At 73.1% G+C, this 55,787-nt stretch carries 51 protein-coding genes and 1 pseudogene (1 of these 52 running past the window's edge); 30 read left to right on the top strand and 22 right to left on the bottom strand.

Annotation, left to right across the window (positions count from 1 at the left end):
• Positions 1-448 (bottom strand): acyl-CoA dehydrogenase family protein (locus ACIQVZ_RS15285; protein ID WP_402450303.1); only part of this gene is annotated, 448 nt, incomplete at its 3' end.
• Between the two features lie 181 nt (positions 449-629).
• On the opposite strand from ACIQVZ_RS15285, the gene ACIQVZ_RS15290 reads away from it, so the two are divergent.
• Positions 630-1,967, top strand: a complete 1,338-nt coding sequence (locus ACIQVZ_RS15290; protein WP_402450305.1) for a UDP-glucose dehydrogenase family protein — start codon at positions 630-632, stop codon at positions 1,965-1,967.
• A gap of 43 nt (positions 1,968-2,010) precedes the next feature.
• Positions 2,011-2,424: a CoA-binding protein gene (locus tag ACIQVZ_RS15295; RefSeq protein ID WP_350877418.1), complete on the top strand. Its 414-nt coding sequence runs from the start codon at positions 2,011-2,013 to the stop codon at positions 2,422-2,424.
• Between the two features lie 2 nt (positions 2,425-2,426).
• Here ACIQVZ_RS15295 and ACIQVZ_RS15300 read toward each other — a convergent pair whose 3' ends face one another.
• Genes ACIQVZ_RS15300 through ACIQVZ_RS15310 form a run of 3 tightly spaced genes read right to left on the bottom strand, consistent with a single transcriptional unit; the run spans position 2,427 to position 5,345 of the window.
• Entirely contained in the window at positions 2,427-3,641 is a 1,215-nt protein-coding gene (locus ACIQVZ_RS15300) for a dipeptidase (protein WP_402450307.1), read from the bottom strand.
• A 31-nt stretch (positions 3,642-3,672) separates the two neighbouring features.
• Positions 3,673-4,209: a 5-(carboxyamino)imidazole ribonucleotide mutase gene (purE, locus tag ACIQVZ_RS15305; protein WP_402450309.1), complete on the bottom strand. Its 537-nt coding sequence runs from the start codon at positions 4,207-4,209 to the stop codon at positions 3,673-3,675.
• On the bottom strand, positions 4,206-5,345 hold the full coding sequence (locus ACIQVZ_RS15310) for a 5-(carboxyamino)imidazole ribonucleotide synthase (protein WP_402450498.1): 1,140 nt from the start codon (positions 5,343-5,345) through the stop codon (positions 4,206-4,208). The genes purE and ACIQVZ_RS15310 overlap by 4 nt, the downstream gene beginning before the upstream one ends.
• A 246-nt stretch (positions 5,346-5,591) precedes the next feature.
• On the opposite strand from ACIQVZ_RS15310, the gene ACIQVZ_RS15315 reads away from it, so the two are divergent.
• Entirely contained in the window at positions 5,592-6,158 is a 567-nt protein-coding gene (locus ACIQVZ_RS15315) for a GtrA family protein (protein ID WP_402450311.1), read from the top strand.
• 61 nt (positions 6,159-6,219) lie between these two features.
• On the opposite strand, the gene ACIQVZ_RS15320 is transcribed toward ACIQVZ_RS15315, so the two are convergent.
• A complete protein-coding gene (locus tag ACIQVZ_RS15320) occupies positions 6,220-7,464 on the bottom strand; it encodes an ATP-binding protein (RefSeq protein WP_350877372.1) in 1,245 nt (414 codons plus the stop codon).
• 63 nt (positions 7,465-7,527) lie between these two features.
• Positions 7,528-8,202 carry a response regulator transcription factor gene (locus ACIQVZ_RS15325; RefSeq protein ID WP_030290974.1) on the bottom strand — a complete coding sequence of 225 codons (675 nt, stop codon included), beginning with the start codon at positions 8,200-8,202 and terminating at the stop codon, positions 7,528-7,530.
• Between the two features lie 329 nt (positions 8,203-8,531).
• On the opposite strand from ACIQVZ_RS15325, the gene ACIQVZ_RS15330 reads away from it, so the two are divergent.
• Together ACIQVZ_RS15330 and ACIQVZ_RS15335 are read left to right on the top strand one after the other, a co-directional pair.
• Entirely contained in the window at positions 8,532-10,040 is a 1,509-nt protein-coding gene (locus ACIQVZ_RS15330; protein ID WP_402450313.1) for a peptide MFS transporter, read from the top strand.
• A 108-nt stretch (positions 10,041-10,148) separates the two neighbouring features.
• A complete protein-coding gene (locus ACIQVZ_RS15335) occupies positions 10,149-12,155 on the top strand; it encodes a prolyl oligopeptidase family serine peptidase (RefSeq protein ID WP_402450314.1) in 2,007 nt (668 codons plus the stop codon).
• A gap of 48 nt (positions 12,156-12,203) precedes the next feature.
• Here the strand turns inward: ACIQVZ_RS15335 and ACIQVZ_RS15340 are convergent, their stop codons facing one another.
• Positions 12,204-12,689: a hypothetical protein gene (locus ACIQVZ_RS15340; protein WP_402450316.1), complete on the bottom strand. Its 486-nt coding sequence runs from the start codon at positions 12,687-12,689 to the stop codon at positions 12,204-12,206.
• 144 nt (positions 12,690-12,833) lie between these two features.
• Here ACIQVZ_RS15340 and ACIQVZ_RS15345 point away from each other — a divergent pair, with 144 nt between their 5' ends.
• The 5 genes from ACIQVZ_RS15345 (at position 12,834) to ACIQVZ_RS15365 (ending at position 16,050) form a co-directional block, all read left to right on the top strand.
• Positions 12,834-13,661 carry a hypothetical protein gene (locus ACIQVZ_RS15345; protein ID WP_402450318.1) on the top strand — a complete coding sequence of 276 codons (828 nt, stop codon included), beginning with the start codon at positions 12,834-12,836 and terminating at the stop codon, positions 13,659-13,661.
• A gap of 58 nt (positions 13,662-13,719) precedes the next feature.
• Positions 13,720-14,580 carry a helix-turn-helix domain-containing protein gene (locus ACIQVZ_RS15350; protein WP_402450320.1) on the top strand — a complete coding sequence of 287 codons (861 nt, stop codon included), beginning with the start codon at positions 13,720-13,722 and terminating at the stop codon, positions 14,578-14,580.
• Complete coding sequence (locus tag ACIQVZ_RS15355; RefSeq protein WP_402450323.1) at positions 14,573-14,773, top strand: DUF397 domain-containing protein; 201 nt, start codon at positions 14,573-14,575, stop codon at positions 14,771-14,773. The genes ACIQVZ_RS15350 and ACIQVZ_RS15355 overlap by 8 nt, the downstream gene beginning before the upstream one ends.
• 62 nt (positions 14,774-14,835) lie before the next feature.
• Entirely contained in the window at positions 14,836-15,036 is a 201-nt protein-coding gene (locus tag ACIQVZ_RS15360; RefSeq protein ID WP_402450324.1) for a DUF397 domain-containing protein, read from the top strand.
• Positions 15,037-15,210: 174 nt separating this feature from the next.
• Complete coding sequence (locus tag ACIQVZ_RS15365; protein ID WP_402450327.1) at positions 15,211-16,050, top strand: class I SAM-dependent methyltransferase; 840 nt, start codon at positions 15,211-15,213, stop codon at positions 16,048-16,050.
• A 72-nt stretch (positions 16,051-16,122) separates the two neighbouring features.
• On the opposite strand, the gene hutI is transcribed toward ACIQVZ_RS15365, so the two are convergent.
• From hutI to hutU, 4 genes are all read right to left on the bottom strand, one after another.
• The gene (hutI, locus tag ACIQVZ_RS15370) at positions 16,123-17,298 is read right to left on the bottom strand and encodes an imidazolonepropionase (RefSeq protein ID WP_402450330.1); all 1,176 of its coding nucleotides are present in this window, start codon (positions 17,296-17,298) and stop codon (positions 16,123-16,125) included.
• A gap of 79 nt (positions 17,299-17,377) precedes the next feature.
• Positions 17,378-18,757 carry a formimidoylglutamate deiminase gene (locus ACIQVZ_RS15375; protein WP_402450332.1) on the bottom strand — a complete coding sequence of 460 codons (1,380 nt, stop codon included), beginning with the start codon at positions 18,755-18,757 and terminating at the stop codon, positions 17,378-17,380.
• The gene (locus ACIQVZ_RS15380; RefSeq protein WP_402450501.1) at positions 18,748-19,929 is read right to left on the bottom strand and encodes an allantoate amidohydrolase; all 1,182 of its coding nucleotides are present in this window, start codon (positions 19,927-19,929) and stop codon (positions 18,748-18,750) included. Before ACIQVZ_RS15380 ends, ACIQVZ_RS15375 begins: the two co-directional genes overlap by 10 nt.
• Positions 19,930-19,946: 17 nt before the next feature.
• Positions 19,947-21,614: a urocanate hydratase gene (hutU, locus tag ACIQVZ_RS15385; protein ID WP_402450335.1), complete on the bottom strand. Its 1,668-nt coding sequence runs from the start codon at positions 21,612-21,614 to the stop codon at positions 19,947-19,949.
• A 180-nt stretch (positions 21,615-21,794) separates the two neighbouring features.
• Here hutU and ACIQVZ_RS15390 point away from each other — a divergent pair, with 180 nt between their 5' ends.
• Positions 21,795-22,367: a Uma2 family endonuclease gene (locus ACIQVZ_RS15390; RefSeq protein ID WP_402450338.1), complete on the top strand. Its 573-nt coding sequence runs from the start codon at positions 21,795-21,797 to the stop codon at positions 22,365-22,367.
• Between the two features lies 1 nt (position 22,368).
• Here the strand turns inward: ACIQVZ_RS15390 and ACIQVZ_RS15395 are convergent, their stop codons facing one another.
• Together ACIQVZ_RS15395 and ACIQVZ_RS15400 are read right to left on the bottom strand one after the other, a co-directional pair.
• Positions 22,369-22,692 carry a hypothetical protein gene (locus ACIQVZ_RS15395; protein WP_063349091.1) on the bottom strand — a complete coding sequence of 108 codons (324 nt, stop codon included), beginning with the start codon at positions 22,690-22,692 and terminating at the stop codon, positions 22,369-22,371.
• A 59-nt stretch (positions 22,693-22,751) separates the two neighbouring features.
• Positions 22,752-23,621, bottom strand: a complete 870-nt coding sequence (locus tag ACIQVZ_RS15400; protein WP_350877337.1) for a MurR/RpiR family transcriptional regulator — start codon at positions 23,619-23,621, stop codon at positions 22,752-22,754.
• A 206-nt stretch (positions 23,622-23,827) separates the two neighbouring features.
• On the opposite strand from ACIQVZ_RS15400, the gene ACIQVZ_RS15405 reads away from it, so the two are divergent.
• Entirely contained in the window at positions 23,828-24,253 is a 426-nt protein-coding gene (locus ACIQVZ_RS15405) for a hypothetical protein (protein ID WP_402450341.1), read from the top strand.
• A gap of 110 nt (positions 24,254-24,363) precedes the next feature.
• On the opposite strand, the gene hutH is transcribed toward ACIQVZ_RS15405, so the two are convergent.
• Positions 24,364-25,947, bottom strand: a complete 1,584-nt coding sequence (hutH, locus tag ACIQVZ_RS15410; RefSeq protein WP_402450343.1) for a histidine ammonia-lyase — start codon at positions 25,945-25,947, stop codon at positions 24,364-24,366.
• Between the two features lie 156 nt (positions 25,948-26,103).
• On the opposite strand from hutH, the gene fdhD reads away from it, so the two are divergent.
• A complete protein-coding gene (fdhD, locus tag ACIQVZ_RS15415) occupies positions 26,104-27,003 on the top strand; it encodes a formate dehydrogenase accessory sulfurtransferase FdhD (RefSeq protein WP_402450346.1) in 900 nt (299 codons plus the stop codon).
• On the opposite strand, the gene ACIQVZ_RS15420 is transcribed toward fdhD, so the two are convergent.
• Positions 26,993-28,192, bottom strand: coding sequence for a macrolide family glycosyltransferase (locus ACIQVZ_RS15420; protein ID WP_402450349.1), 1,200 nt, complete (start codon positions 28,190-28,192; stop codon positions 26,993-26,995). The two genes, fdhD and ACIQVZ_RS15420, sit on opposite strands and share 11 nt — an antisense overlap.
• Before the next feature lie 127 nt (positions 28,193-28,319).
• Here ACIQVZ_RS15420 and ACIQVZ_RS15425 point away from each other — a divergent pair, with 127 nt between their 5' ends.
• On the top strand, positions 28,320-28,916 hold the full coding sequence (locus tag ACIQVZ_RS15425; RefSeq protein WP_350877325.1) for a TetR/AcrR family transcriptional regulator: 597 nt from the start codon (positions 28,320-28,322) through the stop codon (positions 28,914-28,916).
• Positions 28,917-29,526: 610 nt separating this feature from the next.
• Here the strand turns inward: ACIQVZ_RS15425 and ACIQVZ_RS15430 are convergent.
• The 3 genes and pseudogenes from ACIQVZ_RS15430 to ACIQVZ_RS15440 form a co-directional block, all read right to left on the bottom strand.
• Positions 29,527-30,660 (bottom strand): annotated as a pseudogene (locus ACIQVZ_RS15430) (diguanylate cyclase domain-containing protein); the annotation flags it as partial.
• 467 nt (positions 30,661-31,127) lie between these two features.
• On the bottom strand, positions 31,128-32,252 hold the full coding sequence (locus ACIQVZ_RS15435) for an adenylate/guanylate cyclase domain-containing protein (protein WP_350877323.1): 1,125 nt from the start codon (positions 32,250-32,252) through the stop codon (positions 31,128-31,130).
• A 169-nt stretch (positions 32,253-32,421) separates the two neighbouring features.
• Complete coding sequence (locus tag ACIQVZ_RS15440; RefSeq protein ID WP_350877321.1) at positions 32,422-33,315, bottom strand: biotin--[acetyl-CoA-carboxylase] ligase; 894 nt, start codon at positions 33,313-33,315, stop codon at positions 32,422-32,424.
• A 241-nt stretch (positions 33,316-33,556) separates the two neighbouring features.
• Between ACIQVZ_RS15440 and ACIQVZ_RS15445 the strand changes: the two genes are divergently transcribed.
• The 5 genes from ACIQVZ_RS15445 to ACIQVZ_RS15465 all read left to right on the top strand — a co-directional run bounded on the left by ACIQVZ_RS15445 (position 33,557) and on the right by ACIQVZ_RS15465 (position 38,392).
• Positions 33,557-35,146, top strand: a complete 1,590-nt coding sequence (locus ACIQVZ_RS15445; RefSeq protein ID WP_350877319.1) for an acyl-CoA carboxylase subunit beta — start codon at positions 33,557-33,559, stop codon at positions 35,144-35,146.
• A gap of 25 nt (positions 35,147-35,171) precedes the next feature.
• Complete coding sequence (locus ACIQVZ_RS15450) at positions 35,172-35,393, top strand: acyl-CoA carboxylase epsilon subunit (protein WP_350877317.1); 222 nt, start codon at positions 35,172-35,174, stop codon at positions 35,391-35,393.
• Between the two features lie 137 nt (positions 35,394-35,530).
• A complete protein-coding gene (mmpB, locus tag ACIQVZ_RS15455) occupies positions 35,531-35,656 on the top strand; it encodes a morphogenic membrane protein MmpB (RefSeq protein ID WP_279634918.1) in 126 nt (41 codons plus the stop codon).
• 72 nt (positions 35,657-35,728) lie between these two features.
• The gene (locus ACIQVZ_RS15460) at positions 35,729-36,328 is read left to right on the top strand and encodes a nucleoside triphosphate pyrophosphatase (protein ID WP_350877314.1); all 600 of its coding nucleotides are present in this window, start codon (positions 35,729-35,731) and stop codon (positions 36,326-36,328) included.
• A gap of 288 nt (positions 36,329-36,616) precedes the next feature.
• Positions 36,617-38,392 (top strand): biotin carboxylase N-terminal domain-containing protein, encoded by a 1,776-nt coding sequence (locus tag ACIQVZ_RS15465; RefSeq protein ID WP_350877312.1) that lies wholly within the window; start codon positions 36,617-36,619, stop codon positions 38,390-38,392.
• A 78-nt stretch (positions 38,393-38,470) separates the two neighbouring features.
• Here ACIQVZ_RS15465 and ACIQVZ_RS15470 read toward each other — a convergent pair whose 3' ends face one another.
• Positions 38,471-39,463 carry a DeoR/GlpR family DNA-binding transcription regulator gene (locus ACIQVZ_RS15470; RefSeq protein ID WP_350877310.1) on the bottom strand — a complete coding sequence of 331 codons (993 nt, stop codon included), beginning with the start codon at positions 39,461-39,463 and terminating at the stop codon, positions 38,471-38,473.
• A 200-nt stretch (positions 39,464-39,663) separates the two neighbouring features.
• On the bottom strand, positions 39,664-41,112 hold the full coding sequence (locus ACIQVZ_RS15475) for an NAD(P)H-quinone dehydrogenase (protein ID WP_350877308.1): 1,449 nt from the start codon (positions 41,110-41,112) through the stop codon (positions 39,664-39,666).
• A gap of 99 nt (positions 41,113-41,211) precedes the next feature.
• On the opposite strand from ACIQVZ_RS15475, the gene ACIQVZ_RS15480 reads away from it, so the two are divergent.
• Positions 41,212-41,649, top strand: coding sequence for a gamma-glutamylcyclotransferase (locus ACIQVZ_RS15480; RefSeq protein ID WP_063349076.1), 438 nt, complete (start codon positions 41,212-41,214; stop codon positions 41,647-41,649).
• A gap of 6 nt (positions 41,650-41,655) precedes the next feature.
• Here the strand turns inward: ACIQVZ_RS15480 and ACIQVZ_RS15485 are convergent, their stop codons facing one another.
• Entirely contained in the window at positions 41,656-42,636 is a 981-nt protein-coding gene (locus ACIQVZ_RS15485) for a hypothetical protein (protein ID WP_402450355.1), read from the bottom strand.
• Between the two features lie 246 nt (positions 42,637-42,882).
• Between ACIQVZ_RS15485 and ACIQVZ_RS15490 the strand changes: the two genes are divergently transcribed.
• The 6 genes from ACIQVZ_RS15490 to ACIQVZ_RS15515 all read left to right on the top strand — a co-directional run bounded on the left by ACIQVZ_RS15490 (position 42,883) and on the right by ACIQVZ_RS15515 (position 50,987).
• On the top strand, positions 42,883-45,123 hold the full coding sequence (locus ACIQVZ_RS15490) for a HAMP domain-containing protein (protein ID WP_402450358.1): 2,241 nt from the start codon (positions 42,883-42,885) through the stop codon (positions 45,121-45,123).
• A gap of 21 nt (positions 45,124-45,144) precedes the next feature.
• The gene (pgsB, locus tag ACIQVZ_RS15495) at positions 45,145-46,494 is read left to right on the top strand and encodes a poly-gamma-glutamate synthase PgsB (protein ID WP_350877302.1); all 1,350 of its coding nucleotides are present in this window, start codon (positions 45,145-45,147) and stop codon (positions 46,492-46,494) included.
• The gene (locus ACIQVZ_RS15500; protein WP_063349074.1) at positions 46,491-46,973 is read left to right on the top strand and encodes a poly-gamma-glutamate biosynthesis protein PgsC/CapC; all 483 of its coding nucleotides are present in this window, start codon (positions 46,491-46,493) and stop codon (positions 46,971-46,973) included. Before pgsB ends, ACIQVZ_RS15500 begins: the two co-directional genes overlap by 4 nt.
• Before the next feature lie 58 nt (positions 46,974-47,031).
• A complete protein-coding gene (locus ACIQVZ_RS15505; RefSeq protein ID WP_350877299.1) occupies positions 47,032-48,117 on the top strand; it encodes an NlpC/P60 family protein in 1,086 nt (361 codons plus the stop codon).
• 169 nt (positions 48,118-48,286) lie between these two features.
• Entirely contained in the window at positions 48,287-49,108 is an 822-nt protein-coding gene (locus ACIQVZ_RS15510) for a purine-nucleoside phosphorylase (RefSeq protein WP_350877297.1), read from the top strand.
• A gap of 154 nt (positions 49,109-49,262) precedes the next feature.
• A complete protein-coding gene (locus ACIQVZ_RS15515) occupies positions 49,263-50,987 on the top strand; it encodes a phospho-sugar mutase (protein ID WP_402450361.1) in 1,725 nt (574 codons plus the stop codon).
• A 72-nt stretch (positions 50,988-51,059) separates the two neighbouring features.
• On the opposite strand, the gene ACIQVZ_RS15520 is transcribed toward ACIQVZ_RS15515, so the two are convergent.
• On the bottom strand, positions 51,060-51,734 hold the full coding sequence (locus ACIQVZ_RS15520; RefSeq protein WP_350877293.1) for a PH domain-containing protein: 675 nt from the start codon (positions 51,732-51,734) through the stop codon (positions 51,060-51,062).
• Positions 51,735-51,941: 207 nt separating this feature from the next.
• Between ACIQVZ_RS15520 and deoC the strand changes: the two genes are divergently transcribed.
• From deoC to ACIQVZ_RS15540, 4 genes are all read left to right on the top strand, one after another.
• Positions 51,942-52,928 (top strand): deoxyribose-phosphate aldolase, encoded by a 987-nt coding sequence (gene deoC / locus ACIQVZ_RS15525; RefSeq protein WP_350877291.1) that lies wholly within the window; start codon positions 51,942-51,944, stop codon positions 52,926-52,928.
• A gap of 5 nt (positions 52,929-52,933) precedes the next feature.
• Positions 52,934-54,409, top strand: a complete 1,476-nt coding sequence (locus ACIQVZ_RS15530; RefSeq protein WP_350877289.1) for an aldehyde dehydrogenase family protein — start codon at positions 52,934-52,936, stop codon at positions 54,407-54,409.
• On the top strand, positions 54,402-55,304 hold the full coding sequence (locus ACIQVZ_RS15535) for an aldehyde dehydrogenase family protein (protein WP_350877287.1): 903 nt from the start codon (positions 54,402-54,404) through the stop codon (positions 55,302-55,304). The genes ACIQVZ_RS15530 and ACIQVZ_RS15535 overlap by 8 nt, the downstream gene beginning before the upstream one ends.
• Before the next feature lie 276 nt (positions 55,305-55,580).
• Positions 55,581-55,787 carry the start of an ATP-binding protein gene (locus ACIQVZ_RS15540; RefSeq protein ID WP_402450364.1) on the top strand. 402 nt of this gene lie beyond the right edge of the window, so 207 of the gene's 609 nt are visible here — the first part of the coding sequence; the start codon lies at positions 55,581-55,583; the stop codon falls past the right edge of the window.

Consider the following 55,787-nt stretch of genomic DNA (forward strand, 5'->3'; position numbering starts at 1 on the left):
CCCGGGTCCGCATCCCCGCCGCGTCCGAACCCGCCTCCGGCTCCGACAGGCAGTACGAGAACATCCCCTCACCCCGCGCCAGCGCCCCCAGGTACTTCGCCTTCAACTCCGGCGAACCCGACAACTGCACCGGCAACGACCCCAGCTTGTTCACCGCCGGAATCAACGAGGACGACGCACACACCCGCGCCACCTCCTCGATCACGATCACCGTCGCCAGCGCGTCCGCCCCCGCACCACCGAACTCCTCCGGCACGTGCACCGCGTGCAGATCACTGCCCCGCAACGCGTCCAACGCCTCCTGCGGGAACCGCCCCTGCTCGTCCACCTCCGCCGCGAACGGAGCGATCTTCGCCTCGGCCAGCGAACGCACCGCCTCACGGAGCATCTCGTGCTCCTCGGAGATACGGAAGAGATCGAAGTCAGCCGCCCCTGCGCTGCCCGCCATGATGCCCGCCTCGTCCAGTGATCGAAGTCGATCCGGTGTTAACTACCGTTCAGTAGAGATCCTAGGGCTCCGACCTGCGGCTGCCTAGCGTCCCCGGTGTACAGGCGATCGAGGCCGGATCCGTCGGGGCGGATAGCATCAGAGGCACCCGTACAGGTCGAGTCCGCACAAAGGGGAACCCGTGACCCTCCGCATCTCCGTGATCGGCACCGGCTACCTCGGCGCCACGCACGCGGCCGCGATGGCCGAGTTCGGCTTCGAGGTGCTGGGCCTGGACATCGACCCCGACAAGATCGCCACGCTGACCGCCGGCCGCGTCCCGATGTACGAGCCGGGGCTGTCCGAGCTGCTGCTCAAGCACGTCGCCGGGCACGAGGGTTCGACCGGCCGGCTGCGCTTCACCAGCTCCGTCCAGGAGGCCGCGGAGTTCGGCGACGTGCACTTCGTCTGCGTCAACACCCCGCAGCGCAAGGGCGAGTTCGCCGCCGACATGTCGTACGTCGACGCCGCGATCGACGGCCTCGCCCCCTATCTGACCCGCCCGGTCCTGGTGGTCGGCAAGTCCACCGTGCCGGTCGGCTCGGCGAGCCGGCTCGCCGAGCGGCTGGCCGCGCTGGCACCCGTCGGCGCGGGCGCCGAACTCGCCTGGAACCCGGAGTTCCTGCGCGAGGGCTTCGCCGTCCAGGACACCCTGCGCCCGGACCGGATCGTCGTCGGCGCCCACAGCGAGCGCGCCGAGCGGCTGCTGCGCGAGGTGTACGCCGAGCCGATCGGGGCCGGGGTACCGTTCCTGGTCACCGACTACGCGACCGCCGAGCTGGTGAAGGCCGCCGCCAACTCCTTCCTGGCCACCAAGATCTCCTTCATCAACGCGATGGCCGAGGTCTGCGAGGCGGCCGGCGCCGACGTCACGCTGCTCTCCACCGCGCTCGGGCACGACGAGCGGATCGGCCGCAAGTTCCTCAACTCCGGCCTGGGCTTCGGCGGCGGCTGCCTGCCCAAGGACATCCGGGCGTTCATGGCCCGGGCCGGCGAACTCGGCGCCGACCAGGCACTGACCTTCCTGCGCGAGGTCGACTCGATCAACATGCGCCGCCGCTCCCGGATGGTGGAGCTGGCCCGCGAGCAGTGCGGCGGCGGCTTCCTGGGCCGCCGGGTGGCCGTCCTCGGCGCCGCGTTCAAGCCCAACTCGGACGACATCCGGGACTCCCCCGCGCTCAACGTCGCCGCCCAGATCCAGCTCCAAGGCGCCCAGGTCACCGTCTACGACCCGAAGGCCGTCGACAACGCCCGCAAGATGTTCCCCTCGCTCGCCTACGCCGACTCGGCCCTGGAGGCCGCCGAGGGCGCCCACGTCGTCCTGCACCTCACCGAGTGGGCCGAGTTCCGCGAGCTGGACCCGGCCGTCCTCGGCGCCGTGGTCGCCGAGCGCCGCCTGCTCGACGGCCGCAACGTCCTGGACGCCGACGCCTGGCGCGCCGCCGGCTGGACCTACCGCGCCCTCGGCCGCCCCAGCTGACGCCTGCGGGAATCCGGCGCCCGTGGCCGTCGTTGGCAGCGGCATGACGAGCTACGGCGACGACGCGACGGTTCGCGAGATCCTCACCGGCACCGGCGACACTTGGGCGGTGGTGGGCCTGTCCAACAACACCGCCCGGGCCGCCTACGGGGTGGCCGGGGTGCTCCAGCGGTACGGCAAGCGCGTCGTACCGGTGCACCCGAAGGCCGAGACGGTCCTCGGCGAGCCCGGCTACGCCTCGCTCGCCGCGATCCCGTTCCCGGTCGACGTGGTGGACGTGTTCGTGAACAGCGCGCTGGCCGGGGAGGTGGCCGATCAGGCGGTGGTGGCCGGGGCGAGGGCCGTCTGGTTCCAGCTGGGTGTGGTCGACGAGGCCGCGTACGCGCGGACCAGGACGGCCGGGCTCGCCATGGTGATGGACAGGTGCCCGGCCATCGAGATCCCGCGGCTGGGCTGACCTCAGCCCTGCGCGCCGTCCAGTTGCGCGATGGTGGCGATGGACGGGCGGCGGGCGGCCCGCAGCCCGGCGGCGACGGACTCGGCGTCGCGCAGGACGCGGACGGCGTTGTGCCAGGTGAGCTTGGCGAGGTCGGCCTCGGACCAGTTCCGGCGCAGGAGTTCGGCGATCAGGTTGGGGTAGCCGGCCACCGAGCCCAGGCCGTCGGGCAGGAAGGCGGTGCCGTCGAAATCGCCGCCGATGCCGATGTGGTCGATGCCGGCGACCTCGCGCAGGTGGTCGAGGTGGTCGGCGACGGTGGCCGGGGTGGCGATCGGGCGCGGGTTGGCGGCCTCGAAGGCGCGCTGGCGCTCCATCGCGGGCGGGGTGGTGTCGAGCGGGTGGAAGCCGTGGGCGCGCATGTTCTCGTCGGCGGCGAGGGTCCACTCGATGGCGGCGGGCAGGATGAACTTGGGCACGAAGGTGGCCATCGCCACGCCGCCGTTGGCGGGCAGCTGGGCGAGCACGTCGTCCGGGATGTTGCGCGGGTGGTCGCAGACGGCGCGGGCGGAGGAGTGCGAGAAGACGACCGGCGCCTCGGTGACCCGCAGGGCGTCACGCATGGTGTCGGCGGAGACGTGCGAGAGGTCGACGAGCATGCCGAGCCGGTTCATCTCCCGGACGACCTCCTCGCCGAAGCGGGTCAGCCCGCCGGCCGCCGGCTTGTCGGTGGCGGAGTCGGCCCACGGCACGTTGTCGTTGTGGGTGAGCGTCAGGTAGCGCACGCCGAGCTCGTGGAGGGCACGCAGGGTGGCGAGCGAGCAGTCGATGGAGTGGCCGCCCTCGGCGCCCATCAGGGAGGCGATCCGGCCCTCGGCGCGGGCGGCCTCCATGTCGTCGGCGGTGCGGGCGAGCCGGAGCCGGTCGGGGTAGCGCTCGACCAGGGCGTGGACGAAGTCGATCTGTTCCAGGGTGGCGCTCACCGCGTGGTCGCCGGCCAGCCGGGTCGGCACGTAGACGGACCAGAACTGCGCGCCGACCCCGCCCTCCGCGAGGCGGGCGAGGTCGGTGTGCAGGCGGTCGCTCTGGTCGGCGGCGAGGTCGACCGCGCCGAGGTCGTACCCGGCCTGCTCGCGCATCGCCCACGGGAGGTCGTTGTGGCCGTCGACCACGGGGGCGGTGCGCAGCAGGGCCTTGGCGCGGTCCAGCGGGGTGGGGGAGTCCGGATCGGTAGTCATACCGGCTGTTCTACCCCACCCGCCGCCGGGGCTACTTGCCGAAGCCGAAGGAGGAGGATCCGGCCACCTTGGCGCGGAGCTTCTTGCCCTTCTCGGTGGCCTGGTTGTTCAGCTCGGCCTGGAAGTCGGTCATCCGCTCGGTCAGTTCGGGGTCGAACGCGGCCAGCATCCGCACGGCGAGCAGGCCGGCGTTGCGCGCGCCGGCCACCGAGACGGTCGCGACCGGGACGCCGGCCGGCATCTGGACGATGGACAGCAGGCTGTCCATGCCGTCCAGGTAGCGCAGCGGCACCGGCACGCCGATGACGGGCAGCGGGGTGACGGAGGCGAGCATGCCCGGCAGGTGGGCGGCGCCGCCGGCGCCGGCGATGATGGCCTTGAGGCCGCGCCGGTGGGCGTTCTCGCCGTACGCGACCATCTCGCGGGGCATCCGGTGCGCCGAGACGACGTCGACCTCGTAGGGGATCTCGAACTCGTCGAGGGCCTGGGCGGCGGCCTCCATGACGGGCCAGTCGGAGTCCGAGCCCATGACGATGCCGACGAGCGGGTTCGAAGGGGAGGAGGTCATTCGGTGATCGTTCCTCGCAGGTAGGCGGCCGCGTGGCGGGCGCGCTCGCGGACGTCGTCGAGGTCGTCCCCGAAGACGTTGACGTGGCCGACCTTGCGGCCGGGCTTCACGTCCTTCCCGTACATGTGGATCCGCAGGCCGGGGTCGCGGGCCATGCAGTGCAGGAAGGCGTGGTACATGTCCGGGTAGTCGCCGCCGAGGACGTTGACCATGACGGTCCACTTGGCGCGCGGCCGGGGGTCGCCGAGCGGGAGGTCGAGGACGGCCCGCAGGTGGTTCTCGAACTGCGAGGTGACGGCGCCGTCCTGGGTCCAGTGCCCGGAGTTGTGGGGGCGCATGGCGAGTTCGTTGACGAGGATCCGGCCGTCCCTGGTCTGGAACAGTTCGACGGCGAGGTGGCCGGTGATGCCGAGGTCGCCGGCGATGCGCAGGGCCAGCTGCTGGGCCTCGTCGGAGAGGGCGGGGTCGAGGTCCGGCGCGGGGGCGGTGACCTCGGCGCAGACGCCGTTCTCCTGGACGCTCTCCACCACCGGGTAGGCGACGGCCTGGCCGCTGGGCGAGCGGACGACGTTGGCGGCGAGTTCGCGGACGAAGTCGACCTTCTCCTCGGCGAGCACCGGGACGCCGGCCAGGAACGGCGCCTGCGCGTCCTCCTCGCCGTCGACGACCCAGACGCCCTTGCCGTCGTAGCCGCCGCGGACGGTCTTCAGCACGACCGGGTAGCCGGAGCCCTCGTTCGCGAAGGCGGTGACGTCGGCCGGGTCGGCGACGATCCGGTGGCGGGGGCAGGGCACGCCGATGGCGTCGAGCTTGGCCCGCATGACGCCCTTGTCCTGGGCGTTGACCAGCGCGTCCGGGCCGGGCCGGACGGCGATGCCGTCGGCTTCCAGGGCCCGCAGGTGCTCGGTGGGGACGTGCTCGTGGTCGAAGGTGATCACGTCGCAGCCGGCCGCGAAGCGGCGCAGCGTGTCGAGGTCGCGGTAGTCACCGAGGACGACGTCGGAGACCACCTGTGCGGCGGAGTCCTGGGGCGTGTCGGCGAGGAGTTTGAACCTGACCCCGAGCGGGATGCCCGCCTGGTGTGCCATGCGGGCCAACTGCCCGCCGCCGATCATGCCCACCACTGGAAAATTCACATTGCCCGGGGAAGTCACCCCGCCAGGATATCCGGGCCGGTCGGGGGTGGTGGAACCGCTGGGGTGGGCTGGGCGTCCCAGTCAACCCGGAGCCCTGGGGGCTGAGCCGTTCGGTGGAAGCGGGTAGCCTGGACGGCTAGGTCCTGGTCTGCGCAGTCCGATCATGTGCGTGCACGCAGGGCTCAAGGGGTGGACGCGTCCACGCGATCCGCTCTTCGACCCGCAGGCACATGGAGGCAGCCCGGTATGGCGACGACCGAAGCTTCGAGCCCTTCGCTCTCGCAGAAACTGCGGGGGCTGTCAGGCGAAGTGGTGAAGTTCGGCCTGGTCGGCCTGAGCGGCGTGGTGGTCAACTTCGCCGTGTTCTGGGTGTGCCTCAACGGGCTGGGCCTGGCCTCGCTGCGGTCCAACATCGCGGCGACGCTGATCGCCATCGCCACCAACTACCTGGGCTACCGCTACTGGCTGTACCGGGACCGCGACGCCGCCTCGCGCAAGCGGGAGATCACGCTGTTCCTGGTGTACAGCGGCATCGGCATGCTGATCGAGACCGGGGTGCTCGGCTTCTCGGTGTACGTGCTCGGCCTCGACTCGCACTACGAGCAGCTGGGCGCCAAGGTGGCCGGCCTCGCGGTGGCCACCGTGTTCCGCTTCTTCTCGTACCGGACCTGGGTGTTCAAGGCGCTGCCCGAGCCGGTCGCGCAGGACGCGAGCGGCACCGGCGGCACCGACGGCGCCAGCGGTCAGGAGCTGGCCGCCCAGGCCGAGCTGATGCTGGCCGCCGAGCAGATCCGCTACGCCAAGGCCGAATAGCCGGCCGGCCGTAACCCCCGGCCGCACCTAGGCCGCACCCCCGACCGGCTCCCGCCCCGGCTCAGTCCGTGTGGCTGCGGCCGAGGAAGAGCGCGAACACGGCGGGCTTCAGCGAGAGCAGTTCGAGCCGCCCGCCGTCCGCCTCCGCGAGGTCACGGGCGACGGCCAGGCCGATGCCGGTGGAGTTGCGGCCGCTGACGGCGCGTTCGAACACCCGGTTCCCGAGGTCCGGCGGCACACCGGCGCCCTGGTCCTGCACCTCGACCACCACCGAGGTGCCGGAGGGCCGGACCCGCAGGGTGATCGTCCCGGCGCCGTGCATCAGCGAGTTCTCGATCAGGGTGGCCAGCACCTGGGCGACGGTGCCCGGGGTGCCGACGGCGGTGACCCCGTGCAGGCCTTCCAGGGACAGCACCCGGCCGGTCTCGCGCAGCGACGGGCCCCACTCCTCGACCTGCTGCTTGATCACCTCGTCCAGGTCGAAGGCCACCGCGGTGGGGCTGCGCGGGTCGCGCTGGGTGGTGAGCAGCCGCTGGACGACGTCGGTGAGCCGTTCGACCTGCTGGAGGGCGATGGTCGCCTCCTCCTTGACGGTCTCCGGCTCCTCGGCGAGGGCGGTGATCTCCTCCAGCCGCATGGAGAGCGCGGTGAGCGGGGTGCGCAGCTGGTGCGAGGCGTCGGCGGCGAGCCGGCGTTCGGCGGTGAGCATCCGGGCGATCCGCTCGGCGCTGGTGTCCAGCACCTCGGCGACCCGGTCGAGTTCGGGCACCCCGTAGCGGCGGTCGCGGGGGCGCGGGTCGCCTGAGCCGAGCCGTTCGGCGGTCTCGGCCAGGTCGGTGAGCGGCCGGGCGAGCCGTTTGGCCTGCCAGACGGCGAGCGCCACGGCGGCCTGGACGGCCAGCAGGGCGACCACGCCGAGCAGCAGCAGCATGTTGGCGATCTCGTGGTCGACGTCCGCGCGGGACTGCTCGACGGTGACGACCTCGCCGCTGTTGCCGCGTTCGACGGCCTTCAGCAGGTGGCCGCCGGCCAGGCGTTCGCCGCTGGAGACGACGTCCTGGCCGGGGATCTGCACCTCGACGTAGCTGCCCTCGGTGACCTGGTTGTCGAAGGCCCGGCCGGTGACCGGCTCGCCCGCGGAGAGCCGGTTCTCGACCAGGGCGAGCACCCGGACGGCGGACGCGTCCACCCGGTCCTGGGCCGAGTTGACGATGGTGCGCTTCTCGACCAGGGCGAGCGGCACGCAGAACACCACGACCACCACCAGGACGACGCCCAGCAGCGAGTTGATCATCCGGCGTTTCACGCTGCCGCTCCCCGAGGTGCTCCGCTTCGTCGGCCGACTCCCGGCCGCGTTCTCCGTACGGGGCTAATTCTTCTCGAACCGGAAGCCCACTCCGCGCACGGTGGCGATGTAGCGCGGGTTCGCCGCGTCGTCGCCGAGCTTCTTGCGGAGCCAGGAGATGTGCATGTCCAGGGTCTTGGTGGAGGTCCACCAGGTGGTGTCCCAGACCTGCCGCATGATCTCCTCGCGGGTGACCACCCGGCCGGCGTCCCGGACGAGGACGCGCAGCAGCTCGAACTCCTTGGCGGAGAGGGTGAGCTCCTCCTCGCCGAGCCAGGCGCGGTGGGACTCGATGTCGATCTTCACCCCGTGCGCGCCGGTGGTGAGCTGGTCGACGTTGCCGCGCCGGAGCAGGGCGCGGACGCGGGCGAGCAGTTCGGCCAGGCGGAAGGGCTTGGTCACGTAGTCGTCGGCACCGGCGTCGAGGCCGACCACGGTGTCCACCTCGTCCGCGCGGGCGGTGAGCACCAGGACGGGGCAGCTCTTGCCGTCGGCGCGCAGGCGACGGCAGACCTCCAGGCCGTCCATCTCGGGCAGGCCGAGGTCGAGGACGACGAGGTCGACCTCCTCGGTCAGGCCCGCGGCCAGTGCGGTCGGACCGTCCTCGCGGACGAGCACCTCATAGCCCTCACGTCGCAGGGCTCGGGCGAGCGGTTCGGAGATCGCCGGATCGTCCTCGGCGAGCAGCACACAGGTCATGTGGTGATGGTAGTCCGCCCGGGTATGGCGGACTGCCTTGTGAGGTAGTTCACAGAGCGTGATCGTTACACAGGAGCCCCTTCAGACTCAACACGCCGTCGCAGACCGCCCGTTCGGCGAAGAATCCGGCCTTCAATCTTGAAATTGAAGGGAAATTTGCCCGTCTACCATGGATAGATCGGACGGATCTGCCGCGGACTTTGCCATTCCCCTACCTGATTCGTGGCTTTTGTCATCTGATAACGCTAAATATCGCCACGTAGAGTGGTTCCGTCCACGTCCGCCGCCACCCCCCTTGGCGGACGCTGTCAGGCAAGGAACCCCTACTCATGGCGTCTACCACCCTGGAAGCCGGCCTCACCCCGGCCTCGCCCAGCGGCAAGACCTTCCTCGGTCACCCCCGAGGGCTCGCCACGCTCTTCCTGAGCGAGATGTGGGAGCGCTTCAGCTACTACGGCATGCGCGCCCTGCTGGTGCTCTACATGACCGCCTCCGTCACGGACGGCGGCCTCGGCATGAAGCTGGCGACCGCCGGCGCCGTGTACAGCGTCTACACGGCGATGGTCTACCTGCTGGCCCTCCCGGGCGGCTGGATCGCCGACCGCTTCCTCGGCGCCCGCAAGACGGTCGCCATCGGCGGCACGATCATCATGGCCGGCCACTTCCTGCTGGCCGTGCCGTTCACCGGCGCGTTCTTCGCCGGTCTGGTCTGCATCGCGGTGGGCTCGGGCCTGCTCAAGGCCAACATCTCCACGATGGTCGGCCACCTCTACGACGGCCCGAACGACCCGCGCCGCGACGGCGGCTTCACGATCTTCTACATGGGCGTCAACCTCGGCGCGTTCTTCGCCCCGCTGGTGGTCGGCACCGTCGGCCAGAAGGTCGACTGGCACCTGGGCTTCGCCCTGGCCGGCATCGGCATGGCGCTCGGCCTGATCCAGTTCCTGCTGGGCACCCGCCACCTGAGCCCCACCAGCGACATCGTGACCTCGCCGATCGGCGCGGACGAGAAGCGCAAGATCTTCCGCAAGGCCGGCATCTGGCTGGCCGCGGCGGTCGTCTTCTACGGCATCGTCGTCTCCACCGGCCACTTCACCATCGACTGGGCCGTCTGGCCGCTGTCCATCGCCGGCCTGGCGATCCCCTTCTTCGTGTTCGCCAAGGTGAAGCGCGACAAGGACCTCAGCGCCGACGAGCAGTCCAAGATGAGCGGCTACATCTGGTTCTTCGTCGCCGCCGCCGTGTTCTGGATGATCTACGACCAGTCCGGCTCGACGCTGAACGTCTTCGCCAAGGACCACACCGCCTCGACGCTGTTCGGGATCAACTTCCCGTCCAGCTGGTTCCAGTCGCTCAACCCGCTGTACATCATGGCGCTGGCCCCGGTCTTCGCCTGGCTCTGGATCGCCCTGGCCCGCCGGTCGAAGAACCCCAGCACCACCATGAAGTTCGCCTTCGGTCTGCTGATGATCGGCGCCTCCTTCATGGTCATGATGCTGGCGATGGCCGCCGCCACCGGCGACACCAAGGTCACCCCGCTGTGGCTGGCCATGGTCTACCTGGTCCAGACCGTCGGCGAGCTCGCCCTCTCCCCCGTCGGCCTGTCCGTGACCACCAAGCTGGCGCCCGCCAAGTACGCCAGCCAGATGGTCGGCGTCTGGTTCCTCGCCGTCACCGCCGGTGACTGCGTGGCCGCCATCTTCCAGCTGGTGCTGGGCGACAAGGTGGTCGGCAGCAGCTGGTACTTCGCGGTCCAGGGCGGCATGGCGATCGTCGCCGGCCTCGCGCTCGCGATGTACCGCAAGCGGGTCGTCACGCTCATGGGCGACGTCCACTGACGCCCACACCAGCCCGCTCCGGGGCCGCCGCGGATTCCTGAGATCCGCGGCGGCCCCGGCCGTTTTTCGCTCGACAGCGCCACACAGGCCGTGCCTATGGTGCCCGGCATGACGACCGACCCGTTACCGCGCCAGCTCGCCCGCACCCGGCACTTCACCCTGGGCGCCCCCGCCCACCCGGGCATCACCGCCGACGGCGCCACCGTCCTGTTCCTGCGCAGCCGCGGCGGCACCGACCCGCTCGCCTGCCTCTGGGCGCTCGACACCGCCACCGGCCGGGAACGGCTGATCGCCGACCCGGCCGCGCTGGGCGCCTCCGTCGGCATCGCCGCGTACAGCACCGACGCCACCGGCCGGCTCGCCGCCTTCGCGCTGGACGGCACGCTGTGGCTGGCCGACACCGCTGACGGCACCGTCCGCGCCGTCCCCGTCCCCGGCCCGCCGCAGGACCCCCGCCTCGACCCGACCGGCCGCCGCATCGCCTACGTCAGCGGCGGCGTCCTGCGGGTGGCCGGTGCGGACGGTACGGGCGACCGGGCGCTGGCCGAGCCGGAGGCCGAGGACGTCGGCTACGGCCTGGCCGAGTACGTCGCCGCCGGGGAGATGCACCGCACCCGCGGCCACTGGTGGTCCCCCGACGGCACCGCCCTGCTGGTCGCCCGGGTCGACAACCGGACGGTCACCCGCTGGTTCCTCGCCGACCCCACCGACCCGGGGCAGCCGCCGCGCGTCATCCGCTACCCGCTGGCCGGCACCGCCAACGCCGAGGTCACGCTCTGGCTGCTCGGCCTCGACGGCGGCCGTACGGAGGTCCACTGGGACCGCGCCTCCTTCGAGTACCTGACCGCCGCCGGGTGGGACGACCACGGGCCGTACGCCGCCGTGCAGAGCCGCGACCAGCGCACCGTCCGTACGCTGGCGATCAGGGCGAACGGGGACACCCGGGTGCTCTCCGAGCGGACCGACCCGCGGTGGGTCGAACTGCTCCCGGGACTGCCGGTGCGGACGGCGGGCGGCGCGCTGGTCGACACCGCCGACGACGGCGACACCCGGCACCTGACCGTGGACGGTGAGCCGGTCACCCCTGCGGGGCTACAGCTGCGGGCCGTCCTCGGGACGGAGGGCGAGACGGTGCTGTTCACCGCCTCCGAGGAGCCCGCCGAGACCCACCTGTGGACGTACGAACCGGGATGCGGCGTACAAAGGCTGAGCAGCGGGCCCGGCGTACACGGCGGCGTCGAGCGCGGCGGCACGCTGGTCCTCACCACCGGCGGCCGCGCCACCGTCCTGCGGGAGGGCCGCCCGCCGCTGCCGCTCGCCTCGTACACCGAAGCGCCCGTCGTCACCGCACGCCCCGAGCTGCTCCGCCTCGGCCCGCGCGAACTGCGCGCCAACCTCTTCCTGCCCACCGGCCACCGCCCCGGCGGCACCCCGCTGCCCGTCCTGCTCGACCCGTACGGCGGGCCCGCGATGCAGAAGGCCACCACCGGCGGCGCCTGGCACGAGCAGGTGTCGCAGTGGTTCGCCGACCAGGGCTTCGCGGTGCTGGTGGCGGACGGGCGCGGCACCCCGGGGCGCGGGCCGCGCTGGGACAAGACCATCTACGGCGACAAGGCCGGGCCGGCGTTGGAGGACCAAATCGAGGCCCTGCACGAGGCCGCCCGGCTGCGACCCGGACTGCTGGACCTCGACCGGGTCGGCATCCGGGGCTGGTCGTACGGCGGCTTCCTCGCCGCCCTCGCGGTGCTGAGGCGCCCCGACGTCTTCCACGCCGCCTCGGCCGGGGCCGCCCCCACCGACCAGCGGCTGTACGACACCCACTGGCAGGAGCGCTTCCTCGGCCACCCCGACGAGCATCCCGAGCACTACGACAGCAGCTCGCTCATCACCGAGGCCCCGAAGCTGAGCCGCCCCCTGCTGCTGATCCAGGGCCTGGCCGACGACAACGTCTTCCCCGTCCACGCCCTGCGGCTCTCCAACGCCCTCCTCGCCGCCGGCCGCCCGCACGAGGTCCTGCCGTTGCGTGGCACCGGCCACCGGCTGACGGAGGAAGCGACGGTGGAGAACCTGCTGCTGCATGAACTGGAGTTCCTGCGGCGGTCATTGGGCAGGTAGAGCATGAGCGCGCAGGAAGTCGGCCGGGCCGACTTCCTGCGCACGCCCTCACCCCCCGAGGACGCGGATGGCCTCCGGGCTCTCCGGGGAGTCCAGCCACATGGTGTGGGCGTCCGGGGTAGCGGTGAGGCCGAAGCGGGCGGGGCCGGGGCGGCCCCGGGCGTCCCACCGGCGCCGGGCGGCCTCCACCTCGTCCCAGAGGTTCCGGGGGCCGGACTGGTACACCTCGTACGCGGTGCGGCCACGCTCGTAGTCGGCCGAGGCCCAGGAGCGGGTGTCGCGGCTGTGGAGCCACAGGGTGTACGCGCCGTCGTCGTGGCGCTCTGCCCGCCAGAACACACCGAGCACGGCCGCCCCGATGACGAACTGCTCGAACCACCCGCCCGTGTCAGGCGGGGCGAGGGTGGTGGTGGTCCGCACCCCGTCGGCGGGCCACTCCCGGCCGCGCAGGTAGTCCTCGAACGGCGGCCGGTCAGTGCGCTGTTGGCGCAACCGCATGAACGCCAGCTCCGTGCGGTGGTCGCCGATCTTCATGGCCGCGCGGATGTGCTGCTCGGCCAGTTCCAGATCCCGCTCACGATGCCAGACCCGAGAGCTTGATCGTTCGGGCGTGGGCCGGCTGACGGCGTCTCGTTCGGAGCGACTCCCAACTCCGCTGAGCATCGCTACCGTTGTCCCATGACGGATCTACGCCGGGTGCCGGTCGACGAGGTGTTGGAACGCGTCGAGACGGCCTTGGGGACCCGGCTCGACAAGGCGACGGTGGTCCGCAAACGCCGGTCCGTGGGAGCCGGTACGGAGCGTGGCACCTGGGTGCGCATCGAACGGCGCGGACTCGACCGAATCGGCGTCCAAGGCGGGGACGGGACCCCCTCCGCTGAGGCGCTGCACGGGATCGCGAAGCCCGCGTGGCTGGCCGGCGTCGCCTGGCGGGACGACGCCGAGCCGGTGATGTGGCGGGCCGATGAAACCGAACTGCTGCCATCCACCCCAGTGGGGTCCGCAGTTGTGGCCGAGGACCCCGCTTTGCCGTCCAACTGGTGGCCGGCGCTGAATACCTCCCTCGACGCGCTCGCGAAGCAACGGACGAATCGGATCGCCACACCGGACATGGAGACGATTACCCAGGAGCTGGTGAGTCGAACGATCAGCCAGGTGTTCCCCAAAATCGACGCTGCGGTGAGCGAGTGGTGTCCGGCGCATGCGGATCTGAACTGGGCGAACGTGACAGCGCCCGAGTTCTGCGTCTTCGACTGGGAGGACTGGGGCATGGCCCCACGTGGTCTGGACGCTGCCACGCTGTGGGCGGCGTCGCTTGCCGTACCGGCGCTGGCCGATCGCGTTCGCATCGAGCGGAGCGGCGACTTCGCAAGCCGGGACGGCAAGCTGATGACCTTGTTCGTCGCAGCGAAGATCCTCGGGCCGCATGCGCATCCCGAGGACCCGCGCCTTGAGGGCGCCCGCGTGTTGGCGGAGCAGGTGGCGAAGGAGCTTCAGGCGGACTGACGCAGAGCTGGCAACCGGCGCGGCACACTGGCCTCTGCGCACCATCGGAGAGGACGCCATGGCTCTTCGGATCCCCACCCTTCGCCAGCGACGGCTCGGCGCCGAACTGCGAAGGATGAGAGAGCAAGCTGGCTTCGGCGGCAGCCAGCTCGCCCGTCTGCTCGGGGTGACTCCCGCCCTGGTGAGTCAGATGGAGATCGGGAAGTCCGCCGTCAGCGTGGCTCGTCTCCATCAGATCGCGGAGGCTTGCATGTGTGCCAATTCGCCTCTGGTCGAGGCGCTCGCCGACATGGCAAGGGAGAGAGAAACCGGCTGGTGGGAGGAGTACAGCCTGCGGCTGCCCACAGACCTACTCGATGTGGCAGCGATCGAGGCGCATGCACGGCGGATCGCCACCTACTCGATCACCTTCCTGCCCGGGCTGCTTCAGACCCCGGCCTACGCCGCGTCGGTGTTCGCCCGCGCCATCCCGCCGTTGCCGCAGTCAGACATTGATCTCCGCTTGGCCTTCCGCTTGCGGAGGCAGCAGATCGTCCGCAACGGCGCTACGCCATACACGGCGTTCATCCATGAAGCGGCGCTACGCATGCAGTTCAGCGGGCCAGAGGCGCTTGCCGAGCAACTCGGCGCACTCATCGACCATTCCGAGAGCCATGACATCTCAGTTCGGGCCGTGCCGTTTAAGATCGAATCACTGCCCGGCCCCAGCGAGAATTTCGTCTATGTCGCCGGTCCGGTTCCCGAGTTGGACGCAGTGCAGATCGACATCAGCTTCGGGTGTCCGCTCTTCGATGCACCCTCCGACCTGGCAAGCTACCGCGAGATCCTCGATCGGATGGCATCCGTAGCCCTCTCTGAGGAGGACTCCCGAGACTTCATCCGATCCATCAAGAAGGAGATAGAGGGTAATCATGAGTAGCCCTGCATGGCAGAAGTCCAGCTACTCCGGCTCCAGCAATGCATGTGTTGAGGTTCGGGCTGCCGGCGCGGGCGTTGAACTTCGAGAGTCCGACGAGGGCGAGGTGGTCCTCCGGACGACTCACACTGCGTTTGATGCGTTCCTGCGAGCTGCCAGGGCCGGCGAGTTCGACCGCCTGGTCACCGCCCCCTGAGCGAATCGTTCCGGCAGCCTCCTGCTTCCCGCAGGAGGCCGCCGGTGGCTAGCCTGGCTCCCATGACCAACTCCGCGTGGCAGAAGTCCAGCTACTCTGCCGCAAGCGACAACTGCGTCGAGGTGCGCTCCATCGACGGTTTGATCGAAGTACGCGAGTCCGACGACGCGGACGTCATCGTCCGTACCACCCGCCTCAACCTCGCAGCCTTCCTCCAGGGCGCCAAGGCCGGCGAGTTCGACCACCTCACCACCATCCCCTGAACGAATCGTTCCGGCGGCCTCTTGCTGGGAGCAAGAGGCCGCCGGTGGAGGAGATGCGGCCAAGTTGGCAGGGTCGGGCACCAACTACGCTTGTGGGTCGCACTCTTGATGGTGGCCGCCGAGTCGGGGACCGTCATGCACATCCACGCAACCGAGTTGCAAGGGGAAGTTGCCATGACACTACGGTTCATCGGGATCGACCCCAACACGGGAGACGACGAGTGCCCGACCGTCTGGTACGACGACGAAGCCGACGAGATCGTCGTACAGGGCTGGAAGGCCACCGAGAAGCTGCGCGCCACGGCGACCACCCCCTCTCCTACCCAAGCTGTCGTGCCGGACCTCTGGCACCACTACGGCCGCGCCCGCGCCGACACGGAGCGGACCGTCCCCGGCGCCTTCCACTGGGTCTGGGCCCAGGACGGCGGGCCAGGAGTCGAGGTGCTGGGGGACTTCACCGGCCTCGTCGTGGCCGACCTCGGCGCGGGCGCCGCCCGTCATGCCGCCCACCTCGTCACCCACTACGCTCCGGCTCGGGTCGATGCCGTCGATGCCTCCCCCGCGCAGCACGCGATGGCCTGCGACCTCTACGGCCACCTCGCACCGCACCTGCGCACGGTACGCTCCGACGCGACCGCGCACCTGGAGGAGCATCCAGACGAGTACGACGTGCTCTACTCGGTGTTCGGCAGCCTCGACTTCGCCGACCCCCGCCGGCTGCTTCCGGCCGCTGCCCGCGCCCTTCGACCCGGCGGACTGCTGGCCGCCTCCACTCTGGGCCACTACCTCGGTGGTGCCCCCGCTGAACCGGACGTCCAGCACGCCGACGTTCCGGCCCGCACCACGGACGGCGCCCCGGCAACCATGCACCGCTGGGTTCTCCAGGAGACCGTCTGGACGAAGCTGTTGGACGAGTCGGGGTTCACGAAGATCAGTGTCGACCGGCTCCCTCCTGCCGTACCGGGTGCACGTGCTGCCGACACCCTGCTTGTCTGCGCCTACCGTCAGCCCTGATGACCCCGGGAGAAGTCGGCATCAGGGCCTGCTGGCCCTTCCGCCGCCACCTGAGCAAGACGGTCCCCGGGCTCAGACCTCCCGGACGCCCGCGCGCCAGACCGCGGCCGTCAGCGGCACGCCCGGGCGGTACGCCAGGTGCACGTGCGAGGGCGCGTCCAGCAGCAGCAGGTCCGCCCGCGAGCCGACCGCCACCGACCCCACGTCCGTGCGCCGCAGCGCGTGGGCGCCGCCGGCCGTGGCCGCCCACACCGCCTCGTCGGGGGTCATGCCCATCTCCCGGACCGCGACCGCGATGCAGAACGCCATCGAACTGGTGAAGCTGGAGCCCGGGTTGCAGTCGGTGGAGAGTGCCACCACGGCCCCCGCGTCGAGCAGCCGCCGCCCGCTCGGGTACTCGGCGCGGGTGGAGAACTCCGCACCCGGCAGCAGCGTCGCGACCGTCGCCGACCCCGCCAGCGCCGCCACGTCCTCGTCCGTCAGGTGGGTGCAGTGGTCCGCCGAGGCGGCCCCCAGCTCCACCGCGAGCTGCACACCGGGCCCGTACGTGAGCTGGTTGGCGTGCACTCGCGGCGTGAGGCCCTTCTCGACCCCCGCCGTCAGAACAGCCCTCGCCTGGTCGCCATCGAAGGCGCCCTGCTCGCAGAACACGTCCACCCAGCGGGCGTGCGGGGCGCAGGCGTCCAGCATCTCGCCGGTGACCAGGTCGACGTACCCGGCCGGGTCGTCGGCGTACTCGGGCGCGACCACGTGCGCGCCCAGGTAGGTGGTCTCCGGGGTGTGCCGCGCGGCGATCCGCAGCGCCCGCGCCTCGTCGGCGACGGTCAGCCCGTAGCCGGACTTGCACTCGATCGTGGTGGTGCCCTGCCGCAGCGCCTCCCGGACGAACCCGGCCAGGTTGGCCTCCAGTTCGGCGTCACTCGCCGCCCGGGTGGCCGCCACCGTCGTACGGATGCCGCCCGCCGAATACGCCTGCCCGGACATCCGAGCGTTGAACTCGGCGGTCCGGTCCCCCGCGAACACCAGGTGGGCGTGCGAGTCGACGAAGCCGGGCAGCAGCGCCCGCCCCTCGGCGTCGAAGCGCTCGTCCGCTGCCGGGGCCTGGGCTGCCGGGCCGACCCAGGCAACCGTTCCGCCGTCGATCACCACGGCCGCGTCGGTGAGCAGGCCGAGCGGCCCGGTGCCGTGCCCGGTGTCGTTGGTGACCAGGCTGCCGATGCCGGTGATCAGGGTGGTCGGGGTGCTCAAGACAAAGCCTTCCGAAGGGGGTTGGAGGAACGTCTCAGTGGCGAACGGCTCAGTGGCGAACGGCTCAGTGGTGAACGGCTCAGTGGTCCAGCACGCCGATCGACTCCCGCAGCGCGCCCGGCACGTCCGCGACGAGCTGGTGCACGCCGTCCCGGACGATCTGCCGGCCGCCGACCACCACGTGCCGCACGTCGGCCGCCGAGGCCGCGAAGACGGCGGTCTCGGCGCCGAGCCGGGGCGGCGGGCCCGCGGTGCGCACCGAGTCCAGGGCGATCACGGTGAAGTCGGCGAGCGCGCCGGCCTCGATCCGCCCCGCCTCCGGCCAGCCGAGCGAGGCGTGCCCGTCCTCGGTGCCGGCCCGCAGCAGGAGGTTGGCCGTCCAGTGCCCGCGGGTGCGGGTGCGCAGCCGCTCGTTCAGCTCCAGGGCGCGGGCCTCCTCGAACGGGTCGATGACGGCGTGGCTGTCGCTGCCCAGGGTGACCGGGCAGCCCGCCGAGGCGAGTCGGCGGGCCGGGCCGATGCCGTCCGCGAGGTCCCGCTCGGTGGTGGGGCACATGCAGATGGTGGTGGAGGTGTCGGTGAGGAGCCGGACGTCCTCGTCGGTGAGGTGGGTGGCGTGCACGGCCGAGGTGCGCGGGCCGAGCACGCCGTGGTCGGCGAGCAGCCGGGTCGGGGTGACGCCGTGCGCGGCGAGGCAGGCGTCGTTCTCGGCGGTCTGCTCGGACAGGTGGACGTGCAGCGGCGCCTCGCGCACCGCCGCCCACTGGGCGACGGTGCCCAGCTGTTCGGCCGGGACGGCCCGCACCGAGTGGACGGCGGCGCCGATCCGGGCGTGCTCGCGGGGTTTGAGCGCGTCCGCCCGCACCGCCCAGGCCTCGGCGTCGCCGTCGCTGAACCGCTGCTGCGGCCTGGTCGGTTCGGCGCCGAAGCCGGCGGACAGGTAGCAGGTGTCGAGCAGGGTGATCCGGATGCCGGCCCGGGCGGCGGCCTCGATCAGCGCCTCGCCCATCGCGTTGGGGTCGTCGTAGCGGGCGCCGCCGGGGGCGTGGTGCAGGTAGTGGAACTCGCCGACGGCGGTCACCCCGGCCAGCGCCATCTCGGCGTAGACGGCGGTGGCGAGCGCCAGGTAGCGGTCCGGGTCGAGCGCCCCGGCGAACCGGTACATGGTGTCGCGCCAGGTCCAGAAGGTGCCGGAGCCGACCTGGACGTGCCCGCGCAGCGCCCGGTGGAAGGCGTGCGAGTGGGCGTTCGCCTGGCCGGGCAGCAGCAGCCCGTCGAGGCGGACGGCCCCGGGCGGGCAGGGCCCGCTGTCCGGGGTCACCGCGGTGATCCGGCCGCCGGGGCCGACGGTGATCAGCACGTCCGGCTCGACCACCGGCCCGTTGTCGTGCGGCAGCCAGGCGTACTGCGCCCAGTACGCCACCGGCTCGGTCCCCGAGGTCAATGGGCTCAGCGACACGCCAGGTCCTCCAGTACGTCGGCGAGGGCGGCGACCCCGGCCAGGCAGTCGGCCTCCTCGGCGTGCTCGGCCGGGGAGTGCGAGACTCCGGTGGGGTTGCGCACGAACAGCATGGCGGTCGGGATTGCGGACGCCAGGATCCCGGCGTCGTGTCCCGCGCCGGTGGGCAGCACCGGGGCGTCGAGCAGCTTGGCGAGCCGGTCGCGCAGCGGGCCGTCGAAGTCCACCACCGGGGTGTAGGACTCGCGGGTCAGCTCGACCCGGACGCCGTCGCGCCCGCCGCGTTCGGCGGCGGCCTGCTCGATCTCCTCGACCAGCGCGGTGAGCGTCGCCTCGTCGGCGGCCCGGGAGTCCAGCCAGCCGCGCACCAGCGAGGCGATCGCGTTGGTGCCGTTGGGCTCGACCGCGACCTTGCCGAAGGTGGCCAGCGCGCCCGCCTGCCGGGCCTTCTTGCGGGCCGCGAGCACGGTGTTGGCGTACGTCAGCATCGGGTCGCGGCGGTCCTCGATCCGGGTGGTGCCGGCGTGGTTGGCCTCGCCGTGGAAGTCGAACCGCCAGCGGCCGTGCGGCCAGATCGCGCTGGCCACGCCGACCGGCCGGTCCTCGGCGAGGTGGCGGCCCTGCTCGACGTGGAGTTCGACGAAGGCACCGATCCGGGCCAGCCGGTCGTCGTCCGCGCCGATCGCGCCCGGGTCGTAGCCGGCCCGCTCCATCGCGTCGGGCAGCCGGACGCCGTCGGCGTCGCGCAGCTCGTACGCGGCCTCGCGGGAGAGCACGCCGGCGGACAGCCGGGAGCCGATGCAGGCCACGCCGAACCGGGCGCCCTCCTCGTCGCCGAAGTTGGTGATCGCCAGTGGGCGGGTGAACTCGGCCCCGCGGCTGCGGAGTTCGTCCAGGGCCGCGAAGGAGGAGACCACGCCGAGCGGGCCGTCGAAGGCGCCGCCGTCCGGGACGGAGTCCAGGTGCGAGCCGGTGACGACCGCCCCGCCCGCGTTCGGATCGCCCAGCCAGGCCCACTGGTTGCCGTTGCGGTCCAGCTCGTAGGCGAGGCCGCGGTCACGGGCCTGCTGCTCGAACCAGGCCCGGCACTCGGCGTCGGCGGAGTTCCAGGCGAAGCGGCGGTAGCCGCCGGAGGCGGCGGAGCGGCCCACGGGGAGCAGCTCCGCCCACATCTCTTCGAACGAGGACGTCACAGCTCACCCATCGGGACGCGGACCCCGCGCTCGGCGGCGACCTCGCCGGCCCGGTCGTAGCCGGCGTCCACGTGCCGGATCACACCCATGCCCGGGTCGTTGGTGAGCACCCGGCGGATCTTCTCGCCGGCCAGCGCGGTGCCGTCGGCGACGGTGACCTGGCCGGCGTGGATCGAGCGGCCGATGCCGACGCCGCCGCCGTGGTGGATGGAGACCCAGGACGCGCCGGAGGCCACGTTGACCATGGCGTTGAGCAGCGGCCAGTCGGCGATCGCGTCCGAGCCGTCCAGCATCGCCTCGGTCTCCCGGTACGGGGAGGCGACCGAGCCGCAGTCGAGGTGGTCGCGGCCGATCACGATCGGCGCGGACAGCTCGCCGGAGGCGACCATGTCGTTGAAGCGCTCGCCGGCCTTGTCGCGCTCGCCGTAGCCGAGCCAGCAGATCCGCGCGGGCAGGCCCTGGAAGTGCACCTTCTCCTGGGCCATCTTGATCCAGCGGTGCAGCGACTCGTTCTCCGGGAAGAGGTCGAGGACGGCCTTGTCGGTCTTGTGGATGTCCTGCGGGTCACCGGACAGCGCCGCCCAGCGGAACGGTCCCTTGCCCTCGCAGAACAGCGGCCGGATGTACGCGGGGACGAACCCGGGGAAGGCGAACGCGCGGTCGTAACCGGCCAGTTGGGCCTCGCCGCGGATCGAGTTGCCGTAGTCGAAGACCTCGGCGCCCGCGTCCTGGAAGCCGACCATCGCCTCGACGTGCCGGGCCATCGACTCGCGGGCCCGCTGGGTGAACTCGGCGGGCTTGGCCGCCGCGTAGTCCGCCATGTCGTCGAAGGCGACGCCCACCGGCAGGTAGGCGAGCGGGTCGTGGGCGCTGGTCTGGTCGGTGACGATGTCGATCGGCGCGTCCATCGCGAGCAGCTGCGGGACCAGCTCGGCGGCGTTGCCCAGCACGCCGATGGACAGCGGCTGCCGCTTGTCGCGGGCGGCGGTGGCCAGCTCCAGCGCGTGCCCGAGGTCCTTGGCCTCGACGTCCAGGTAGCGGTGCTCGATCCGGCGGGCGATCCGGGACGGGTCGCAGTCGATGCAGATCGCCACGCCGCCGTTCATGGTGACGGCCAGCGGCTGGGCGCCGCCCATGCCGCCGAGGCCGGCGGTGAGGGTGATGGTGCCTTCCAGCGTTCCGTTGAACCGCTTGTTGGCGACGGCGGCGAAGGTCTCGTAGGTGCCCTGCAGGATGCCCTGGGTGCCGATGTAGATCCACGAGCCGGCGGTCATCTGCCCGTACATGGTGAGCCCGAGGCTCTCCAGCCGGCGGAACTCCTCCCAGTTGGCCCAGTCGCCGACCAGGTTGGAGTTGGCGATCAGCACCCGCGGCGCCCACTCGTGGGTCTGCATGACGCCGACCGGCCGCCCGGACTGGACCAGCATGGTCTCGTCCTGCTTCAGCCCCTGGAGCGTCTTCACCATCGCGTCGAACGAGCGCCAGTCCCGCGCCGCCTTGCCGGTGCCGCCGTAGACGACCAGCTTCGACGGGTGCTCGGCCACCTCGGGGTCGAGGTTGTTCATCAGCATCCGCAGGGCCGCCTCCTGCTGCCACCCCTGCGTCGTGAGCCCCGTCCCGCGCGCCGCCCTGACCTCACGCGGCCCGCTCGCCTGCTGCACCATGTCCCGGCCTCCCTGCGGATGGATTCATTCAGATTCAGCTCGGCTGAATATATCCAAACAACCAGCTCCCGACCAGACCCCGGACCCATCCGATCAGCCCCGCCGCCGACCGGCTCGGCGCGCTAGCCTGAACCCGGCGAACACCAGCCACTCGGCCCAGCGACGAGAACGGAGAACACGATGACTGCGATCACCGTGCGGCCCGGCAAACTGCGGGATGTGGCGGAGGAGATCGAGCGGAGCACCGGCCTCCGCGTCCAGATCATCGGAGGAACCCTGGTGATGTCCCCCACTCCTCGCGGCAAGCACGCGGGGACGGTCAAGCGCCTGTCCCGCCAACTCGACGGCAACCTCCCGGCCGGTCTCGGCGCCTACGAGGTCTCCTCGATCAACATGCCCGACGACGCCGAGGACTACGCGACACCCGACCTGGTCGTCCTGCCGTCCGACTGGGAGGACGACGACGACTGGCTGGCCGACCCGCACGACGTCGAGCTCGCCGTAGAGGTCATCGCCACCTCCGAGCGGGTCAGCCACATCGCGACCGAAACGAGCTGGTACGCCGTCGCGGGCGTGCCGGTCCTCCTCGCGGTCGACCCCCGCAAGGGTGTCTGGACGCTTCGCACCCACCCCCGCGACGGCGAGTACCAGGGCGTGCTGCACGGCAAGTACGGCGAGCCCGTCCCCCTGCCCGCACCGCTGCCCGCCGAACTGGACACCTCCGCGCTGCCGCTGTACGCACCCCGCGCCTGAGTCACGCCGCGGCGTCGCCGTCCCAGTCGATGCCGATCTCGGCGAGCCAGCGGCGGTCGGCGGCGTCGGGGGTGGGCGGGGTCGGCGGGCGGGGGATGTTCTGGACCGGGCCGAGGCCGTACTTCTCGGCGGCCGCGGCGGCTGCGCGGGCGTCGGGTTCGATGACGCCGACGTGCACGGCGGACTCGTCTCCCGGGTCGAGGACGGTCAGTTCGGGATCGGGCAGGCGCCGCAGGGTGACGCGGCGTCCGCAGGTGGGGCAGGACCATTCGTCGACACCCGAGGCCAGGCGGGCGACGAACTTCATCTCGTGGATCACGCGCATGGGCGGCACCCCCTGCTGTAGGGGATGCCCGGGTTCGTGACGGCTACTCCCCGCCGTGTCTACTCCAAAAACAGGCCACGTGCCGCGGCGGACTGCTCGATGGCCTCCAACCTGGCTTCCGCGCCCGGGAGTTCGTCGCACATGCGCTGCAACAGCACCCGGCCGAGCATCATCGGCGCGCACGCGGTGTCGAAGACCAGCCCGGTGCCGACGGCGGCCGGCAGCATCAGGTCGGAGAGCTTGGCGACCGGCGCGAAGGCGCTGTCGGCGACGGTCAGCACCGTCAGCCCGCACTCGCGGGCCACCACCAGCGCGTCCATCAGCTCCCGCGGGTAGCGCGGCAGCGCGAAGCAGAGCAGCGCGGTGGCCCCGGCCGCGGCGGCCTGTTCCAGCCGGTCGGCGAGCATGCTGCCGCCCTCGTCGAGGAGGCGGATGTCCGGGTGCACCTTGGCGGCGAAGTAGGCGAAGCCGCGCGCCTGCGCGGAGGCGGCCCGCAGGCCGAGCACCGGCAGCGGGCGGGAGGCGGCGAGCAGCCGGGCGGCGCGGGTGATCGGCTCGGGGTCGGCGAGGAGTTCGGCGAGGTGGCGCAGGTGGGCGATCTCGGCGAGCACGGCCTGCTGGTGCTCGTTGCGCACCGCGTCGTCGGGGGTCTCCGGCGCGGCGGGTTCGCCCGCACCGAGTTCGCGCAGCTGTTTGCGCAGTGCCGGGTAGCCGTCGTAGCCGAGGGCGACCGCGAAGCGGGTGACGGAGGGTTGGCTGACGCCGGCGAGTTCGGCGACCTCGACGCTGGAGAGGAACGGCGCCTCGGTGGCGTGCCGGACCAGCGAGTGCGCGATCCGCCGCTGGGTCGGGGTCAGTCGGTGGCCTTCGAACAGCTGGAGCAGCCGGGCGGAGGGGCCGACCGTGCCGGCCTCGTCGGTGGCGGTCATCAGCGGTACCTCCGGATGCGAGCGATTCGGACGACGACTGTGCAGCAGTGCGTCGCGCCTGGCAAAGACGTCTCGTACGGCGGGACGCCGGGCGAGACGGCCCGAGCGGGTGGGAGCTCGGGGTAACCCTGAATTCTCCCTGAACCCGCCCGGATTCCCCCACCGACGGATGGACCGCGCCCCCGGCGCGGGCCCAGGCTGTTTCCATGGACACTCGCCAGGACGACCTGCGGCGCGACCTCGACGCCGCCCTGCATGCTCGCAAGGACCTCGGCAAGGAGTACGAGCCGGAGCTGGTCGACTCGTTCCTGAGCCGTCTGGACGCCCGACTGGACGCCCGGGTCGAGCGCCGGGTGGCCGAGCGGATGGACGACTACGAGCCCGCGCACCGGCGCCGGCCGCACCACCAGGGGCCGGGGCCCGGCCGCTCCGGCAACCGGCTGGCGGTGATCTCGCTGGCCCTCGGCATCCCGCTCACCGCGATCGCGGCCAGCCCGCAGGGCGGCGGCTTCTACGGCCTGCTGGTCAGTTGGGCGGGCATCGTCGGCGTCAACTTCGCCGCCGCGTTCGGCAACCGCCGGGACCGGGACGAGCCGCGGTCCCGGCCCCGGTCCCGGGACGACTGGGACTGAGCCCCGCCGCCCGCACCAGCCGCCCCACCGCCCGCACCGGGCCCGACGGCCCGTCACACCGATCGCACCGATCGCACCGATCGCACCGTGTCAGCCCGGCTCACACCAGCTCAGGCCAGCGGCCCGGTGACCCGCTCCACGGCCCGCACCAGCTCCCCGGAGGCGACCAGCGCGGCGGCCGCCTCCAGGTCCGGCGACAGGAAGCGGTCGCGGCCGGCGCCGCCGACCCCCGCTTCCCGGGCGGCGGCCATGGCGGCCGTGGTGGCCGGGGCCGTCCGGCCCGCGCCGTCGGCCTGCCGGCGGATCTCCAGGGCGCGGGCGGCGGCGGTGAGTTCGACGGCGAGGATCCGGCCGAGGTTGTCGACGGACTGGCGCAGCTTGCGGGCGGCGGACCAGCCCATCGACACGTGGTCCTCCTGCATCGCGGAGGACGGGATCGAGTCGACCGAGGCCGGGACGGCGAGCCGCTTGTTCTCGCTGACCAGCGCCGCCTGGGTGTACTGGGCGATCATCAGGCCGGAGTCCACGCCGGGGTCGTCGGCCAGGAAGGCCGGCAGGCCGTGCGAGCGGGCCTTGTCGAGCAGCCGGTCGGTGCGGCGCTCGGAGATGGAGCCGAGGTCGGCGGCGGCGATGGCGAGGAAGTCCAGCACGTACGCGACCGGGGCGCCGTGGAAGTTGCCGTTGGACTCCACCCGGCCGTCCGGCAGCACCACCGGGTTGTCGACCGAGGCGGCCAGCTCGCGGGAGGCGACCAGCTGGGCGTGGGCGAGGGTGTCCCGGCCGGCGCCGGCCACCTGCGGGGCGCAGCGGATCGAGTAGGCGTCCTGGACCCGCGGCGCGTCGTCCTGGTGGTGGCCGGTGAGGCCGGAGTCCTTGAGGACGGCCAGCATGTTGGCGGCGCTCAGCGCCTGGCCCGGGTGGGGGCGGATCGGGGCGTGCAGTTCGGGGGCGAGCACCTTGTCGGTGCCGAGCAGCGCCTCCAGGGTCATCGCGGCGGTGATGTCGGCGGTGGTGTACAGCCGCTGCAGGTCGGCGATGGCCATCACCAGCATGCCGAGCATGCCGTCGGTGCCGTTGATGAGGGCCAGGCCCTCCTTCTCCAGCAGTTCGACGGGCTCGATGCCGGCGGCGGCGAGCAGTTCGGCGGCGGGCTTCTCCACGCCGTCCGGGCCGGTGGCCACGCCCTCGCCCATCAGGACCAGCGCGCAGTGCGACAGCGGCGCGAGGTCGCCGGAGCAGCCGAGCGAGCCGAACTCCCGGACCACCGGGGTGATGCCCGCGTTGAGCAGGGCGGCCATGGTCTGCGCGACCAGCGGGCTTACGCCGGTCCGGCCGGAGGCCAGCGTCTTCATCCGCAGGAAGACGAGTGCCCGGACGACCTCGCGCTCGACGGCCGGTCCCATCCCGGCCGCGTGCGAGCGCACCAGCGACCGCTGGAGCTGCGCCCGCAGTTCGGGGCTGATGTGCCGGACGGCGAGCGCGCCGAATCCGGTCGACACGCCGTAGACGGGGCGCGGTTCGGCCGCGAGGGCGTCGATCCGTGCCCGCGCCGTCGCCATCTCGGCGAGCGCGTCGGGGCCTATCTCGACCCGGGCGTTCCCCCGGGCGACGGCCAGCACGTCCTCGGCGCTGACGTCGGCCTTGCCGACCTGGACCAGCGGAGCGTCGGGGGCCACAGCACTGTGCATATCCATATACACCATCACATCAGGTGAATGAAGATATGACAACAGGTGGTCGCCATCCGAAACGGCCACGATGGCACACCCGGACCGGCCAGCAGGATTTTCACCCGGGCCGCCCCGTGCCGCACGCTGGTGGCCACGGACACGCACGGAGGTGGCAGGGCGATGACGCGGGCGACGGCACGGCGCCGGGTGGTGCGGCTGCGGGGGGACGAGCGCGGGGTGCGGCCGGACTCGCTGGCGGCGGAGGAACCGCTGGAGATCCGGCTCGGCGGCGAGCCGCTGACCGTCACCATGCGCACCCCCGGGCAGGACTTCGACCTGGTGGCCGGGTTCCTGGTCGGCGAGGGGCTGGTGCACACCTCCGAGGAGCTCGCGGCCCTGCGGTACTGCGCCGGGACGGACGAGTCCGGCGCCAACACCTACAACGTCGTCGACGCCACCCTGCGCGGCGCCGCCCGCGCGCTGCCGCTGTCCGCGCACCGCAACCTGCTCACCACCAGCGCCTGCGGCCTGTGCGGCCGGGACACGGTGGACGCCGTCCGCACCCACGTCCGCCACCCGGTGGGCGAGGACCCGCTCACCGTCCCGCCGTCCCTGCTGTACGGCCTGCCGGAGCGGCTGCGGGCCGCCCAGCGCACCTTCGAGTCCACCGGCGGCCTGCACGCGGCCGGCCTGTTCGACGCCGCCACCGGCGAACTGCTCTGCGCCCGCGAGGACGTCGGACGGCACAACGCCGTGGACAAGGTGGTCGGCTGGGCGCTGCGCGAGGGCAGGCTGCCGCTGACCGGGCATGTCCTGCTGGTCAGCGGCCGGGCCTCGTTCGAGCTGACCCAGAAGGCCGCGCTGGCGGGCGTCCCGCTGCTGGCGGCCGTCTCGGCGCCGTCCTCGCTCGCGGTGGACCTCGCCGAGGAGCTGGGCCTGACCCTGGTCGGCTTCCTGCGCGGGGAGGGCGCGAACGTCTACACCCGGCCGGACCGGATCGCCACGCCCTCCCCCGCCACGCCCTCCCCCGCCACGCCCTCGACGCCGGCGCCCTCCCCCGTCGCGCCGGTCACCCCCTGAGCTCGGCCTCGATCAGGTCCGCCGCGCGGGCGGTGCCGCCCTCGGCCCGGCCGGCGGCGGCCAGCGCCTTCAGCCGCTCGGCCACCGCCGGGTCGCCGACCAGCTCCAGCAGCGCGCCGCGCAGCGCCTCCGGAGTGGCCCGCGCGGTGTCCAGGCGGCGGGCGACGCCGAGCCCCACCAGCGCGTCCGCGTTGGCGAACTGGTCGACGGCCTGCGGCACCGCGATCATCGGCACGCCGTGGTACAGCCCCTCGCTGGAGCCGCCCATGCCCGCGTGGGTGACGAAGGCGTCCGCCTGCGCGAGCACCGACAGCTGCGGCACCCACCGGTGCACCTCGACGGTGTCCGGCACCTCGCCCAGGTCGGCCAGGTCGGTGTGCGCGCCGACCTGGAGCACCGTGTGCCAGCCGGGCAGGCCGCCGAAGGCCTGGACGCAGGCCCGGTAGAACGCGGGCTGGTGGGTGAAGGCCGAGCCGAGCGAGACCAGCAGCACCTTCTCCGCGTGCGCCGGCCGGTGCCACTCACCCTGGTGGGCGCGGTCGCCGAAGCACGGCCCGACGAAGGTGACGCGCCGCTCGTCGACCCGGTCCGCGTTGGGCTGCAGGGCGCGCGGGATCAGGGCGACGGACCGCGCCGGGCGGCCCTTGAAGGCGTCCACGTCGCGCTCCACCGTCTCGGCCTCGGCCAGCCAGTCGGCGAACCGCCGGTAGTGCTCGGCGCCGCCGGGCCCGTTGCGGATCGCCTCGAACACCTCCGCCATGTCCTGCTCGAAGCCCTCCCAGCCGACGTAGGTGGGCGACAGCTGTATCACCGGCACGCCCAGCCGCTCGCCGAGCGCCCGCCCGGCGAAGCCCGCGATGTCGCAGAGCACCAGGTCGGGGCGGTCGCCCGCGAAGGCCTCCAGCAGGACGGGGTACATCGCGAGGGCGTCGTCCAGGAACAGCTCCTGGAGCGCCACCGGGTCCTCCTCCCAGGCGTCCGGGCCGCCGGCGAGCGGCAGCCTCGTCGGGTACGGGACGAAGCGGGCGCCGGTCGACTCGACGGCCCCGGCGAAGGAGGCGTCGTTGACGTAGCTGACCCGGTGGCCCCGGGCGACCAGTTCGGCGATCACGGCGAGGCTGGGGTTGACGTGTCCGTGGGCCGGGATCGAGACCATCAGGATGTGGGCGGGGTGCGCGGAGCGGGTCATGGGGGCCTCCAGGATTCAGAGTGAGACGAGACGATCCGTCTCGCTGACGCCACCCCAGCATGATCGGGGTCCGACACCACGTCAAGACGATACGGTCCGTCTCGCCACTTCGCTTAGAATTTCCGCCATGGCCCACAGAACCGCCCCCGACCCGGCCCGCCGCAGCGAACGCTCCCGCGCCGCCGTCCTCACCGCCGCCGCCGAACTCGTCGCCGAGGTCGGCTTCGGCAAGCTGACCATCGAGGCGATCGCCGCCCGGGCCGGCGTCGGCAAGCAGACCATCTACCGCTGGTGGCCCTCCAAGGGCGCCGTCGTCTTCGACGCCTTCCTCGCCGCCAACGAGCACGAGGGCAGCCTCGCCCTCCCCGACACCGGCGACCTCGCCGCCGACCTGCGGGCCGTCCTGCGCCCCGCCGCCGACGAGCTCACCGACCCCGCCCTCGACCGCACCTACCGCGCCCTCACCGCCGAACTGCTCAACGACCCGGCCCTGTACGCCGACTACCGCACCCGCCTGCTGGACCCGCTCCTCGACGTCACCCGCGAGCGCCTGCGCAGCGCCCGCGAGGCCGGCCGGCTCGCCCCCGACGCGGACCTCGACCTCGCCCTCGAACTCCTCTACGGCCCGCTCCACTACCGCTGGCTCTACCGCCTCGGCCCGCTCGACCACGCCCACGCCGACCGCCTGGTCGAGGCGGTCCTGCGCGCCCTCGGACAGGCCTGACCGCACCGGCCGCTTCGGATCCTCACACCACCGGGGGCGAGGCCGCGCCCGCCAGGGCGACGGCCACCAGGGCGCGCATGGCGAAGGCGGCCTGACCGAACGGCAGGGTGGCGTCGTCGGCGAAGAGTTCGACGAGCCAGCCGCCGGCCGGGTTCTGGCCACCGGCGGCGACCATGCCGCGGTAGCCGGAGACGACCAGCATGGCCTCCTCGGCCGGGTCGTTGCCGGCCGCGCCGGCGCGCAGGGCGAAGGCGCCGCCGCGGACGGCGCGGCGGGTCATCGGGTAGTGGCGCAGGTCGAAGACGGCGTCCGGGGCCTCGATCTGGGCCCGCTGGGTCTCGGCGCGGGTGCTGCTGGGGCCGCTGGTCATCCGGTAGACGGCGTGCTGGGCGGTGCGCATGAGGTGGGAGCCGGGCGGGACGTAGGAGACCCACCAGCCGACGGCGTCGAGCAACCGGGCGGAGGCCTCGGCGACGACGACGAGCTTGCCGAGGGTGTCGGCGGGGTGGACGGCCCGGGCGGCGGCGGCCTGGTCGAGGGCCGCGAGGACGGCGGTGAGCAGCTGGCCCGGGTCCGCGCTGTGCGCGGCGCCCCGGAAGCGCCGCCGGTCGCCCGCCCCGGCCCGGCCCGGCCGGGCGCGTCCGTCGGCCCGGTGGTGCGGGTCCGCGGCGTCGGCGAGCAGCACGGTGGGGTCGGGCGAGAAGCCGGGGCCGTGGCTGCGCCCGGCGACGACGGGGTGGGCGGCCCGGGCGGCCTTGGCCCGGTACTGGGCGGCGTCGGCGAGCCGGAAGAGCCGGTCGGGGGTGGTGACCGGGCCGATGGAGTCGCCGGTGGAGGCGACGCCGCAGGCGACGCCCTCGCCTTCGGACAGGGCCAGGGCCCGGGCGCAGAGCTCCTCGGCGACGGCGACGACCTCGTCGGCCTTCTGCCCCTCGGCCAGCAGGCAGAACTCGTCGCCGCCGAGGCGGGCGGCGAGGCTGCCGGGGAGCTTGGCCGCGGCGACCGAGAGCTGGTGGGCGAACCGTTCGAGCAGCCGGTCGCCCATCTCGTGGCCGAGCTGGTCGTTGACCCGCTTGAGGCCGTTGACGTCGCAGACGACGAGCGAGACCACGGTGTTGTCCCGGTTGTGCGCCCTGAGGGCGCTCTCCAGCCGGGCGTCGACGGCGCGCCGGTTGGCGAGGCCGGTGAGCGGGTCGGAGAAGGCGAGTTTGCGCAGGTCGGCGAGGCGTTCGGTCTGGGCGAGGCCGGCCGAGATCTGGGCCGCGAGCAGGGTCGCGTAGTCGGCGTCGGCGGCGACGAACCCGGGTTTCCCGACGCTGCGGGCCAGGTACAGCTCGCCCCACGCCTGCCCGTGCAGGACGATCGGGGCGACCACGCAGCAGGCGCGGCCGCGCCGGCGCAGCGCCGCGGCGCGTTCCTGGCAGTACGCGCCGGCGGTGGGGTGGGCGTGCCCGGCGTGCGGTTCGGCGTTCTCCGCGGTCTGCAGCCAGGCCCGGGGGAGGCGCCCGGTGGTCCAGCGCTCCTCCAGATAGGTGACGATCTCGGGGAAGTCGGCGACGGGGTAGGACTCGTCCTCGGGCAGTTCCTCCTCGCCGGGCGCGAGCTCCCCGTGGTTGACCAGGACCCGGAGCCGGCCGGATTCGCGGTCCCAGACGGAGACGGCCGCCATGGTGGCCCCGAGCGCCTCGGTGGCGCGGGCGGCGGCGGCCCGGACGGCCTCCAGCGGGGTGAGCGCGCGGGCCATGTCCTGGGCCAGCTCGACCACGGACTGCAGCCGCAGGTCGGGCAGTTGACCGGACGGCCGCGGGCCGCCGCAGTCGCAGTCGCAGCCGCGGTCCGTCATGATCGCCTCACTGCTCACCGGCTCGCCTCGCTCCCTGTGCTCGGTCCTGCCGGACCCCCGACGGCGGCCGCACCCACCCGGCCGCTTTCACCAAGACTATGGCGGTTTCGTTCGGTTATGCCCCGTTTGCCGGGACGGACCCGCAACCGGCCGTACGGGTTTCAACCGTTCGGCACCCCAAGCATCGGGACCGGCTCCGGGCCACGTCCTGGAAAGGGCAGGGGAAGGCCGGAAAGGCCCGGGAAAAGCCGGGAAGGGCGCAGGAGAGGACCGGGACGGGTCCGGAAGGGACCGGGACGGGCCCGGGAGAGGCGCGAAAAGGGCCCGGGAGAGGCGCGAGAAGGGCCCGGGAGGGGCGGCGGCGGAGCCTACTCCGGCTTCAGCCGCCGCGACAGCAGCCACGGCTCGACCAGCCCGAGCCCGCGCACCGGCCGGCGCCACATCGGCTGCAGGTGGAACCGGTGCCCGGCGTCCAGCCCCGGCACCGGCAGGCCCGAGGCGGGCATCCCGGCGGCGGCCGACAGCGCCTCGGCGAGGCCGGGGCCGTCCGCGTCCGGCGGGGCCACGCTGCCGTACTGCTCCAGCGCGGCGGCGAACTCGCCGTCGATCAGCACCGCGTCCTTGGGCGCGATCGAGGTGAGCCGACTGGCCAGGTTGACGGTGGTGCCGAAGACGTCGCCCATCCGCGAGGTGACCGTGCCGAAGGCCATGCCGACCCGCAGCGCGGGGATGGTCTCGTCCTCGGCGAGGGCCTCGATCAGGCTGAGCGCGATCTCGGCGGCGGTGACCGGGTCCTCGGAGACGTAGAGGATCTCGTCGCCGAGGGTCTTGATGACCCGGCCGCCCTGCCCGGCGATCAGGTCCGAACAGGTGTTCTCGAAGGTCTCGACGAGTTCGCCGAGCTCCTCCTCCTCCAGCCGCCGCGACAGCCGGGTGAAGCCGACCAGGTCGGCGAAGCCCACCGCGAGGCGCCCGCTGGTGATCTCGTTGTCCTCGGCGGCCTGGACCACCCGGCCGGTGACGGCGGCGAGCTGGCGGCGCCAGACGTACACCAGGAACTGCTCCAGCTCCGGCAGCAGCAGCTCGACCAGCGGGTAGGCGACGTCGGCGCGGGTCAGGCCGGGCTCGACGGCCTGGGTGAGGTTCTCCAGGAAGGTGTCCATCTGCCAGCCGGCCAGCCGGGCGGTGGTCTGGCCGGTGGAGCGGGCCACCTGGATCGCCATCGACTCGCTGAGCAGGCCGGACTCGACCAGGCCGGCGAGCCGGCGCAGGGCGATCACGTCGCCGTCGGTGAGGGCCCGGGACTGGCCGATGTCGGGGAAGCCCATGGCCCGCCAGAAGCGGGTCGCCAGCTCCATCGGGACGTCGGCGGCCCGCGCGGCCTGGTACGGGGTGTAGCGGCGTGGCGCGTCCAGGATCAGGCGTTCCAGTTCGAGCGCGACCGTGGGGTCGTGGGCCCCCGATGCCGCGCCGCTGCTGCCGTCCTCTGCCACCGGTCCGTCCCCGTGCGGTCGCCGCACTCGCCTCGTGTCCTGCCTGTCCGGGCGCGCCCGCCACCCGGCGGGCAGTGGCGCGCCTCACACCGCTGCCAGGTGGAATGTTCGCACGGAATCGCGCGATCCGGGGCATCAGCCCGGGTCAAGGAGAGGTGAAGAGTGCCGTTCAGCGGGGCTCGGGGCGCACGTGGACGACGTCCCCCGCGCCGACCGCCCGGCGTGCGCCGTCGGGGGTGCGGACCACCAGGCGGCCGTCGCCGTCGATCGCCACCGCCTCGCCGACCAGCTCCCGGTCGCCCGGCAGGTGCACCTTCACCTGGCGGCCGAGCGTGGTGCAGCGGTCCGCGTAGGCGCGGAGCAGCTCGCTGGTGTGCGGGTCGCCGGCGGCGGCCGTCCAGGTGCGGTACAGCCCGGCGAACTCGCGTAGCAGGGCGCGCAGCAGGGTGGACCGGTCGGTGACCTCGGCGCCGGCCAGCGCGAGCGAGGCGGCGGTGGGGACGGGCAGTTCGGACTCGCGCAGCGAGACGTTGATGCCGAGGCCGGCGACCACGGCGCCGCCGCTCAGCTCGGTGAGGATGCCGCCGAGCTTGCGCTCGGCGCCGTCGATCTCCACCTGGAGGTCGTTGGGCCACTTCAGCCCGACCTCGACCCCGGCGATCCGGCTCAGCGTGCTGGCGGTGGCCACCCCGACCAGGATCGGCAGCCAGCCGTAGCGTTCGACCGGCACCTCCTCGGGGCGCAGCAGGACGGACAGGAACAGCCCGGAGCGGGCCGGGGCGCTCCACTGGCGCTCCAGCCGGCCGCGCCCGGCGTTCTGCAGCTCGGCGACCAGCACCGCGCCCTGCGGGGCGCCGGCCCGGGCGCGGGCGGCGAGGTCGTTGTTGGTGGAGCCGGTCGCGGCGACGACGTCCACCGAGGTCCAGAGCCCGTCCGGGACGAGCAGGTCGCGGCGCAGTGCCGCCTCGTCCAGCGGCGGGCGGTCCAGGTCGGTCCACGGCGACGGCCCGGCGTGGCCGAAACCGCGTAGTCCACTGCGGCGGGGGGAGTCGGGTGCGGTCATGGTCCAGAACACTAGAACGTGTCCGGCCGCGTGGGGCGTAGGCCGCCCCATCGTCCCGCAGAACGAGCGTGGACACACTGTGTTGATGGCCATAACGCCAGGACATGACGTCCGGGCCCGTGCGCTGGCTACGCTACCCAACGGTAGTTCGCAGCGCCGCCCTGCCCTCATGCGCGGGCCCCCACCCCGGCCCGCGCGCACTCGAACAGGTCGCGGCCCATCGATCAGGGAGAGCCACCGGATGACCGAGGCGCCGTACGACCCCCACACCACCGCCGGCAAGCTCGCCGACCTGCGGCGCAGGCTCGACGAGGCGGTGCACTCCGGCTCCGCCGCGGCCGTGGAGAAGCAGCACGCCAAGGGCAAGCTGACGGCCCGCGAGCGGGTCGCGGAGCTGCTGGACGAGGACTCCTTCGTCGAGTTCGACGAGTTCGCCCGGCACCGCTCGACGAACTTCGGGCAGGAGCGGAACCGCCCGTACGGCGACGGCGTGGTGACCGGCTACGGCACCGTGGACGGCCGCCAGGTCGCCGTCTTCGCCCAGGACTTCACCGTGTTCGGCGGCTCCCTGGGCGAGGTGTTCGGCGAGAAGATCGTCAAGGTGATGGACTTCGCGCTGAAGACCGGCTGCCCGGTCATCGGCATCAACGACTCCGGCGGCGCCCGGATCCAGGAGGGCGTGGTCTCGCTCGGCCTGTACGGCGAGATCTTCCGCCGCAACGTGCACGCCTCGGGCGTGATCCCGCAGATCTCGCTGATCATGGGCCCCTGCGCGGGCGGCGCGGTGTACTCCCCCGCGATCACCGACTTCGTGGTGATGGCCGACCGGACCTCGCACATGTTCATCACCGGCCCGGACGTGATCAAGACCGTGACCGGCGAGGACGTCGGCATGGAGGAGCTGGGCGGCGCCCGCACCCACAACAGCAAGTCCGGCAACGCGCACTACCTGGCCACCGACGAGAAGGAGGCCGTCGAGTACGTCAAGAGCCTGCTCTCGTACCTGCCCTCCAACAACCTGTCGGACCCGCCGTCCTACCCCGAGCAGGCGGACCTCACCGTCACCGACGAGGACCTCGAACTCGACGCCATCGTGCCGGACTCGGCGAACCAGCCGTACGACATGCGCAAGGTGATCGAGCACATCGTCGACGACGGCGAGTTCCTGGAGACCCAGCCGCTGTACGCGGGCAACATCATCACCGGCTTCGGCCGGGTCGAGGGCCAGTCCGTCGGCATCGTCGGCAACCAGCCGATGGACCTGGCCGGCTGCCTGGACATCAACGCCAGCGAGAAGGCCGCCCGCTTCATCCGGACCTGCGACTCCTTCAACATCCCGGTGCTGACCTTCGTCGACGTGCCCGGCTTCCTGCCCGGCACCGAGCAGGAGTGGGACGGCATCATCCGCCGCGGCGCCAAGCTGATCTACGCCTACGCCGAGGCGACCGTCCCGCTGATCACCGTGATCACCCGCAAGGCCTTCGGCGGCGCGTACGACGTCATGGGCTCCAAGCACCTGGGCGCCGACCTCAACCTGGCCTGGCCGACCGCGCAGATCGCGGTGATGGGCGCGCAGGGCGCGGTCAACATCCTGCACCGGCGGGAGATCGCCGAGGCCGGGGCGGCGGGCGGTGCCGAGCAGAAGCGGGCCGAGCTGATCGCCTCGTACGAGGACACCCTGCTGAACCCGTACCTGGCGGCCGAGCGCGGCTACGTGGACGCGGTGATCCCGCCGAGCGAGACCCGCCGGCACATCGTCCGGGGTCTGCGGGCGCTGCGCGGCAAGCGCGAGGTGCTGCCGCCGAAGAAGCACGGCAACATCCCCCTGTAGGCCCCCGTCGGGAGAGAATTGAGCCATGGCCCCGATCCACGTGCTGCACGGGCAGCCGACCCCCGAGGAGCTCGCCGCCGTCCTGGCGGTGGTCCAGGCCCGGGCCGCCGCCGCGCAGGCCGCCGCCGAGGCGGCGCGCCGGGCCGGTGCCGGCCCGGCCGCCCCCTGGAACGACCGCTCCCGCCTGTTCCGCCAGGCCGTCCACCCGGGCGTCAACGCCTGGCGGACGTCCGGCTGGGCGAGCTGATCCGCCGGGTGCGGAGCGGGAAGTCGGCCCGTCCGACTTCCCGCTCCGCACCCGTTCGGGCCCGTCCGCCCGGATTGCCCGAAAGCTGAGTACGGATACTCAGGCGCCCGGGGCCGGGCGCGGCGCACCCTGGACGTGTGCTCTGGTCAGACCCCCGCGACGAGCCCTCCCCGGAGGCCCGCCGGATGATGGAGCGGCTGCACCGGGCCGGCCGGGTGCTCGCCGCCCTCGCGATGGTGGCCGCCGTCCTCCTGCTGCTGTGACCGCCGTCAGCCGACCGCCGCGACCGCCGTTCACCCGAACGGCGGACACCGGGACCCCCTACCCTGAGGGGCATGACCGACCAGCGCATCCTCGTCCTCGCCTCCGCCTCCCCCGCCCGCCTCGGACTGCTGCGCCAGGCGGGCCTCGACCCGCGCGTGGTGGTCAGCGGCGTCGACGAGGACGCGATCAGCGCCGCCACCCCGGCCGAACTCGCCCTGGTGCTGGCCGAGGCCAAGGCGAAGGCGGTCGCCGCCGCACTGACCGGCGGCGAGCTGGTGATCGGCTGCGACTCCGTCCTGGAGCTGGACGGCCAGGCCCTCGGCAAGCCCGCCGACGCCACCGAGGCGCTCGCCCGCTGGCAGTCGATGCGCGGCCGCGCCGGGGTGCTGCGCACCGGTCACTGCGTGATCGACACCGCGACCGGCCGGCAGTCCTCGGCGACCGCGTCCACCACCGTCCGCTTCGGCACCCCGGACGACGCCGAGATCGCCGCCTACGTGGCCTCCGGCGAGCCCCTGCACGTCGCCGGGGCGTTCACCCTGGACGGGCGCTCGGCGCCGTTCATCGAGGGCATCGACGGCGACCCCGGCAACGTCATCGGCCTCTCGCTGCCGCTGCTGCGCGCCCTGCTCGCCGACCTGGACGTCCGGCTGGTCGACCTCTGGGCCTGACGGCCGGGCCCGCGGGACCGCGGCGACCCGCCGCCCGTTCCACCGTCGTTCGAGCCGGCCGCGCGAGAGTGTGTCCGATGCCACCGGGGCCCCGGACAGCACCCGGTCACCCGCTGTGGATCCGGCCGGTTCGACCGCACCGGCCGCGACCTGCGGCGTCACCGGACGGGCGGTCGACGGGCCCTCGAAACTCATCACCGTCCGTGTGGGATAGTTCACAACCTGGGGCTACTCGCCGGTACCGCCCAGGAATCCATAAACTCGACCAGGTTCAAGAAGGGAGCCACAGTGCGCAAGGTGCTCATCGCCAACCGCGGGGAAATCGCCGTCCGCGTCGCCCGGGCCTGCTCGGACGCCGGTATCGCCAGCGTCGCCGTCTACGCCGAGCCGGACCGGGATGCGCTGCACGTCCGCGCGGCCGACGAGGCTTACGCGCTGGGTGGAGACACCCCCGGCACCAGTTACCTGGACATCGCCAAGGTCCTGAAGGCCGCAGCGGACTCCGGGGCCGACGCCATCCACCCCGGCTACGGGTTCCTGTCGGAGAACGCCGACTTCGCCCAGGCCGTCCTCGACGCGGGCCTGACCTGGATCGGCCCGCCCCCGCAGGCCATCCGCGACCTCGGTGACAAGGTCACCGCCCGGCACGTGGCGCAGCGCGCCGGCGCGCCGCTGGTCGCCGGCACCCCGGACCCGGTCTCGGGTGCCGACGAGGTGGTCGTGTTCGCCCGGGAGCACGGCCTTCCGGTCGCCATCAAGGCGGCCTTCGGCGGCGGCGGCCGCGGCCTCAAGGTCGCCCGCACGCTGGAGGAGATCCCGGAGCTGTACGAGTCCGCGGTGCGCGAGGCCGTCGCCGCCTTCGGCCGCGGCGAGTGCTTCGTCGAGCGCTACCTGGACAACCCGCGGCACGTGGAGACCCAGTGCCTCGCGGACAAGCACGGCAACGTGGTGGTCGTCTCCACCCGTGACTGCTCGCTGCAGCGCCGGCACCAGAAGCTGGTCGAGGAGGCGCCCGCGCCGTTCCTGACCGCCGAGCAGAACGCCGAGCTGTACCGGGCGTCCAAGGCCATCCTGAAGGAGGCCGGCTACGAGGGCGCCGGGACCTGCGAGTTCCTGGTGGCGCTGGACGGCACGATCTCCTTCCTGGAGGTCAACACCCGGCTGCAGGTCGAGCACCCGGTCACCGAGGAGGTCACCGGACTCGACCTGGTCCGCGAGATGTTCCGGATCGCCGACGGCGAGGAACTGGGCTACGGCGACCCCGAGGTGCGCGGCCACTCGTTCGAGTTCCGCATCAACGGCGAGGACCCGGGCCGGGGCTTCCTGCCCGCGCCCGGCACCGTGACGCTGTTCGCGCCGCCGTCCGGCCCGGGCGTCCGGCTGGACTCCGGCGTGGAGAGCGGCTCGGTCATCGGCCCGGCCTGGGACTCCCTGCTGGCCAAGCTGGTCGTCTCCGGCCGGGACCGCAAGCAGGCCCTGGAGCGGGCCCGCCGCGCGCTGAACGAGTTCAAGGTGGAGGGCATGGCCACCGCCATCCCGTTCCACCAGGCGGTCGTCACCGACCCGGCGTTCGCGCCCGAGGTGCACGGCGGCGAGGGCCCGTTCACGATCTACACCCGGTGGATCGAGACCGAGTTCGACAACACCATCCCGCCGTTCGCGGGCGCGGCCGGCGACGGCGAGGAGGCCGAGGGCCGCGAGACCGTCGTGGTCGAGGTCGGCGGCAAGCGGATCGAGGTCTCGCTGCCGTCCTCGCTGGGCGTCTCGGCGGCCCCGGCGGCCGGTGCCGCGGGTGCCGCGAAGGCCAAGCGCCGGGTGGGCGCCAAGAAGGCCGGTTCGGCCGTCAGCGGTGACACCCTGGCCTCGCCGATGCAGGGCACCATCGTCAAGGTCGCCGTCGAGGAGGGCCAGGTCGTCGCCGAGGGCGAGCTGATCGTGGTCCTGGAGGCGATGAAGATGGAGCAGCCGCTGAACGCGCACAAGGCGGGCACCGTCGTCGGCCTCAAGGCCGAGGTGGGCGCGAGCGTCAGCAGCGGCGCCGCGCTGTGCGAGATCAAGGACTGACGCGCTCCCTGGAGCACCGGCCGGCCCGTACCCCCTCGGGGGTGCGGGCCGGCCGCGTTCGCGCGGCTGTACGGGCCCTCAGCGCCCGCGTGGGAGGCCCAGCTCGGCCAGTCGGGCCGGCATGCCGCCCGGCCCGCCCGGACCACCGTGCGCGCCCGGCCGGCGCTGGCCGGGCAGCGGGGCGCCGCCGGGGGGCGGGGCGGGCCGGCGCGCCAGCGGGCCGGGCTGGGTCTGGTGGACGGGTCCGCTGCCGGTGCCGTGCACCGGGGCGTCCCCGGCGGGGGCGACGCCGAGCGGCGCCAGGTCGATCTGCACCCCGCAGTCGGCGATCGCGTCGAGTTGCCGGGCGGTGCCGTCGTCGGCGGTCGCCTGCTCGTCCGTGACCAGCCGGGTGATGTTCTCGGTGGGCACGGTCTGGAACATGGAGTCCGCGCCGAGCTTGGTGTGGTCGGCGAGGACGATGACCTCGTTGGCCGACTGCACCAGCGCCCGGTCCACGCTCGCGGACAGCATGTTGGCGGTGGACAGGCCCCGCTCCGCGGTCAGCCCGCTGCCGGAGATGAAGGCCTTGGAGACCCTCAGCCCGTGCAGGGACTGCTCGGCACCGCTGCCGACCAGCGCGTAGTTGGAACCCCGCAGGGTGCCGCCGGTCATCACCACCTCCACCCGGTTGGCGTGCGCCAGCGCCTGGGCGACCAGCAGCGAGTTGGTGACCACGGTGAGGCCGGGCACCCTGGCCAGCCTGCGGGCCAGCTCCTGGGTGGTGGTGCCGGCGCCGACCACCACCGCGTCCCCCTCCTCCACCAGGCCGGCGGCGAGGTCCGCGATGGCGCTCTTCTCCGCCGCGGAGAGGTGGGTCTTCTGCGGGTAGCCGGGTTCGCGGCTGAAGCCGCCGGGGAGCACCGCGCCGCCGTGCCGGCGGTCGAGGAGCCCTTCTGCCTCCAGTGCCCGTACGTCGCGGCGCACGGTCACTTCGGAGGTCTGGACGACGCGGGCCAACTCCCGGAGCGAGACCGCTCCGTTGGCGCGCACCATTTCGAGGATCAACTGGCGACGTTCTGCTGCAAACACAGAACCGACGGTAACGTGCGTGACCGTCTGCTTTCAGGCGTTTGCAGCTAGTAGCTGGAATTGCTCGCGCAAGAGCGGCGCGTGACCGTACAATACGCGCCGTCAGCAGCCCGGGGCCGCGCCCGCCGTCCGGGTGACGATCACTCCTGCGCAAAGGGCGGCCACCGATCGGCAGCCGCCCTCAACTGTGCGCCGGAGGTTCAGGATTCGCCCTCGACCCGCTTGCGGATGTGCAGTTGCCGGGCGGCCTCGGCGGTCGAGCCGGAGACCGACGGGTAGACGGTGAAGGCGCTGGCCACCTGTTCGACGGTCAGATTGGCGTCCACCGCGAGCGCGATCGGGTGGATGAGCTCGCTGGCCCGCGGGGCGACGACCACGCCGCCCACCACGATGCCGGTGCCCGGGCGGCAGAACAGCTTCACGAAGCCGTCCCGGATGCCCTGCATCTTCGCCCGCGGGTTGCCGCGCAGCGGCAGCTTGACCACGACCGCGTCCATCTTGCCGCACTCCACATCGGCCGCGGTGTAGCCGACGGTGGCGATCTCCGGGTCGGTGAAGACGTTGGAGGCGACGGTCTTCAGGTTCAGCGGCTGCACCGCGTCGCCGAGCGCGTGGTACATCGCGATCCGGCCCTGCATGGCCGCCACCGAGGCGAGCATGAAGACGCCGGTGCAGTCGCCGGCCGCGTAGACGCCCGGGGCGCTGGTGCGGGAGACCCGGTCGACCTGGATCTGGCCCCAGTCGTTGAGCTTGACCCCGGCCTCCTCCAGACCCATCTCCGCGGTGTTGGGGATCGAGCCGACCGCCATCAGGCAGTGCGTGCCCTCGATCACCTTGCCGTCGGCGAGGGCCACCTCGACCCGGTCGCCGATCCGCTTGACGCTCTCGGCGCGCGAGCGGCCCATCACGTTCATGCCGCGGCGGCGGAAGACGTCCTCCAGCACCTCGGCGGCGTCCGGGTCCTCGCCCGGCAGCACCCGGTCACGGCTGGAGACCAGGGTGACCTTGGAGCCGAGCGCCTGGTAGGCGCCCGCGAACTCGGCGCCGGTCACACCGGAGCCGACCACGATCAGCTCGCGGGGCAGCTCCTCCAGGTCGTACACCTGGGTCCAGGTGAGGATCCGCTCGCCGTCCGGCTGGGCGTCCGGCAGCTCGCGGGGGTGGGCGCCGGTGGCGATCAGCACCGCGTCGGCGCGCAGCGACTGGACGGTGCCGTCCGGCGCGTCCACCAGCACCTCGCGGGAGCCGTCCACCGCCTGGCCGCCGCCGCCGAGCCGGCCGCGGCCGCGCAGCACGGTGACCCCGGCCCGGGTGACCGACTGGGTGATGTCGTGGGACTGCGCGATCGCCAGTCGCTTCACACGGCGGTTGACCTTGCCCAGGTCCACGCCGATGACCTTGGCCGCGTCGGCGGCCTCGTCCTGCGCGACGGTGATGCCCAGCTCCTCGTACGAGCTGTCGAAGGTGGTCATCACCTCCGCGGTCGCGATCAGGGTCTTCGACGGCACGCAGTCGGTGAGCACCGCCGATCCGCCCAGACCGTCGCGGTCGACGACGGTCACCTCCGCGCCGAGCTGCGCGGCCACCAGCGCAGCCTCGTAGCCGCCGGGTCCGCCACCGATGATCACGATCCGAGTCACGTGCACCATTGTCCCGCACGCCGGGAGCGCCGCCACGCCGGGGTCCGGGCTTCTGTGCGATCGCCCAGTCGCCACGGACCGTCCATCGACCGGGCTAGTCTTCCCCCCATGCCCCTTTACGCCGCGTATGCCACCAACCTCGATGCACGGCAGATGACCCGCCGCGCCCCGCACTCACCACTGCGCGGCACCGGGTGGCTGGACGGCTGGCGGCTCACCTTCGGCGGTGAACAGCTCGGCTGGGAGGGCTCGTTGGCCACCGTCGTCGAGGACGGCAAGGACCAGGTCTTCGTCTCGCTGTACGACGTCGCGCCGATGGACGAGGAGGGCCTGGACCGCTGGGAGGGCGTCCAGCTCGGCATCTACCGCAAGATCAAGCTGCGCGCGCAGACCCTGGACGGCGACACCCCGGTCTGGACGTACGTGCTCAACGACTACGAGGGCGGCCTGCCCGCGGCCCGCTACCTCGGCCTGGTCGCCGACGCCGCGGAGAGCGCCGGCGCCCCGCACGACTACGTGATGGACCTGCGCCGCCGCCCCTGCTAGGGCGCGTTAGCCCTGGCCCGCGACCCAGCCGCGGGCCGTCTGCGCCAGCACCCCGGCCACCACCGCGCGGCGGGCCGGCTCGGTGCGCAGCCCGTTGCCCAGCTCGACGTGCAGCCACGGCACACCGAGCCCGGCCGCGAACCGGCCCTCGACGTTGGTGGTGCCCCCGAGCTGCCCGCACTTCTCCCGCCAGGCCCGGCAGGCCGCGTACCCGGCCCGGCCCAGCCCGCCGGCGGTCAGCTCGGCGGCCGGGCCCGGCTGACCGGCGCCGCTGGAGACCACCGCGTCCTGCCCGGGCAGGCTGCCCTCGTCGAAGCCGTGCACCTGGATCCCGGGCAGGCCGCGCCCGGTGAGCGCCTCGACCACCGCCGCGAAGACCGTGTCCGCGCGGTGCGCGACGTCCGAGGCGCCGTCCGCCCCGGCCCGGCGGTGCGCCCCGGCGAGCACCAGCACCCCGCCCGGCTCGGCCCGGAAGAGGTCCACCCCGAGCGCCTCGGTCCGGGCGTCCGAGACCGGGTGGGGCACCTGCACGGACCAGCCCGCCCGGGCCGAGAGGTCCAGGTAGACCCGGCCCCAGCCGCGGCTCCCGGCGTCCGTGCCGTCGGCGATCTCCGCCACCCGGCGGCCGGTCGCCGCCTCGGTGAACTCGGTGAGCCGGTAGCCGACTCGCGCCAGCGAGCGCCCGGCCTGCTCGGTCTGCCCGTCCAGCGCGCCGAGCACGCCGTCGGCGATCGCCCGGCGCTGCCCGGCGTCCGGCACGGTGTACGGGCCGCCCGGGGTGAACCCGGCGGTGTACCCGTCGACCAGCGCCGCCAGGTCCACCGGGGCGGGCCCGGTCGGTCCGCTCCGGCCCGCCGCGACGCCCTCCGCCGACGGCCGTTCGGCCGAGCCGCGCACGGCCAGCGTCAGCACCGCCGCGAGCGACGCCAGCACCAGCAGCACCGCCGCCGCCAGCGGCAACGGGCGCCGCGAACCCCGAGTCTCCATGGCCGTCGAACCTACCGTGCCACCCGCCGCGAACCACCGGGGGCCGCCGGGAGCCGCCCACCACGCCCGGTTCGCGGAAAGAGATCCCGAAGCGGCACCCGATCGACACCGGAACGTGACAACTTTTCGAAATCTCCTTCGTACGCTGTTCCGGCTTGACCAACTCTTGATCAGCGTTTGACCGACGAGAAGGCCGGCGGACCTCCAGGGGACAGGTGCGCCGAGCCCCGAGAAGAACGAGGCCCCGTGAGCACGGCACCCAACCCGCCGCGACAGCACCGCTATCGCCGCCGGGCCGACATGCCGCTGCTGGGAGGCATCCGCCCGCCCATCGCGCTGCTGCTGGTACTGCTGCTCGCCGTCGCCGCCATCACCGCGCTCGCCGTCGGCGGGCTGCGCGTCGACGACACCCCGCAGGCCGTCCGGGAGTCCCACCAGTACGCCGCCGAGGACACCGCGGCCTCGCTGCGCGCCGGGCTGCACGAGAGCGCCACCGACCTGCGCCGGGCCGCCGCCCGCTACGACGCCGCGCCCGCCGAGCCGGCCGCGGTGCTGTCCGCGCTCGGCCAGGCGTACCACAAGTGGCGCGGCACGGCGGTGGTCCGCCCCGACACCGGCCGGCTGCTCGCCGCCCGCGGCGAGACCGTGCCGCTGGCCGGCCTCGACCTCAGCCGGGTCACCGACACCGCGCCCGCGCCCGTCCTGGTGCCGTCCACCACCGGCACCCGGCTGCTCACCTTCGCCCTGGTCACCACCAAGGCCGACGGCCGCGCCCTGCTGGTCGCCTCCGACAACCTGCGGCTGCCCGGCATCGCGACCCGCAAGGAACAGACCATCCAGGTCCTCGACGCCGCCGGCGCCGTCCTGGACAGCACCGGCGCCGAACTCGGCGCCGAGGCCGACCGCGCCGTGATCACCGGTGCCCGCGAGCGCGCCGCCCGCGAACGCCCGGCCCCCGGCGGGACGGCCGCCGGCAGCCTGTCCGGCAGCCCGGACGCCAAGGGCGTGCGGCGGGTCGCCGGCTACGCCGCCGTCGGCACCGCGGGCGGGCACGACCTGGCCGCCCCGCTCGGCCTGACCGTGGTCTCCACCAGCACCGTCGACGGCAAGCCCGGCAGCCTGCGCCACCCCGCGCTCGGCCTGACCGCCGCCGGCGCGCTGCTCGCCCTGGCCCTGCTGCTCGCGTGGTACCTGAGCCGCAGCCTCCAGCGGCCGCTGCTGCGGCTGTTCCTGGAGTCCCGCCGGCTCACCCGCGGCGAACGGCTCGACGTGCCGGTCCGCGGCCCGAAACGGAGGGAGGCCGGCCGGATCGCCCGCGCCCTGGAGGAGCTGCGGCTGCAACTCCTCGACCCGGCCCGCCCGCCGGCCCCCGCCGCGCCGAAGCGCCGCCCCGGCACCGCGCTGCCGCTGGCGCTGTGCGCCGTCCTGGTGCTCGGCTGGTCCGGCCCGCTGCTGTTCCTGGGCGGCAACGACCCGACCGTACGGGTCCCCACCCAGGTGGTGGCGGGCCAGCGCGACCGCACCGACACCGCCGCCGACCGGATCCGCCAGGCGCTCAACGAGGGCTACGCGGACCTGCGTTCGCTCGCCCCCGAACTCGCCGGCGCCTCCGTCGGCAGGGCCGACGCCCTGCTGCGCGCCACCCTCGCCGAGCACGACCGCTACCGCGCGCTGTACGTCCTCGGCGCGAACGGCGAGGTCCTCGCGCGCGCCGGCGACACCCCGCACCGCACCGGCCCGCAGGCCCTCGGCGCGAGCGGCGTGCTGCTGCTCAACAGTTCCGGCCGGGAGCCCCGGATCGCCGCCCGCGCGGCCCTCACCGCCGCCCCCGCCGACGCGGAGGCGGAGGGCGCCGCCGAGCCGCCGGGGCCCGTGCTGATCGGCGAGTTCAAGACGGACTTCCTCAGCGGGCTGCTGGTCCGCCCCGGCCTCGGCCGGGTCTGGCTGGTCGACGACCGGCAGCGGGTGCTCGCCGCCAACGAGGGCTACAGCTCCTTCGGCGAGCTGCCCGAGGGCCGTGCCAGGGCCCTGCTGGCCCAGGCGAAGAAGTCGGCCGCCGCCGAGGTGCTGCGCGGCGGCGGTGACCCGGCGCTGTTCGCCGCCGCCCCGCTCGGCGGCAACGGCAGCGTGGCCAAGCTGGGCTGGTCTGTGGTCACCGCCCACCCGGTGGCCTGGCTGCACCTGGACGAGAACCGGGCCGACCGGCGGGCCGTGCTGGCCGGCATGCTCGGCCTGGCCGCGGCCGCGCTCTGCCTCGGCTGGCTGTTCATCGCGGTCGGCCTGCCGCTGCGCCGGCTCGCGGCGAGCGCCGAGGCGCTGGCCGCCGGGGACCGCCGGACGGTGCTCTACCCCGTCCACCACGACGAGGTCGGCGCCGTCGCCCGCAGCCTGGAGCTGATCCGCCAGGAGCTCGTCCGTCAGGAGCCGGCCCGCCCCCGCCGCACCGCCGCCCCCGAGTCCGCCCCCGTGCCCGCGCACGCCCGCTGAGCCCCGCCCGAAGGACCTCCCGTGCTCTTCCTCTACGTCGTGCTGCTGGTGTGCTGCGCCGTGCTGCTGGTGGCCGGCATCGTCGAGCAGCGCCGGCACTTCGCCGCGCTGGAACAGATCCCGACCCGGGTGCTGGTCAACGGCATCCGCGGCAAGAGCTCGATCACCCGGCTCTGCGCGGGCGCGCTGCGCGGCGGCGGGCTGGTGACGGTCGCCAAGACCACCGGCACGGCGGCCCGGTTCATCCACCCGGACGCCACCGAGGAACCGGTCTACCGCAAGTTCGGCATCGCCAACGTGGTCGAGCAGATCGGCATCGTCCGCCGCGCCGCCACCTACCGGCCGGACGCCCTGGTGATCGAGTGCATGGCCGTCATGCCGGCGCTCCAGGAGGTCAACCAGACCAAGCTGATCCGCTCCACCATCGGCGTGCTGTGCAACGTCCGCGAGGACCACCTCGCCGAGATGGGCCCGACCCTGGACGACGTCGCCCGCTCGCTGTCCCGCTCGATGCCGGTCGGCGGGGTGTGCGTCACCGCCGAGCAGGAGCGCGCGCACATCCTGCGCGCGGAGGCGGCCCGGCGCGACTGCGAACTGATCGTGGTGGACCCGGAGTCGGTCACCGACGAGGAACTGCGCGGGTTCAGCTGGTTCACCTTCAAGGAGAACGTGGCGATCGCCCTGGCCGTCGCCGAACTCCTCGGCGTGGAGCGGCGGACCGCGCTGCGGGGCATGTGGGCTGCCCCGCCGGACCCGGGCGTGCTGTCGGTCGAGCGCTACCGCACCGAGGACGGCAAGCGGCTGCGCTTCGCCAACGTCTTCGCCGCCAACGACCCCGAGTCCACGCTGATGAACGTCCGCCAGCTGGAGGGCCTGGGCGCGATCCACCGCCCGCTCAACGTGGTGATCAACTGCCGCCCGGACCGGGTGGAGCGCAACGGCCAGATGGGCCAGATCGTGCCCGACCTCGACCCGGACGCCGTGTTCCTGATCGGCCACCCCACCAGGAGCGCCCGGGACGGCATCCCGGCCGGGTGGTCCGGCCGGGTGGTCGACCTCGGCGGCGACAAGCGCGACCCGGCCCGGCTCACCGCCGAACTGCTGGCCGAACTCGGGCCGGACTCCTCGCTGGTGGCCGTCGGCAACATCCACGGCCAGGGCGAACTGTTCCTGGAGGAGCTGGCCCGGCTCGCCCCCGACGAGGCCCCGGACGCGCCCGACGCCCCCGAACTCCCGTACCACGAGCCCGAACCGCTCTACCCCGAGCCGGTGTACGACTCCGCGTACCGGCCCGTCCACCACCCCGAACCGCTCCCCGACTCCTGGTTCGAGCCCCACCCCCACACCCCCCACCACGGAGACCAGCAGTGATCCCCACCGAGCTCACCCCCGAGATCGCCGCCATCGGCATCGCGCTCGGCCTGGTCTTCTCGCTCGTCTGCTACCTGACCACCAACCTCTCCCCCGGCGGCATGATCACCCCCGGCTGGCTGGCCCTCACCCTGGTCGAGGACCTCCAGCGGGTGGCCATCGTGATCGGCGTGACGGTGCTGACCTACCTCGCCACCCGGGTGGTCCAGAAGCTGGTGATCCTGTACGGCAAGCGGCTGTTCGCCGCCGTGGTGCTGATCGGCGTGCTGCTGCAGGCCACCGTGATGCTGGTCCTCCAGCGCGAACTGCCCACCCTGTACGCCAACCAGACGCTCGGGTTCATCGTCCCCGGCCTGATCGCCTACCAGCTGGTCCGCCAGCCCCGGGCGGCCACCCTGATGGCCACCAGCACGGTGACGCTCGCCAACTACGTGGTGCTCACCGCCGGCGTCCTGCTCGGCGCCCTGCCCGGCACCTGATCCCCCCGTTCAGGAACCCCCGCCAGGAATCCCCGCAGGAACCCCCAGGAAGACCCCGATGCCCGTCACCCGCAAGTCCCTGCTCAGCGGCGGCCTCGCCGTGGCCCTGCTGGCCGCCAGCGGCTACCTCACCGTCCAACTGCGCGACCGCGACCGCGACCGGCCGTCGGACCCGGGCGGCGGCGCGCCGCTGATCACCACCACCGCCGTGCCGGGCCAGACCCAGGGCACCACCGCCGAGTACCGCTACGAGCGGCTGGGCGGCCCGGACCGCACGGTGGTCCGGGACGCCCGCGGCGGCGTGGTCGCCACCCTGACCGACAGTGCCCGCACCGCCGTCCTGGCCGGCCCGAGCCGCACCTTCGCCGAGCCGGGCACCACCACGGCCACCGTGGTGACGGACACCTGGGTCCGGCTGATGCCGCAGCCGTGGCGGCCGGGCGCCGAGCAGGAGGGCTGGTTCCGCACCTGGTTCCAGCAGTCGCTCGGCTCCACCGCGGACGACGTGCTGGCGGTGGCCACCCAGTACCTGGCCGGCGCGGCGCCGGAGAAGGACGCCAAGGGCGTGCGGTTCAAGGGCGACGCCTCCTTCGGCCCGCTCAACCCGAACGGTTCGGTGGGCAACGACCTGCGGCTGGAGCAGACCGACTTCCTCGACTACCTCGGCGTCCCGTACACGTTCGCCGACAAGGTGGCCAAGCAGCCGGACAGGACGCGCTACGGCGCCTTCGACTGCTCCGGGTACGTCCGGATGGTCTACGGCTACCGCTCCGGCTACCCGCTGCTCTCCAAGGACGTGGCCGGTCCCGGCCTGCCGCGCAGCGCCAACGGCCTGGCCCGGGTCGGCCCGGGCGTCCCGGTGCTGCCGCTGACCACCGCGCCGGGCTCGGACACCACCCTGCGGCCGGCCTCGATCGACCCGCTCCAGCCCGGTGACCTGGTGTTCTTCGAGATCGACGCCCGCACCGGCGCCCGGCTCGACCACACCGGCATCTACCTGGGCCTGGACACCGACGGCCACCCCCGGTACATCTCCAGCCGGGAGGAGGCGGACGGCCCGACCTTCGGCGACAAGGGCGGCACCGCGCGACTGGACGACAACGGCCTGTACGCGAAGGGGCTGCGCAGCGCGAAACGGCTCTGAACCCGGGCCCGGCACCTCGCACCGACCCCGCACCGACTTGTACGTACCGACGAGCGGCGTCACCCGAAAGGCGCCACCGAGCTGTGCTTTCGGGTCAACCGGGTAACGATCCGGCATGCCGCACCGGATTTTCTACGCGCGTAGTCGAAACCCGTCTATCCTCGGAGCCGTGAACGCATCTCCTCAGTCGGTCGTCTCCGCCGACCCCTACGCCGCCGCCCAGGCCGCCGCCGAGCGCCTGCGCGAGCTGACCGGTGCCGAGCGGCACGACGTCGCCCTGGTGATGGGCTCCGGCTGGGTGCCGGCCGCCGACGCCCTGGGCGAGACCGTGGCCGAGTTCCCGGTCACCGAGCTCCCGGGCTTCCCCGCCCCCGCCGTCGCCGGCCACGCCGGCACGATCCGCTCGGTGAAGATCGGCGACAAGCGCGCCCTGATCTTCCTCGGCCGCAACCACTACTACGAGGGCCACGGCGTGGCCACCGTCGTCCACGGCGTGCGCACCGCCGCCGCGGCCGGCTGCGGCATCATCGTGCTGACCAACGGCTGCGGCGGTCTGCGCGAGGGCTGGGTCCCCGGCCAGCCGGTCCTGATCAGCGACCACATCAACCTGACCGCGGACTCCCCGATCGTCGGCGCCAACTTCGTCGACCTCACCGACCTGTACTCCAAGCGCCTGCGCGCGCTCTGCCGCGAGGTGGACCCGAGCCTGGACGAGGCCGTCTACGTCCAGTTCCGCGGCCCGCACTACGAGACCCCGGCCGAGGTCAACATGGCCCGGGTGATCGGCGGCGAGCTGGTCGGCATGTCCACCACCCTGGAGGCCATCGCCGCCCGCGAGGCCGGCTCCGAGGTGCTCGGCATCTCGCTGGTCACCAACCTGGCCGCCGGCATCACCGGCGAGCCGCTCAACCACGCCGAGGTGCTGGAGGCCGGCAAGGCCTCCGCCGAGCGCATGGGCGAGCTGCTCGCGAAGGTCCTTGAGCGGATCTGACAGGGCTTGGGCGCACAATCATGAGCGACGGGGCCCTCGGGCGGCCGTGATCCGTTGATCACGCCCCGCGGGCCCCGTCCGCATGTGCACCCCCACTTCTTTGCGGAACCCTCCGGCCGACCACCCGACGCACTTCCCGATGGAGCAGGCAGCCATGACGCAGGCAACCACCACCGACCTCCTCGCCCGGGCCCGAACCTGGCTGGCCGAGGACCCCGACCCGCAGACCCGCGAGGAGCTGACGGCCCTGCTCGCCCGGGCCGAGGACCCGGCGGCCGAGACGGATGGCAAGCTCGCCTGGGCGGACCTCGCCGAGCGCTTCGCCGACCGGCTCCAGTTCGGCACCGCCGGCCTGCGCGGCGAACTGGGCGCGGGCCCGATGCGGATGAACCGGGCCGTGGTGATCCGGGCCGCCGCCGGCCTGGTCGCCTACGTCAAGCAGCAGAACCTGGGCGACCTGGTCGTGATCGGCTACGACGCCCGCCACAAGTCCTACGACTTCGCCCGGGACACCGCCGCCGTGGTGGTCGGCGCCGGCCTGCGCGCCGCGCTGCTGCCGCGCCCGCTGCCGACCCCGGTGCTCGCCTTCGCCGTCCGCCACCTGGGCGCGGCCGCCGGCGTCACCGTGACCGCCAGCCACAACCCGCCGCAGGACAACGGCTACAAGGTCTACCTGGGCGACGGCTCGCAGATCGTCCCGCCGGCCGACGCCGGGATCGCCGCCGAGATCGACGCCATCGCCTCGCTCCACGACGTCCCGCGCGCCGACGGCGGCTGGGAGGTTCTCGGCGAGGACGTCATCGAGGCCTACCTGGCCCGGGCCGTCTCGATCGTCGACGAGCACAGCCCGCGCAACCTCGACGTCGTCTACACCCCGATGCACGGCGTCGGCCGCGACACCCTGGTCGCCGCCTTCCGCCGGGCCGGCTTCCCCGCGCCCACCGTCGTCGCCGAGCAGGCCGAGCCCGACCCGGACTTCCCGACCGTGGCCTTCCCCAACCCGGAGGAGCCGGGGGCGATGGACCTCGCCTTCCGCACCGCCGCCGCGGTCGGCCCCGACATCGTGATCGCCAACGACCCGGACGCCGACCGCTGCGCGGTGGCCGTCCCGGCCCTCGCCAACGCGGCCGGCAGCGGCAACGGCACCTCCGGCTGGCGGATGCTGCGCGGCGACGAGGTCGGCGCGCTGCTCGGCGCGGCCCTGGTCGCCAAGAAGGCCGAGGGCGTCTTCGCCACCACCATCGTCTCCGCCACCCTGCTGGGCCGGATCGCCGAGGCCGCCGGCCTGGGCTACGCCGAGACGCTGACCGGCTTCAAGTGGCTCTCCCGCGCCGAGGGCCTGCGCTACGGCTACGAGGAGGCGCTCGGCTACTGCGTCGACCCGCAGGGCGTCCGGGACAAGGACGGCATCACCGCCGCCCTGCTGGTCGCCGAACTGGCCGCCACCCTCAAGACGTCCGGCCGCACCCTGACCGACCTGCTGGACGACCTGGCGCTGGAGCACGGCCTGCACGCCACCGACCAGCTGTCCGTCCGCGTGCAGGACCTCTCGCTGATCGCCGACGCCATGCGCCGGCTGCGCGAGCAGCCGCCGACCGTCCTGGCCGGCCTGCGGGTCACCCGCGCGGACGACCTGTCGGCCGGCTCCGCCGAGCTGCCGCCCACCGACGGCCTGCGCTACTACCTGGCCGGCGAGGCCGTCCGCTCGGCCCGCATCGTGGTCCGCCCGTCCGGCACCGAGCCCAAGCTCAAGTGCTACCTGGAGGTCGTCCTCCCGGTCGCCACCGCCGCCGACCTCGCCGCCACCCGCGAGCGGGCCGCCGAGCTGCTCGAAGCCGTCAAGCGCGACCTGGCCGAGGCCGCGGGCATCGCCGTCTGACGCCCGCCCGTACGAGAAGGGGCCCGCCGGTCGCGTACGTCGCGTACCGGCGGGCCCCTCGCGTGCTTCGGCTCAGACCGCGATCACCGTGATCAGCGCGGCCAGGCCGGCCAGCGTCGGCGCGATCACCCACCAGCACCACGCCACCTCGACCGGGCCGGCCGCGTCGGGGCGGCGGGCGTTGCGCTCGGCCATCTCCTGGAGCACGTTGGTCACCTGGTCGGACCAGGCGCGGGTCGGGTCTGGCGAGCCCTGCACCACCGGGTTGGTCTGGCGGCCGAACACCATCCCCATCCGGGAGGCGTGCTCGGCGCCGCCGCGCTGCTGGGCCCGGGTCGCCCGCTTGCGCTGCCGCAGCGACACCGGCACCGCCCACACCTGGTACTTCTTGCCGCCGGCCAGCAGCTCGACCGAGTACCCCGCGCGCAGCGCGTCCACCGAGGCCCACGGCGCGGTGATGGTCCGCCACGGGTTGCGCACCAGCAGTCGGCTGCGGTCCGCCAGCACCGCCGGGCGCAGCGTGTAGGCGATCACCGGGAAGGCGAACACCGGTACCGCCGCGAGCGAGACGTACGGCGTCTTCCCCGTCCCGTTCAGCATCGCGTCGCCGATCAGCCAGCCGGCGACGGCCAGCAGCAGCACTCCGGAGATCACACCGGGGACAGAGCGGTACACGCGGTCCGCGTACGCGGGATCCCCGTCGGGGGCGGCGGAACCCTGGCGGGGCTTGCCGTCGGAATCGGTCATGCCGTCGATTCTGCCCCATGCCCCCCACCGAGAGGTCTCGGTCCGGCATCGAATGCCGCCCCCGGGCCACCCGGTCGCCGGTCGCCGCGCGCCCCGGCCGTACCCGCCCCCGGCCGCCCGTCCGGCTCCGTGGAGGTCTCGGTCCGGCCACGAAAGGCAGGGCCCCTAGCGGTCGACTACGCGCGTAGATATGCTGCTCTGGTGACTATGTCCACTGTTGCAGCCAATGCCCTCGGCGTTGCGGGCAGCGGCCTTCAGGACGTTGCGGCGTCCGAGGCCTCGCTCCGCCGCTTCCTGCACGGCCTGCCCGGCGTCGACCAGGTCGGCCTTGAGGCGCGTGCCGCCACCCTCGGTACCCGCTCGATCAAGACCACGGCGAAGGCCTACGCCATCGACCTGGCGATCTCGATGATCGACCTGACCACGCTGGAAGGCGCGGACACGGTCGGCAAGGTGCGCGCCCTGTGCGCCAAGGGCAGGACCCCCGACCCGACCGATCCGACCACCCCCCGCGTCGCCGCCATCTGCGTCTACCCGGACATGGTCGCCACCGCGAAGGACGCCCTGCGGGGCACCGACATCCAGGTCGCCTCGGTGGCCACCGCCTTCCCGGCCGGCCGCGCCGCCCTCCCGGTGAAGCTCGCCGACACCGCCGACGCGGTCGCCGCGGGCGCCGACGAGATCGACATGGTGATCGACCGGGGAGCCTTCCTCTCCGGCCGCTACTACGACGTCTTCAACGAGATCGTCGCCGTCAAGGAGGCGTGCAAGCGCCCGGACGGCACCAGCGCCCACCTCAAGGTGATCTTCGAGACCGGCGAGCTGCAGACGTACGACAACGTGCGCCGCGTCTCCTGGCTGGCGATGCTGGCCGGCGCCGACTTCATCAAGACCTCCACCGGCAAGGTCGCCGTCAACGCGACCCCGCCGGTCACCCTGCTGATGCTGGAGGCGGTCCGCGACTTCAAGGCGCAGACCGGCGTCCAGGTCGGCGTGAAGCCCGCCGGTGGGATCAAGACCACCAAGGACGCGATGAAGTACCTGGTGATGGTCAACGAGACCCTCGGCGACGACTGGCTGAGCCCGCACTGGTTCCGCTTCGGTGCCTCCAGCCTGCTCAACGACCTGCTGATGCAGCGCCAGAAGCTCACCACCGGACGCTACTCCGGCCCCGACTACGTGACGGTGGACTGATCACCATGGCCAAGAAGAAGAACATCGAGGAGCCCGCGAAGGCCTCCGGCCTCTTCGCCTACGCCCCGGCCCCCGAGTCCCCCGCCGCCGCGGGCGACATCGCCACCTCCTACGGCCACTTCATCGGCGGCGAGTTCGTCGACTCCTCCGGCAGCGAGGCCCTGAAGACGGTCAACCCGGCCACCGAGCAGGTGCTCGCCGAGTTCGCCCAGGGCACCGACGAGGACGTGGACCGCGCGGTCGCCGCCGCCCGCAAGGCCTTCGCCGACTGGTCGGCGCTGCCGGGCAGCGAGCGCGGCAAGTACCTGTTCCGGATCGCCCGGATCATCCAGGAGCGCAGCCGCGAGCTGGCCGTGCTGGAGTCGATCGACAACGGCAAGCCGATCCGCGAGACCCGCGACTTCGACATCCCGACCGTCGCCGCGTGGTTCTTCTACTACGCCGGCTGGGCGGACAAGCTGGACTACGCGGGCTTCGGCCCGAACCCGCGCCCGCTGGGCGTGGCCGGCCAGGTCATCCCGTGGAACTTCCCGCTGATGATGCTGGCGTGGAAGATCGCGCCCGCCCTGGCGACCGGCAACACCGTCGTCCTCAAGCCGGCCGAGACCACCCCGCTGACGGCCCTGCGCTTCGCCGAGATCTGCCGCCAGGCCGGTCTGCCGAAGGGCGTCGTCAACATCGTCACCGGCGACGGCCGCACCGGCGCCGCGCTCACCGCGCACCCGGACGTCAACAAGGTCGCCTTCACCGGCTCCACCCCGGTCGGCAAGGCGATCGCCCGGCAGCTGGCCGGCAGCCGCAAGAAGCTGTCGCTGGAGCTGGGCGGCAAGGCCGCGAACATCGTCTTCGACGACGCACCGATCGACCAGGCGGTCGAGGGCATCGTCAACGGCATCTTCTTCAACCAGGGCCACGTCTGCTGCGCGGGCTCGCGCCTGCTGGTCCAGGAGTCGATCCAGGACGAGCTGCTGGACGCCCTGAAGCGCCGGATGTCCACCCTGCGCGTCGGCGACCCGCTGGACAAGAACACCGACATCGGCGCCATCAACTCGGCCGCCCAGCTGGCCCGGATCACCGAGCTGACCGACGCCGGCGAGGCCGAGGGCGCGGACCGCTGGTCGCCCGAGTGCGAACTCCCGGGCACCGGCTTCTGGTTCAAGCCGACCCTGTTCACCGGCGTCAGCCAGGCCCACCGGATCGCCCAGGAGGAGATCTTCGGCCCGGTCCTGTCGGTGCTGACCTTCCGCACCCCCGACGAGGCGGTCGCGAAGGCCAACAACACCCCGTACGGCCTCTCCGCCGGCATCTGGACGGAGAAGGGCTCGCGCATCCTCTGGACGGCGAGCCGGCTCAAGGCCGGCGTGGTCTGGGCCAACACCTTCAACAAGTTCGACCCGACCTCGCCGTTCGGCGGCTACAAGGAGTCGGGCCACGGCCGCGAGGGTGGCCGCCACGGTCTGGAGGCCTACCTCGATGTCTGATGTCGCGACGCGTCTTGACGTCTTCAAGACCTACAAGCTGTACGTCGGCGGGAAGTTCCCGCGCTCCGAGAGCGGGCGGGTGTACGAGGTGACGGACGCCAAGGGCCAGTGGCTCGCCAACGCCCCGCTGGGCACCCGCAAGGACGCCCGCGACGCCGTCCTGGCCGCCCGCGCGGCGGTCAAGGGCTGGGCCGGCACCACCGCGTACAACCGCGGCCAGGTGCTGTACCGGGTCGCCGAGATGCTGCAGGGCCGCCGCGAGCAGTTCGCCGCCGAGGTCTCCGCCGCCGAGGGCATCGGCCCGAAGAAGGCCGCCGCCCTGGTGGACGCCGCGATCGACCGCTGGATCTGGTACGCGGGCTGGACGGACAAGGTCGCCCAGATCGCGGGCGGCGCCAACCCGGTCGCCGGCCCCTTCTTCAACCTCTCCACCCCGGAGCCGACCGGCGTGGTCGGGATCGTCGCCCCGCAGGCCGGGTACGGGCACTCGCTGCTCGGCCTGGTCTCGGTGATCGCCCCGGCGATCGCCACCGGCAACACGGTCGTGGTCGCGGCCGCCGCGGACGCCCCGCTGCCGGCCCTGTCGCTGGGCGAGGTGCTCGCCACCTCGGACGTCCCCGGCGGCGTGGTCAACATCATCTCGGGCAGGACCGCCGACATCGCGCCCACCCTGGCCTCGCACCAGGACGTCAACGCGGTGGACCTCACCGGCGCGATCGCCGCCGACGGCCCCGGCGCGGCGCAGGCGCTGGAAGCGGCCGCCGCGGATACCCTGAAGAGGGTGGTCCGTCCGGAGCTGGACCCGTTCGCCCAGGACTGGACCAATGCGCCCGGTACCGACCGGCTACTCTCGTTCCTGGAGACGAAGACGGTCTGGCACCCGATGGGGATCTGACCGCCCCGTCGACCACCGAGTAACAACTCCACAGACTGGCCGTCCCCAGTGCCCTCTCCCCCCCAGGGCCCGGACGGTCATTGGACGGACCCGCGCCTCTCCCCCCCTGGCGCGGGTCCGTCGCCTTTCCCCGCCGTCTCGACACCGCCCCGGCGCCGTCCTCCGGCTCGCCGATCCCCGTAGCTCGCAGAAGGTGTGATCCGGCGGGTTTCGGCATCGGGCCCGGATGCGTCAGACTGGTGTCCCGTGAGTGACGACCCGCTGAATCCTGTGCCGATGACCCACGCCCGGGTCGTCCTGCTGTCCGGCCCCTCCGGCTCCGGCAAGTCCTCGCTCGCCGAGCGCAGCGGGCTACCGGTCCTGCAACTGGACGACTTCTACAAGGACGGGGACGACCCCACCCTGCCGCTGCTGCCCGACGGCGCGGTCGACTGGGACTCCCCGCTCGCCTGGCACCGCGACCAGGCGGTCGCCGCGATCCGC

The sequence above is a fragment of the Kitasatospora sp. NPDC098663 genome (assembly GCF_044760075.1).
GTDB lineage: Bacteria > Actinomycetota > Actinomycetes > Streptomycetales > Streptomycetaceae > Kitasatospora.

Excerpts from the sequence above, each read along its gene's own strand:
- hutH (WP_402450343.1), bottom strand. The coding sequence starts at position 25,947 with ATGGATATGCACAGTGCTGTGGCCCCCGACGCTCCGCTGGTCCAGGTC.
- ACIQVZ_RS15485 (WP_402450355.1), bottom strand. The coding sequence starts at position 42,636 with ATGGAGACTCGGGGTTCGCGGCGCCCGTTGCCGCTGGCGGCGGCGGTG.
- ACIQVZ_RS15445 (WP_350877319.1), top strand. The coding sequence starts at position 33,557 with ATGACCGAGGCGCCGTACGACCCCCACACCACCGCCGGCAAGCTCGCC.
- ACIQVZ_RS15535 (WP_350877287.1), top strand. The coding sequence starts at position 54,402 with ATGTCTGATGTCGCGACGCGTCTTGACGTCTTCAAGACCTACAAGCTG.
- ACIQVZ_RS15520 (WP_350877293.1), bottom strand. The coding sequence starts at position 51,734 with ATGACCGATTCCGACGGCAAGCCCCGCCAGGGTTCCGCCGCCCCCGAC.
- ACIQVZ_RS15480 (WP_063349076.1), top strand. The coding sequence starts at position 41,212 with ATGCCCCTTTACGCCGCGTATGCCACCAACCTCGATGCACGGCAGATG.
- ACIQVZ_RS15330 (WP_402450313.1), top strand. The coding sequence starts at position 8,532 with ATGGCGTCTACCACCCTGGAAGCCGGCCTCACCCCGGCCTCGCCCAGC.
- hutU (WP_402450335.1), bottom strand. The coding sequence starts at position 21,614 with ATGGTGCAGCAGGCGAGCGGGCCGCGTGAGGTCAGGGCGGCGCGCGGG.
- ACIQVZ_RS15405 (WP_402450341.1), top strand. The coding sequence starts at position 23,828 with ATGGACACTCGCCAGGACGACCTGCGGCGCGACCTCGACGCCGCCCTG.
- ACIQVZ_RS15390 (WP_402450338.1), top strand. The coding sequence starts at position 21,795 with ATGACTGCGATCACCGTGCGGCCCGGCAAACTGCGGGATGTGGCGGAG.
- ACIQVZ_RS15325 (WP_030290974.1), bottom strand. The coding sequence starts at position 8,202 with ATGACCTGTGTGCTGCTCGCCGAGGACGATCCGGCGATCTCCGAACCG.
- ACIQVZ_RS15400 (WP_350877337.1), bottom strand. The coding sequence starts at position 23,621 with ATGACCGCCACCGACGAGGCCGGCACGGTCGGCCCCTCCGCCCGGCTG.
- ACIQVZ_RS15380 (WP_402450501.1), bottom strand. The coding sequence starts at position 19,929 with ATGTGGGCGGAGCTGCTCCCCGTGGGCCGCTCCGCCGCCTCCGGCGGC.
- purE (WP_402450309.1), bottom strand. The coding sequence starts at position 4,209 with ATGACCTCCTCCCCTTCGAACCCGCTCGTCGGCATCGTCATGGGCTCG.
- ACIQVZ_RS15395 (WP_063349091.1), bottom strand. The coding sequence starts at position 22,692 with ATGCGCGTGATCCACGAGATGAAGTTCGTCGCCCGCCTGGCCTCGGGT.
- ACIQVZ_RS15460 (WP_350877314.1), top strand. The coding sequence starts at position 35,729 with ATGACCGACCAGCGCATCCTCGTCCTCGCCTCCGCCTCCCCCGCCCGC.
- ACIQVZ_RS15365 (WP_402450327.1), top strand. The coding sequence starts at position 15,211 with ATGACACTACGGTTCATCGGGATCGACCCCAACACGGGAGACGACGAG.
- deoC (WP_350877291.1), top strand. The coding sequence starts at position 51,942 with ATGTCCACTGTTGCAGCCAATGCCCTCGGCGTTGCGGGCAGCGGCCTT.
- ACIQVZ_RS15350 (WP_402450320.1), top strand. The coding sequence starts at position 13,720 with ATGGCTCTTCGGATCCCCACCCTTCGCCAGCGACGGCTCGGCGCCGAA.
- fdhD (WP_402450346.1), top strand. The coding sequence starts at position 26,104 with ATGACGCGGGCGACGGCACGGCGCCGGGTGGTGCGGCTGCGGGGGGAC.
- ACIQVZ_RS15340 (WP_402450316.1), bottom strand. The coding sequence starts at position 12,689 with ATGAAGATCGGCGACCACCGCACGGAGCTGGCGTTCATGCGGTTGCGC.
- ACIQVZ_RS15440 (WP_350877321.1), bottom strand. The coding sequence starts at position 33,315 with ATGACCGCACCCGACTCCCCCCGCCGCAGTGGACTACGCGGTTTCGGC.
- ACIQVZ_RS15505 (WP_350877299.1), top strand. The coding sequence starts at position 47,032 with ATGCCCGTCACCCGCAAGTCCCTGCTCAGCGGCGGCCTCGCCGTGGCC.
- ACIQVZ_RS15300 (WP_402450307.1), bottom strand. The coding sequence starts at position 3,641 with ATGACTACCGATCCGGACTCCCCCACCCCGCTGGACCGCGCCAAGGCC.
- ACIQVZ_RS15355 (WP_402450323.1), top strand. The coding sequence starts at position 14,573 with ATGAGTAGCCCTGCATGGCAGAAGTCCAGCTACTCCGGCTCCAGCAAT.
- ACIQVZ_RS15420 (WP_402450349.1), bottom strand. The coding sequence starts at position 28,192 with ATGACCCGCTCCGCGCACCCCGCCCACATCCTGATGGTCTCGATCCCG.
- ACIQVZ_RS15425 (WP_350877325.1), top strand. The coding sequence starts at position 28,320 with ATGGCCCACAGAACCGCCCCCGACCCGGCCCGCCGCAGCGAACGCTCC.
- ACIQVZ_RS15335 (WP_402450314.1), top strand. The coding sequence starts at position 10,149 with ATGACGACCGACCCGTTACCGCGCCAGCTCGCCCGCACCCGGCACTTC.
- ACIQVZ_RS15450 (WP_350877317.1), top strand. The coding sequence starts at position 35,172 with ATGGCCCCGATCCACGTGCTGCACGGGCAGCCGACCCCCGAGGAGCTC.
- ACIQVZ_RS15295 (WP_350877418.1), top strand. The coding sequence starts at position 2,011 with ATGACGAGCTACGGCGACGACGCGACGGTTCGCGAGATCCTCACCGGC.
- ACIQVZ_RS15475 (WP_350877308.1), bottom strand. The coding sequence starts at position 41,112 with ATGGTGCACGTGACTCGGATCGTGATCATCGGTGGCGGACCCGGCGGC.
- ACIQVZ_RS15315 (WP_402450311.1), top strand. The coding sequence starts at position 5,592 with ATGGCGACGACCGAAGCTTCGAGCCCTTCGCTCTCGCAGAAACTGCGG.
- ACIQVZ_RS15515 (WP_402450361.1), top strand. The coding sequence starts at position 49,263 with ATGACGCAGGCAACCACCACCGACCTCCTCGCCCGGGCCCGAACCTGG.
- ACIQVZ_RS15530 (WP_350877289.1), top strand. The coding sequence starts at position 52,934 with ATGGCCAAGAAGAAGAACATCGAGGAGCCCGCGAAGGCCTCCGGCCTC.
- ACIQVZ_RS15360 (WP_402450324.1), top strand. The coding sequence starts at position 14,836 with ATGACCAACTCCGCGTGGCAGAAGTCCAGCTACTCTGCCGCAAGCGAC.
- ACIQVZ_RS15345 (WP_402450318.1), top strand. The coding sequence starts at position 12,834 with ATGACGGATCTACGCCGGGTGCCGGTCGACGAGGTGTTGGAACGCGTC.